Below are 56476 nucleotides of genomic sequence, written 5' to 3'. Positions count from 1 at the left end.
CGGTCTGACCCGTCAGCCGGTGCAGTTCGCGCATTGGCATCAGCGCGGCGTCGCGCACCGACAGGCGCGCCTTGACGAGATTGCCCAGTTCCAGCAGCCGCATGCCGAGACGATAGGTGCCCGGGTCCGAGCGATCCACCAGCCGGCAGGTCACCATGTCGTTCAGGATGCGGTGGGCGGTGGACGGGTGAAGTTCGGTGCGTTGCGCGAGTTCCTTCAGGCTGACCGGGTCGCTATGCGCGGCGAGGGCATCCAGCAGGCGCATCATGCGCTCGATTACCTGAATCGACGTCTTGGGGTCCGGGTTCGTATCGCTCATAAGGCTAAACGGTTGACGCGTCAAACAGCGGAAACTGATTGTATCTCGTATTGTGAAAAAAGCGAACGCCATTGGAAATGATCCTCCAATCTCACTATTTGGCGGTTCATTGCGCATTGGGGCGGTTACGCGTTGGTATTACGCGTCAAACAGCGGATAATCGGGGACGTTTCCCCGGAGGAGCACTCATGCGAGTCGGTTTTTTCGTCACCTGCCTGATCGATCTGATGCGCCCCGAAATCGGCTTCTCCGCGATCAAGCTGATCGAGCGGGCGGGCTATGAAGTGTTCGTGCCACCGGCGCAAACGTGCTGCGGACAGCCGGCCTACAACTCCGGCGACAGGCGCATCGCGCGCGATCTCGCGGAAAAGACGCTGCGTGAGTTCGAGCAATACGACTACGTGGTCGTGCCGTCCGGCTCATGCGGCGGGATGATCCGCGCGCATTACGGCGATCTTTTCGCCGACGATCCCGAACTGATGGGACGCTTCGCGCGGCTCCGCCCCAAGGTCTACGAACTGACGGATTTTCTTGCCACCGTCGCCAAAGTCGAACTGACGCCGGGCAATTTCCAGGGACCGGTGACGTATCACGACTCCTGTTCCGGGCTGCGCGAACTGGGCGTCAAGCAGCAGCCGCGCGCGTTGCTCGCGCAGGCTGGCGTGGCCGTGACCGAGATGAAGGACTGCGAGCATTGCTGCGGCTTCGGCGGTACGTTTGCGGTGAAGTTCGGCGATATCTCGACGGCGATCGTCGACGAGAAGTGCGCCAATATCCAGGCGAGCGGCACGCAAGCCGTCGTGCTGGGCGATCTCGGCTGCATGCTGAATATCGAAGGGCGCCTGCGGCGCACGGGCGATACGACGACGCGCGTGCTGCACATCGCGCAGGTTCTGGCGGGCGACGCCTGAGCGCGGTTGAGCGTTGTTCTTCGCCTGACAAGTGATAGCAAGCGGTAGCGCAAACCTATAACCGATCCCCAAGGCCGTCATGCAAGTCCAAACGATGCAGTTCAAGGCGCGCGCGGGCCAGAAGCTCGCCGACCAGCGCCTTCAGCAAAACCTGACCAAGCTGTCGACGAAGTTTGTGTCGGCGCGCGCGTCGGCGATGCTGGCGATCGATTTCCCCGCCACCCGCGCCGCGCTCAAGGAGCGCCGCAACCGCGCGCTGGAGAACCTCGACGTCTGGCTCGAGACCTTCGAGCGCGAGGCGACGCGGCGCGGCGTCACCGTGCTGTTCGCCGAGACGACGCAAGACGCAGCGAAGCTCGTTGCCGATATCGCGCGCAAGCACGACGTGAAGAAGGTGATCAAGACAAAGTCGATGGTGTCCGAGGAAATGCGCCTGAACGAGGTGCTTGGACAGATGGGCGTGCAGTCGATCGAAACCGATCTCGGCGAATACATCCTGCAGATCAACGACAACGAGCCTCCGAGCCACATCATCGCGCCCGTCGTCCACAAGGACAAGGAAGAGATCGCTGACCTGTTCGCGAAGACGCACCAGAAGCCGCGTCTGACCGAAATCCCCGAGATGACACGTGAGGCGCGCGAGGTGCTGCGCCCGCACTTCATGACGGCCGACATGGGCGTGACGGGCGGCAACTTCGTGATCGCGGAGACAGGCTCGGTCGCGCTCGTGACCAACGAGGGCAACGAAGGCATGTGTACCGTGATGCCACGCGTGCATGTCGCGGTGACGGGCATCGAAAAGGTACTGCCGACGCTCGAGGATCTCGCGACGGCCATGCGTCTGTTGCCGCGCTCGGCGACGGGGCAGGACGTTTCAAACTATTTCTCCGTGCTGACGGGGCCGCGCCGCGCAGGGGACCAGGATGGGCCGGAGCATATGTACGTGGTGCTTGTCGATGGCGGGCGCACGGGGCTGATCGGCGGCGACTTTCAGGAGATGCTGCGCTGTATCCGCTGCGGCGCGTGCATGAACCATTGCCCCGTGTATCAGAAGGTCGGCGGGCACACGTACGGCTGGGTCTATCCGGGGCCGATGGGCTCGGTGCTGACGCCAAGCTATGTCGGCATCGAAAAGGCGCTCGATCTGCCGCAGGCCGCGACGCTATGCGGTGAATGCAATAGCGTGTGCCCGGTCGGCATTCCGCTGTCGGATTTGCTGCGCAAGCTGCGCGAGCGCCAGGTGGAGCGGCATCTGCGGCCGTGGCAGGAGCGCTACGGGCTCGCCGTCTGGGGCTATCTGGCGATGCATCCGACGGCGTACAGGCTCTTCACGAAGGTCGCGGTGCGGATTCTCGAGAAAATGGGCGGCAACCGGAAGTCGATCGCGAAGCTGCCGCTTGGCGGGGGCTGGACCGACACGCGCGAAATGCCGGCGCCTGTCGGGCGAACCTTCCGCGAGCTATACGCCGCGAGCAAGACCCATATCGGGTAGCGCTCCTCCCTCGCGCCTGGAAACTGAAAGAGGCTGCATCGCATGTGCGATGCAGCCTCTTCTTCATTGCGCGTCAGTACTGAAGGCCTTTGTTTTCGTCCCGGCGATCAGTGGGGTCTGCCGCCCTCGTTATTCCACGCCTGTCCGCCGCGATTGCCCCCGCCTTGCTGCTGCCCCGAACCCGCTTGCACGGGCTGACGGTTGCCATGGTAACCGCCGCCCGAGTTGCCGCCGGGATTCGGTGGCGGCGGATTGCCTGCCTGCGGTGGCTGACCGCGCGGCGGGCCGCCATTGTTGCCGTTGCCGCCCCGGCCGTTCCCGTTCCCGTTCCAGTTGCCGCGGTCGCCGCGATTGTAGTTTCCGTGGTCGTAACCGCGTCCTCCCCAATAGCGGCGGTCGTAGTTAGAGCCCGAGTACCCGCCCCCGCCGAAGCCAAGGAACAGGCTCGATTGCACGGGCGGTTCGGCGTAGCCGTAGGCGGGGACGGGTGCGCCGTAGCCGTCGTAATAACCGTCGTTGTAGCCATAGCCCGCCGGCTGGCCGCCGTACGGATAAGCGACGCAACCACTGAGAGCGGCGACTGCGCAGAGTGCAACGGCAGCAGGAGCGAAAGAAGGAATAAGACGTTTCATTTGAGTGTTAAGACAAGCGAGAGGTGCGTGTCTATCCATGTAGCTAGTTGTACCGCCTGCTGACTATTACCTGTGTGTGCTTTTGTAAGGATATCTTTCGGCGGTCGAAAGACTGTCGTCGGCACTTTGCAAATCCGCTTCACGATCCTGACTGTTCATCGGAGCGCAACGCAGTGTTCCGTTGGGGCGGGTTTTTCCGGATTGCGTCCTCGGCTACCATTTCGACTGGGCAAAGTGCGTCTGTGCATTGCGGCCCGCTTATAGAGAACGACATCATGAAAAAGAAAATATCGGTGTATTGGCCATTAGCCATCGTTGTGCCGCTTGCGGCCATTGCTTACCTGCATCTGTATAACGGCGCGGCTACGCAGTCGCCGCTTGCTGCCGAGCGCGTGTCGGCCGAACTGGCTCGTACGGTTTCCTATGGATACGTCGGCGGCGAGGCTGCGATGCCCGCTGACGTGCTGCCCGCAACGGCGCGCATGTCCGCACAGCCGATGTAATCGGCATGGCCGCTGGCGCGCCGCCGGCGTGATTTTGCATGGCTTTGTATAATCGCGGCACCGTTTCACCACATATGACACTTGCGGCTGAGCCGCTCAGCCATTGATGAAAACCGTCGCCATCTGCTTCGTGTGCCTTGGGAACATTTGCCGTTCCCCGACTGCGGAAGGCGTCATGCGGCACCTGCTGGCCGACGCGAAGCTTGCGGATCGCGTGATCGTGGACTCCGCGGGCACGGGCGACTGGCACATTGGCGAAGCGCCGGACGACCGCGCGCAGCGAGCCGCAAAAAATCGCGGTTACGATTTGTCGATATTTCGCGGCCGTCAGATCACCGCAGTCGATTTCGAGCGCTTCGATCTGATCATTGCGATGGACGACAAAAACGTCTCCGCGCTCAGACAAATCTGTCCGGCGGCACAGCGCGACAAGATTCGTCTGCTGATGGAATTTGCGACTGACGCGGACGCGCCGGACGCAAGCGGCGCGGAAAAACGCGCGCCAGGTTTTGATGCACGTGAAGTCGTCGATCCGTACTTCGGCGGCGGCGAGGGCTTCGAAATCGTGCTGGACCAGTGCGAAGCCGCCTGTCGTGGACTGATCGCGGCGCTGCGGCCCCAATTGACCCCGTAGACAAGTTTTTCGTTAAGTAAATGACCCAAATCGAGATAGGGATACTTGACTAAATCCGTCATGTATTTATACTTGACCAAACTTGTCGAGAATTGCGGTTCCCACCACATATGAGACTCACCACGAAAGGCCGTTTCGCCGTCACGGCGATGATCGACCTGGCATTGCGCCAGGAGCAGGGCCCGGTGACGCTTGCGGGTATCAGCCAGCGCCAACACATCTCCCTGTCCTACCTCGAGCAGCTGTTTGGCAAGCTGCGCCGTCACGAGATCGTCGAATCCGTGCGCGGGCCGGGCGGCGGCTACAACCTGGCGCGCCGCCCGGAGGATGTGACGGTCGCGGACATCATCATCGCCGTCGACGAACCGCTCGATGCCACCCAATGCGGCGGCAAGGGTTCGTGCGAGGGCACGAAGCATCACGACGGCCATTGCATGACGCATGAGCTGTGGTCGACGCTGAACCAGAAGATGGTCGAGTATCTCGACTCCGTTTCCCTGAAAGACCTGGTCGACCAACAGCGCTCGCGCGAAGGTTCGACGGCGGTGCTGCGCGACCGGCGTACCGAAGCGCCCGCCGTTGAGCCGCGCGCGGTGCCGAAAGGGCCGAATTCCGTTTTCAACATGGCCGGCTGACAGAGCGCGCAAAGACGCGAACGCCAGAACCATGAAGCCATAAGCACTGATGTCCCCGGAGCGATTGATGAACAACGACATTCCCCACCTGCCCATTTACATGGACTACAGCGCGACGACACCCGTCGATCCGCGCGTGGTGGACAAGATGATTCCGTACCTGCGCGAGCAGTTCGGCAACCCGGCATCGCGCAGCCACGCATATGGCTGGGACGCGGAACGTGCCGTCGAGGAAGCGCGCGAGAACGTCGCGGCGCTCGTCAACGCCGACCCGCGCGAAATCATCTGGACGTCGGGCGCGACGGAATCGGACAACCTCGCGATCAAGGGCGCCGCGCACTTCTACAAGGGCAAGGGCAAGCACATCATCACCGTGAAGACCGAGCACAAGGCTGTGCTCGACACCACGCGTGAGCTGGAGCGCGAAGGCTACGAGGTCACGTATCTGGATGTGAAGGACGACGGTCTCATCGACCTCGACGTGTTCAAGGCTGCGCTGCGCCCGGACACGATCCTCGTTTCCGTGATGCACGTGAACAACGAGATCGGTGTCGTCCAGGACATCGAGACGATCGGCGAGATTTGCCGTGAGAAGGGCATCATTTTCCACGTCGACGCGGCGCAGGCTACCGGCAAGGTCGAAATCGACCTGCAGAAGCTGAAGGTGGACCTGATGTCGTTCTCGGCGCACAAGACATATGGGCCGAAGGGCATCGGCGCGCTGTACGTGCGCCGTAAGCCGCGCGTGCGCATCGAAGCGCAGATGCACGGTGGCGGTCACGAGCGCGGCATGCGTTCGGGCACGCTGGCGACGCACCAGATCGTCGGCATGGGTGAAGCGTTCCGTATCGCGCGTGAAGAAATGGCGACCGAAAACGAACGCGTCCGCGCGCTGCGCGACAAGCTGCTGCGCGGCCTGAAAGAGATCGAAGAAACGTATGTGAATGGCGACATGGAAAAGCGTGTCCCGCACAACCTGAACATCAGCTTCAACTTCGTCGAAGGCGAGTCGCTGATCATGGCGGTGAAGGACGTGGCCGTGTCGTCGGGCTCGGCTTGTACGTCGGCATCGCTTGAACCGTCGTACGTGCTGCGCGCGCTCGGCCGCAACGACGAACTGGCACACAGCTCGATCCGCTTCACGGTCGGCCGCTTCACGACGGAGCAGGACGTCGATTACGTCATCAACCTGCTGAAGAGCAAGATTGCGAAGCTGCGCGATCTGTCGCCGCTGTGGGAAATGCACAAGGACGGCATCGATATTTCGACGATTCAATGGGCCGCGCACTAAGCGCGCATTGAATCACTCGATAAACGTACGCAGCAGGTTGAATCGAATCAAGGAGTCACAAAATGGCATATAGCGAAAAGGTTCTGGATCACTACGAAAACCCGCGCAACGTCGGTTCGTTCTCGAAGGACGACGACGCGGTTGGCACCGGCATGGTCGGCGCGCCCGCTTGCGGCGACGTGATGAAGCTGCAGATTCGCGTGGGCGCGGACGGTGTGATCGAAGACGCAAAGTTCAAGACGTACGGCTGCGGTTCGGCCATCGCGTCGAGCTCGCTCGTTACGGAATGGGTGAAGGGCAAGACGCTGGATCAGGCGCTCACGATCAAGAACACGCAGATCGCCGAGGAACTGGCGCTGCCGCCCGTGAAGATCCACTGTTCGATCCTCGCGGAAGACGCGATCAAGGCAGCGGTCGCCGACTACAAGCATCGTCACGGCGAAACGGCTGACGCAGCGAAGGCTGAGCAATCGGCTTAAGACTCAGTCGAGCGCGTCAGGAGTGCATGGCGACGCGTCGATACTCGCTATCGGCGCCCGCCGGAACGATTTGGGAAGCAGGCAGGGTCGCGACACGGGTCGTGAGGAGCGACGGTGTGCCGCACAATGAGAAACGCTATGGCAATTACGTTGACCGAAAAGGCAGCACAACACGTGCAGAAGTATCTGATCCGGCGCGGCAAAGGTGTCGGGCTGCGGCTCGGTGTGCGCACGACGGGTTGCTCGGGCCTCGCGTATAAGCTCGAGTATGTCGATGAACTCGCGCCCGAGGACGAAGTGTTCGAATGCAAGGGCGTGAAGATCGTGGTGGACCCGAAGAGCCTCGCTTATATCGACGGCACGGAACTCGACTTCGCACGCGAAGGGTTGAACGAAGGCTTCAGGTTCAACAACCCGAATGTGAAGGACGAGTGCGGCTGCGGCGAATCGTTCCGCGTGTAAGCGCGCGAGTCATGCTGAAAAGGCGGCCTGTGCCGCCTTTTTTCAATTTCGCCGCGCACCTGGCGCGCGCTTCGGCGCTGCCCTGCGCGCATCGCATGGACAAAGTAACCTGATGGCCTCGCTGAACGACAGTCACTTCGAACTCTTCAATCTGCCCGAGCAATTCGCGCTCGACGCATCCGCATTGGATCACGCGTATCGCACGGTGCAGGCGCAGGTGCATCCGGACCGTTTCGCCGCTGCAGGCGACGCGCAAAAGCGCATCGCGATGCAGTGGGCGACGCGCACGAACGAGGCGTACCAGACGCTGCGCGATCCGTTGAAACGCGCGCGCTATCTGCTGACGTTGCGCGGCATCGATGTCGGTGCGGAGAACAACACGGCGATGGAGCCCGCGTTCCTGATGCAGCAGATGGAATGGCGGGAGAACATCGAGGATGCGTCGGCGGCAAAGAACGTCGATGCGCTCGATTCCCTGCTCGCCGAGTTGCGCGACGAAGAAAAGGTGCGCTTCACGAAGCTGGCTGCGTTGCTCGACAGCGGCTCGAATCAGGCAGCGGGCGAGGCGGTGCGACAACTGATGTTCATCGAGCGCGTGGCCGCGGAGATCGGCACGCAGATAGAGCGGCTCGACGTCTGAGGTTGCCTTGCGCGGCCCGACGAACTAGCCCGATCACCACGCGAACCAACACGATCAGGACCGGGGCGAAGCAAGCCCCGAAGAAGATTCCAGATGGCTTTACTGCAAATTTCTGAACCCGGCATGGCGCCCGCGCCGCATCAACGGCGTCTCGCGGTCGGCATCGACCTGGGTACGACCAACTCTCTCGTCGCGGCAGTGCGCAGCGGCGTGCCCGACGTATTGCCCGACGACGAAGGCCACTATCTGCTGCCGTCCGTCGTGCGGTATCTGGAGAAGGGCGGCCGGCGCATCGGCCGCACGGCGAAAGCGGAAGCCGCCACCGATCCTCGCAACACGATCGTCTCGGTCAAGCGCTTCATGGGGCGTGGCAAGAGCGAAGTCGAGCACGCGGAAAACGCGCCTTACGATTTCGTCGACGCGCCGGGCATGGTGCAGATCCGTACTATCGACGGCGTGAAAAGTCCCGTCGAGGTGTCTGCGGAAATTCTCGCGACGCTGCGCTATCGCGCGGAAGACACGCTCGGCGACGAGCTGGTCGGCGCGGTGATTACGGTGCCCGCCTATTTCGACGAAGCGCAGCGCCAGGCGACCAAGGACGCCGCGCGTCTCGCCGGCCTGAACGTGCTGCGCTTGCTGAACGAGCCGACGGCGGCCGCGATTGCGTACGGTCTCGATAACGGCTCGGAAGGTTTGTACGCGGTGTACGACCTTGGCGGCGGCACGTTCGATCTGTCCGTGTTGAAGCTCACGAAGGGCGTCTTCGAAGTGCTCGCGGCGGGCGGTGATTCGGCGCTCGGCGGCGATGACTTCGATCACGCGCTGTATCGTCATGTGCTGGAGAAGGCTAACGTTCCCGCCCAGTCGCTGACGCCGGAAGACGTGCGCCTGTTGCTCGACGCCGTGCGCGTCACGAAAGAAACGCTGTCGTCGGCGCCGAGCGCTTCGGTCCAGGTAACGCTCGCAAGCGGCGCAAAGATCGACGTCACCGTCGACGAAGCGTCGTTCGAAACGATCACACAGGCGCTCGTGCAGCGCACGCTCGGCCCGACGAAAAAGGCGCTGCGCGACGCAAAGCTGACGGCCGCCGATATCAACGGTGTCGTGCTCGTCGGCGGCGCGACGCGCATGCCGGTGATCCGCCGCGCGGTCGAAAACTTCTTCGGCCAGCCGCCGCTGACCAATCTCGACCCGGATCAGGTCGTCGCGCTCGGCGCGGCGATCCAGGCGGACCTGCTCGCGGGCAACCGCGGCGCCGACGGCGACGACTGGCTGCTGCTGGACGTGATTCCGCTGTCGCTCGGCGTCGAAACGATGGGCGGTCTCGCCGAGAAGATCATCCCGCGCAACTCGACCATCCCGGTCGCGCGCGCGCAGGAATTCACGACCTTCAAGGACGGCCAGACGGCAATGGCGATTCACGTCGTCCAGGGCGAGCGCGAACTCGTGTCCGATTGCCGTTCGCTCGCGCGTTTCGAACTGCGCGGTATTCCGCCGATGGCGGCGGGCGCGGCGCGTATCCGCGTCACCTATCAGGTCGACGCGGACGGACTGCTGTCCGTGTTTGCGCGCGAGCAGCATTCGGGCGTTGAGGCTTCGGTGGTCGTGAAGCCGTCGTACGGTCTTGCCGACGACGACGTCGCGCGCATGCTCGAAGACAGCTTCAAGACGGCGGAAGTCGACATGCGCGCGCGGGCGTTGCGCGAGGCGCAGGTCGAAGGCCAGCGGCTGGTCGAAGCGACAGAAGCGGCGCTTGCGGCCGACGGCGAACTGCTCGACGCCGACGAGCGCACTGTGCTCGAAGATCTCGTCGCCGCGCTGCGTGCGATCGTGCCGGGCGACGACGTCGACGCGATCGAAACGGCGACGAAGACGCTCGCCGAAGGCACCGACGAATTCGCCGCGCGCCGGATGAACAAGAGCATTCGCCGCGCGCTCGCGGGCCGCAAGCTCGACGAGATCTGACGCCGCGCAAGTCTTCAATCAGCGCAGTCGACGCAACCAGGGCGATGCCGTGAATCGATGATTCGCGCGTCGCCGATGAATCACGCGGCGCGTGCCAAAAACGGCCGCGCCACCAGTAAAATGGTACGGTGCCTGAAGGGCGGCGTCCGTGCCTCACAGACCAGAACGGAATTTGTATGCCTCAAATCGTTGTGCTGCCTCACGTCGAACTGTGTCCGGACGGCGCGGTCATCGACGCCGTGCCGGGCAAGAGCATCTGCGACAATCTGCTCGAACACGGCATCGAAATCGAGCACGCATGCGAGAAGTCTTGCGCATGCACGACCTGTCACGTGATCGTGCGTGAGGGTTTCAACGCGTTGACGCCGTCGGAAGAAGACGAGGACGATCTGCTCGACAAGGCATGGGGTCTCGAACGCGAATCGCGGTTGTCGTGCCAGGCGCTCATGCCTGAAGGCGATGATCTCGTGGTCGAGATTCCGCGTTATTCGATCAACCACGCGAAGGAAAATCACTAACAGGAGCGAGCAGCCATGAAGTGGACCGACACGCAAGATATCGCGATGGCCTTGACCGACAAGCACCCCGAGATCGATCCGCAACAGGTGCGGTTCACCGATCTTCACCGCTGGGTGATGGAACTGGACGGTTTCGACGACGATCCGAACCGCTCGAACGAAAAGATCCTCGAAGCGATTCAGGCGGCATGGATCGAAGACGCGGATTACTGAGCGCGGCGCGTATAGCGGCGCTTCAGACGCAACACATGCAAAAGGCGACTTCCGTGGAAGTCGCCTTTTTTATTGCCTGGAGCTTGGCGGGCGCGGGTGTCCGTTAACGATCAGCCTGCGACGAGCGTTCCGTTCTCCACTCGCACGCGCTGGCCTTGCTGGAACGGCGGCGCTTCGTGATACGTGAAGTAGCGCGTCTTGCCGTTTTCCATATGCACGCGCACCGAGTAGCTGGTCGAGCTGCGCAGATGCTTTTCGACCGAGTTACCCGCGAGGCCGCCGCCGAGCGCGCCGAGCAGCGTCATCGCCGTGCGGCCGTTGCCGCTGCCGAACTGATTGCCGACGACACCACCCGCCACCGCGCCGCCCACGGCGCCAATCCCCGTGCCGTGGCCTTCCTGGCGTACGGCTGAGATTGCTTCGACCGTGCCGCAAGTCGAACAGTAGGCGGGTCGCGCGGGTTGTTGCTGCGCGTATTGCGGCTGTTGCGCATATTGCGGGGCCGGCGCGGGCGCTTGGGGCGCCTGCTGCGCAGCCTGCTGCTGTGCTTGCTGAGCCCGCGCCTGTTGTTGCTGGGCCTGTTGTTGCTGGGCCTGTTGTGCCTGAGCCTGCTGCTGAGCCGCTTGCTGTTCGGCCTGCTGTTGTTGCGCTGCGGCTTGCTGCTGCGCGCTCAGGTTAGCCGGTTGCGCGGTATCGACGACGGGCTGCTGTTGCTGCGCGACGGCCGCCGATTGCACCTGGTCGCTTTGCTCGCCGTTGCTCGAAGCCTTCGGGAACAGTCCCGTCACGGCCGCCGTCGCCACCAGACTGGCGACGATGACGGCGCCTGCCGCCACGGCAATGAGGGGATGAAGGCGGCGCGGTGAATTGTTCGGATTATCCATGGTGGTAGGCCTCCAGCTTTGCAGAGTTTGACCTGTAAAAGTAGCGGTATAAGTGTCGGACATGCCGATCCGTGCGGGGTTTCAATTTGTAACCGGGAGCGGGCCGGGATTTGCCCACGAGGGACGCAAGAACCGCACCAAAAGCCAAAAACCGCGCCGAAGCAGGATTTCGGCGGATTGGCGACAAAAGCGGACCAGATCGAGTTATGCAGCTTTTACCGATAGTTACAAACGGTACGTGCGCTTCGGAAAGAAGGGAGGGCGGCGAGGGGAGTGGAAGCCGCGCACGGCGCGAAAGCGGCCGTGCGCGGAGACAACAATATCAGCGTGACGCTCAGTCTTCGCGGCGCAGATGCGGGAACAGGATGACGTCACGGATGCTCGGGCTGTCGGTGAGCAGCATCACCAGACGGTCGATGCCGATCCCGCAGCCGCCCGCCGGCGGCATGCCGTATTCGAGCGCGCGGATGTAGTCCGCGTCGTAGTACATCGCTTCTTCGTCGCCGGCGTCCTTCTGGTCGACCTGCTTCTTGAAGCGCGCGGCCTGGTCTTCGGGATCGTTCAGCTCCGAGAAGCCGTTGGCGATCTCACGGCCCGTGATGAACAGCTCGAAACGCTCGGTGATGCCGTCCACGCTATCCGATGCGCGCGCGAGCGGCGACACTTCGATGGGGTAATCGATGATGAACGTCGGCTCCCACAGCTGCGATTCCGCCGTTTCCTCGAAGAGCGCCAGTTGCAGCGCGCCGATGCCCGCGTTCAGGAACTGCGGCTGCGTCGCGTCGACGCCGAACTTCTTCAGTTCCGTGCGCAGGAACGCGCCGTCCGCCAGCTGCGCGTCCGTGTATTGCGGCGCGAATTTCTGGATCGCCTGCGTGATCGTCAGGCGATGGAACGGCTTGGACAGATCCAGTTCGCGGCCCTGATACGTAATCGTCGCGTTGCCCAGCGCATCGACGGCGGCCTGACGGATCAGTTGCTCGGTGAAGTCCATCAGCCACTTGTAGTCTGTGTACGCGGCGTAGAACTCCATCATCGTGAATTCCGGATTGTGACGCGGCGACACGCCCTCGTTACGGAAATTCCGGTTGATCTCGAACACGCGCTCGAAGCCGCCGACCACCAGCCGCTTCAGATACAGCTCAGGCGCGATGCGCAGGAACATCTGCATGTCGAGCGCGTTGTGATGCGTGACGAACGGCTTGGCCGCCGCGCCGCCCGGAATCGGGTGCAGCATCGGCGTTTCGACTTCCATGAAGTCGGCATCGGCCATGAACTTGCGGATCGACGACACAGCCTTGGTGCGTGCGACGAATGTCTTGCGCGCTTCATCCGTGACGATCAGATCGACATAGCGCTGGCGATAGCGCATTTCCTGGTCGGCGAGACCGTGGAACTTGTCCGGCAGCGGACGCAGCGCCTTCGACAGCAGGCGCAGTTCCGTACAGCGGACGGAGAGTTCACCCTTGTTCGTGCGGAACAGCACGCCCTTGGCCGCGACGATGTCGCCCAGGTCCCACTTCTTGAAGGCTTCGTACGTTGCTTCGCCGACGTCGGCGGGCGTGATGAAGAACTGGATCTGACCCGAGCCGTCGCGCACCGTCGCGAAACTTGCCTTGCCCATCACGCGCTTGAGCATCATGCGGCCGGCCAGCGCGACTTGCAGCGCCTTCGATTCGAGCGCGTCCTTATCGGCGTCCGCGTATTCGGTTTGCAGGTCGGCGGCGTGGTGGGTCGGGCGGAAGTCGTTCGGGTAGGCGACGCCTTGCTCGCGCAGCGCGCGCAGCTTTTCGCGGCGCTCGGCGATGATCTGGTTGTCGTCCACCTCGGCGGCGGCGTTCTGCTGGGCCGCATTCTGCTGGGTCGGTTCGGTCATGGTGATGATGTTCGGTATCCGATGCCTCATGCGCGCTTTCGACTGTGGCGCACAGGCGGTGAAAAAAATGCGGCGCGGCGAAGCGTGCCGCGCCGGATGCGCTTAGATGCCCTGTTTCAGGCTCGCGCTGATGAACGGATCGAGGTCGCCGTCGAGCACGCTCTTCGTGTTGCTGATTTCGACGTTGGTACGCAGATCCTTGATACGGCTGTTGTCGAGCACGTACGAACGGATCTGGTGGCCCCAGCCCACGTCCGATTTGCCCGCTTCGAGCTTGTCCTGTTCCGACTGGCGCTTGCGCATTTCGGCTTCGTACAGACGCGATTTCAGCATCGCCATGGCTTCGGCGCGGTTACGGTGCTGCGAGCGGTCGTTCTGGCACTGCACGACGATACCTGACGGGACGTGCGTGATACGCACGGCGGAGTCGGTCTTGTTGATGTGCTGACCGCCCGCGCCCGAAGCACGGTAGGTGTCGATGCGCAGATCGGCCGGATTGACTTCGATCTCGAACGACTCATCGATTTCCGGATAGACGAACACCGACGAGAATGAAGTATGGCGGCCGCCTGACGAGTCGAACGGCGACTTGCGCACGAGGCGGTGAATGCCTGTTTCGGTACGCAGGAAGCCGTACGCGTATTCGCCTTCGACCTTGATGGTCGCACTCTTGATGCCGGCGACATCGCCTTCGGATTCTTCGAGCACTTCCGTCTTGAAGCCCTTGCGTTCGCAGTAGCGCAGGTACTGGCGCAAAAGCATCGATGCCCAGTCGCACGCTTCCGTGCCGCCCGCGCCTGCCTGGATGTCGATGAACGCGTTGTTCGGGTCGGCCGGGTTCGAGAACATCCGGCGGAATTCCATGTCGGCGACGCGCGCTTCGAGTTTCGCGGCATCGTCTTCGACCGCGGCGAGCGTGTCTTCGTCGTTTTCTTCGCGCGCCATGTCGAACAGGTCTTGCGTGTCGCGCAAGTCGTTATCGAGCGCGCTCAGCACGTCGACGACGCCTTCGAGCAGCTTCTTTTCCTTGCCGAGTGCCTGGGCGTGCTTCGAGTCGTTCCAGACGTTCGGGTCTTCGAGTTCCTTGTTGATTTCGATCAGTCGTACCGACTTTGCATCGTAGTCAAAGATACCCCCGGAGCTCGCCTGCGCGTGTGCGCAGGTCCGCCAGGGAGGATTCGATTGAGTTGAGGCGTTCCGCTTCCATGTCGATCCAGTTTCAAATAAATGGGGTTTCTTTTGTCTGCGACGCTGTTGGGGTTTGGTTCGTGTTGCGGTGGTTTGCTTCGCGTTTTCGCTGGCATCCGCGATGCGGAATCTAGCTTCAGGCGTCGCCCCTGTGCGGGGCGGCACCTACTTTTCTTTGCCGCCGCAAAGAAAAGTAGGCAAAAGAAAGCGGCTAACACCGCTAATCCTAGTTCTTGCCTGAGGGCCCTCACAGGGCCTTACGCTTCACACGGCAACCACGTCATTCGTGCTCGTTGCCAACACTCTTGCGTTACGCCTCAGCCGCTTCATGCACCCACATTCCAGCACGTCGTGCCCGATAGTCCGCCGCCGCCCAGGTGGCAAACTGTGTGTAGGTTGTCGCACCACACAGGTTGGCGCTCTTACCAGAAACACCAGCCTTGCTATTCAGTCCGGAGTGATGCGCCTGTGGCGCGAAAGCCTACACACAGTTTGCCACCTGGGCGGCGCCAACCGTTCGCTGCCGCTAGCCCGTGTACGGGAGTGCGAAGCGGGTGAGGCGCATATTCAGGGCGTTGGCAACGCGCGCCAACAGGAACGATGCCGTGTGAAGCATAAGACCGGTTGGGGTCCCTCAGGCAAACACAAGAGCTGGCGGTGTTAGCCGCTTTCTTTTGCCTACTTTTCTTTGCGGCGGCAAAGAAAAGTAGGTGCCGCCCCGCACAGGGGCGACGCTTGAAGCGCGAAGGCCGTGTGGGGGTTGCCGGGGAATCGGCAAAACCCCGAACGGCGCCGCGCGGATGCGGGCGCCCACGGCCCTTCCTGGCACGGCGCAGCGTTGTTGCGGGTGCCAGGGCCAGGGCTGGGGGGCCCCAGCTTACGCCCGGGGGTGCTCAACGCTCAGTTGTCGGGGTGCGACTCCATTCCGCGTCTCGGGAGCAAGCCGGTAGGCACCATTGGTGTTTGCCGTTCTTGGCGTCGTGTTCTTGCACCAGCTCGGTTTGGATCGCTGGCGCCGGCGCGTCCGCTGCCGCTTTATATGCTTATGCTTTGCTAGTGGCTTCGGCCTGTTGTCGAAGTCGGGCGGGGCCGCTGGCGCCGGGCCCCCCTGTCCCCCGACAGCCGCATCCGTCATCTCTCCGGATTTTGGCGTGAATTAGGTCTTTTGGATATCGGCGTCTGTCTGGACCGTGCGCGGCCGTCCGTCTTGCGTTAGTGACTGTCGGCCCCCCCGTTCGGACGCGGTTGTCATGCGGGGGCTATCGTGTGTGTGGCTCGTCGCCCCGGCTGGCCTCGCGTGTCCGCTACTTTTGGCGATTCGGGTCGGCTCGCGGTTCGCCACTCGCTGTAGCGGCTGGCGCAGCTGGAAGGCCGGCGTCGAGCTGCCCGTGCGCTTGCTGGTGGGGCCGCTGTCATTTGTCGGTGCGATCGTGCGTGACGTCGGTTTTGATTTTTGTTTGATTGGGGTAGTTCGGGTACCGCTGCCGGCCTGGTGTGCTCTTGGCTTGCGCGGCGTTGTCGTGGTGGAGTGGGGGGTGTGGACCGTGGCCGGGTCGTGGTTTGTTTGTTGCTGGATGCTGGTTTTGCTTTCGGGTGGTTTGCGTTTGCTCGTGTCTCGTTGCTGGGGGCGTTGCCGCGCGCGTCGGACTTCTTCGGTGGTCATGCGGTCTCTGGCTCGGGGCCTGTCGGAGCGGCGTGCGGGCGGATTCAGGGTTGGCGCCCGCGTGAAGCCGCGATTGCGCCCGGCCGTGCTTCGCGCCTGGCGGCCTGCTGGGCGCGCGTGGGGGTTGCTGGTGGGCTGCATGCGGCCGTTGGGGATGCGGTGCCGGCGCTGTGCGCCGCGCGCCGGGTTTTTGCGGTCCCGCTTTCCGCCGTCGGCTCGCGTGCGTAGCGCGCCTGGCTCGGGGCGGCGATTCCGGCTTGGGTTGGTTGTCGTTTTGCCTGCTGCGCCGCGGCTGCGGCGTTGGGGCCGTGGTGTGATCCGTCCGTGTGATCTGGCGGCTCTGCCCGCGCTGCAGTTGGTCGTTCGCGTTCAGCCTGGGTTGTTTGGCTTGGCTCTCGGGCTGGCTGCTGTCGTTTCTTCGCTGGGCGAGTGTTGTTGGGTGACGGGTCGGTTGGTGGGTCTTGGCTTGGGGGCGTGGGGGGGCTGGAGGTTGGGCTTGCGGTTCTGGGCGGTCCTGGGCGCCTTTGTCTTGGCTGGTTTCCGTTGGGTGGGTCGGGCGAGGGTTTCTGGGGTGCGGCCGTCGGCGTTTTCGGCGCGGTTGTGGGCGAGGTCGTCTGTTTTTGGGGTTTGCTTCCGTGTAGTGTGTCTGGCTTCAGTTGTCGGGGTCGGTTTTTTGGTGTTTTGGTCCTCTGTTGGCGGGTTGCGTGGGCGGTCTTGGCTGTTTTTTGTGCGGCGGGTGGCGTCGGCGTCGCCGGGTTTTCGCGTCGCGTGTGGCGTTAGGGGGGCGGGCCTGGTTTCGAGTTTGTGGGGCCGGGCGCCGCGGCTTTTTGCCTATGTGTGCGTGCGCCGGGGCTGGCTGCCGTGGCGGCTGCGCGCTTCGGCGTGGGCGGGTTGGCGGGGGGGCGTCCTGATTCGCGTCGTGGGGGATGCCGTGGAGCCGGAGAGCAGTTCATTCGTTCCGGAGCTGCGCTTTCCGGCGGCGTGGCCAGCGTTTGCGCGGATTGTGGCGGGTGTTTTTGTGTGTGGCCGGGCGGGTGTGGGTTTCGTGCGTGATGGTGAGGGTGTGGGGTTCGGGCGGGTTTCGGGCGGCCGGCGGGGGGGCGGGCGGGTGGGGGTCTGGTGGGTGGAGCGGGGCTTTCGGTTGGCCTTTGTGGTGCTGGTTGTGGGGTGGCTGGCGCTGGTCGTGTTTTCTCTGGGTGGTGTCGGCCGTGTGGTTGGGGCTGTTCGCTCGCTTTGCGTGGTGGGTCATATGGGGCGCCGGGGTTGGGGGGTGGGGGGTGGGTGCGTGTTGGGTTGTCGCTGCGGCGTGCGGCTGCTGGTGCGGGCGCTGGCTTTTGACGGGCTGGGCGGGGTCTTTGGCGTTGTCGCCGATGGGCTTGCGGGTGTGTCGGCCGCGCTCCTTGCGCTCCTGGTTTACGGGGTTTTCGCCGCCGGCCCTGTGCAGTTGGTTCTGTTGGTTGCTGCGCTCGGGGTGTGGCTCGGGCGTGTGCGCTTTTTGGTGCCGCTCGTTTTGGCTGTTGCGCTCGCTCTGTCGCAGCTGCGCTGGGCGGTCGGGCGTGCGGACGTGTTGGTTCTCGTGGTGCCGGGGCGGCTGGTGCGGCTCGTCGATGCGCTGGTCGCGTTGTTCGGTCCGGGGGCGCGGGCGGTGGTCGAGTGGTCGTGGTTCGTCTTTCGCTCGTTGTTGGTGCTGGTGGTCGTTCTGCCGCTGGTGGTGGTGGTGGTTGCGTTCGTGCTCCGGGTGTGGGTCTTGCGGTGTCTCGTGGGCCGGGTTGGCGGCGTGGGGGTGTAGGCTGTGGGGCTCGCGGGGCGTCTCGTCGGGGGCGGTCTTTCGGGCTGGCTCGGGGTCGGCACTGGGGGCCACGGCGGGCTGGTGTGGGCGCTTGGGGTGGTGGTGTTCGGCGTTTCGTCGTTGGTCTCGCGTCTCGCGGGGGGTGCGTTTGTGGTGGGCGGGGCTTTGGGGGGGATCTCGCTGGGTGGTCTCGTCGTGTGGGGGGGGCCGGGGGAGCGGTCGATGGCGCTGGAGTGGGTTGGGATTCGTGTTGCTGCGTTTTGTTTGGCGGTGTTTGCGCCGTTGGTCCGCGCTGGGGGGGGGTGCGCGTTTGCCGGCATTGGTTCGTTGTTTGCGGGTGCGTGCGGTTCCGTGGTTGGTTGCGTGTTGGCGGGTGTGGTGTTGCTCGCGGCGTTGGCGGGGGTGATCGGCGACGTGCTGTGTGTGGTCGGCGGGTTCGCGTTTGCGTTGTGGATTCTTGGGTTGAATTTCGCGGTCGATGGGGCGGGTTCTGGCGCGGCTGGCGGTGTTTTTTGGGTGGTGGGGGGTGAGGTGGGGCACCTGGCGCAGCGCGGGGCCTCGGGCTGCAAGGGGATTCGGTTGCTGCTTCGCTCGTCCTTGGAGCTGGGGTGGCGCTGGTCTCGTGTCGGGCAGGGCGCCGGGGGTACGGTGTTCGTCTTGTTCATGGCGGTGGTGTGTGTGTCGGGTATCGTGGTGGGGGTTTCGGCGGTTTTCGTCGTGCTGTGTTTGGTGATCGGGTTGCTGAACGTGGTGGTGTCGCGGATGGTTTCTGTGCTTGCGCAGGTTGCTGTTTTTTTTGCGCCGGGTTCTGTGGCTGCGTGGGCGTTGGCTGCTCAGGCGGCGGCGCTGAAGGTGGCGGTGGTGGGGTTTTCGCTGTGTTTCGGGGTGTTTTGTCTGCTCCGGTTTGGTTTGGTTGTGTTTGGGGTGGCGTTGGGGTTCGTGTGTTTTTTGTTGGAGCGTGGCGTTTTGGTGATTTGGCCTTTGCTGTGGGCTGGGCGCTTGGTTGGGGTGCTTCCGGGGTCGTTCGTGTTCGTGGTGGGCGGTGCTTTTGTTTGGCGTCTCGGCGTGACGTCGGGCGACGAGATCGGGTTGGTCGGCCCCGATTTCTTTTTGCCTGCGGGGGGCCTGCTGTTGTTTTTGTTGCCGTTGCCCTTGGTTGGCGTGTTCTCGTTGGGCGCTTTCGTGTGTGCTCGTCCGCTGGTTCTGTTCTCTGTGTTGGAGGCTGCGGTGCTGTTTCTTCTGCCGGCGCCGAGGTGGGTGCGTGTGTGTCTGCGTTCGCTGCATCGGGGGCCGGCTGTGGCGCGTTAGCTGGCGCGTACGCTGTTGTGCGATCTGTATGTTCTCGGCTGGGCGCAGCTGCACACGGTTTGGTTCTTGGGCGTGGCGATCGATTCGCTGCTGCTGTTCTTCGTTCTGGTGTTTGTTGTGGGTGTGGCGGTGTTTCATCTTGTTTGGTCGGTGGTGGTGCCGGTCTGCTGCCGTGTGGCGGGTATGGCGCTTTTGGGGCCCTTCGGCGCGCAGCCCGGTTGGCTGTTTTAGCTGTTTTTTTTTGCGTGCTTTTCTTTGGGGTTGGTCGGCACGGTCGTTGGCGTTGCGCTCGGGTGCGTGGTTTGGTGGAGGATTCCGTGGCTCGTGCCGATGATCGAGCATCTGCTGCATGTGCAGTTCCTGCCGCCGTCGGTGTACTTCATCAGCGAGTTGCCGTCCGAACTCGTGCCCGGCGATGTGGTCAAGATCGGCGTGATCGCGTTCGTGCTGTCGTGCCTCGCGACGCTGTATCCGAGCTGGCGCGGCGCGAAGGTGCGTCCGGCGGAGGCGCTGCGTTATGAATGATCGTCCGAACAAGAACCTCATGGCCGCCGACGAAACTGGTTTGCATCCGTACGTGCTCGAAGCGACGGGCATTTCGAAGGCGTTCGTTCAGGGCGGCCTGAACGTGCAGGTGCTGAACAACACGCAGCTTTCCGTGCGGCGTGGCGAAAAGCTCGCGATCGTCGGCGCGTCCGGCTCCGGCAAGAGCACGCTGCTGCACGTGCTGGGCGGCCTCGATGATCCGAGCACCGGGCATGTCGAAGTGATGGGCAAGCCGTTCACGAAGCTCTCCGAGCGCGAGCGCAACGATCTGCGTAACCGCGCGCTCGGCTTCGTCTATCAGTTCCACCATCTGCTGCCGGAATTCACCGCGCTCGATAACGTCGCGATGCCGCTGCGCATCCGCCGCATGACGACGGAGGACTCGCGCAAACAGGCCCATGACATGCTGGAACGCGTGGGGCTCGCGCATCGCGCGAAGCATCGGCCGGGCGAACTGTCGGGCGGCGAGCGCCAGCGTGTGGCGATCGCGCGCGCGCTGGTCACGAAGCCCGCCTGCGTGCTCGCCGACGAGCCGACGGGCAATCTCGACGGCGGCACGGCTGATACGGTGTTCAACCTGATGCTGGAGTTGTCGAACACGCTGTCGACGAGTTTCGTGATCGTCACGCATGATCCCGATCTGGCCGCGCGATGCGACCGTATCATGCGTCTGCGCGACGGCGTGCTGTACGAGGAGCCGACCGTGCCCGTCTGAGGCCGGGCGCTTTCCATTCGACACGAGGCTGCGCGCATGTGGATCGATACGCACTGTCATCTCGACGCTTCTGAATTCGACGCGGATCGCGACGCTGTGGCGAGCGCCGCGCTCGAAGCGGGCGTGAGCCGGATCGTGATTCCGGGCATCGCGCGCAGCAACTTTTCGACCGTGCGCGAACTGGCGCATCGCGTGCAAGGCGGCGCGTATGCGCTTGGCATTCATCCGCTTTTCACGCCGCAGGCGCAGCCGTCCGATCTCGATGTGCTGCGCATGGAAATCGAGGCGAGTCTCGACGATCCGCTGTTCGTCGGTCTGGGTGAAATCGGGCTCGACTACTTCGTGCCGGGCCTCGACGACGAAACGCAGCAGTTCTACTACAACGAGCAACTCAAACTCGCGCGCGAATTCGATCTGCCTGTGATCTGCCATGTGCGCAAGTCGCAGGATCAGGTGCTGAAGGGCTTGCGGCGCGCTCACGTCAATCGCGGCATCGCGCACGCGTTCAACGGCAGTTTCCAGCAGGCGCAGGCGTTCATCGATCACGGCATGCACCTCGGTTTCGGCGGCAACGTGACGTTCGAGCGCGCGCTGCAGATCCGGCGGCTCGCGGCGCAGTTGCCGCTCGACGCGCTGGTCGTCGAAACCGATGCGCCCGACATCGCCCCTTCGTGGCTCTACAGGCAGCGCAACACGCCGGACCAGGTTCCCGCGATTGGCGCGATTCTCGCTGAGCAGCGTGGCATCGACAAAAATGCGCTGGCGATAGGCACAACGGCTAATGCGCACGCTGCATTGCCGCGACTCGCGCTTTACTCTTCATAATCACTGTTCGGCTCGCATGGCGCATTTGCGCTGACATTATTTCGGGTTCCTGATGAATGTAGGCGCTGATGCTGCGCGAGCGTCGGTTGTGGAGGCGGCATGCGGGCAATGTGGTGCGGTTTTGCGTTGGGCGTCGTGTGGTTGCAGCAGCAGGCTTCGTTGCCTGGAGGGGCGGGTTGGCTCGTGTTGATCGCAAGCGCCTGCGCGCTGAGCCTCGTTTCGTGGACGTGCTTCCGACGCGGCGGCGCGTGGTCCGCGCGCGCGGGCTGGTTCGCCGTGCTGTGTGCGGCGGCGTGCTGTGGCTTTGGATATACCGCGTGGCGCGCGCAGGCGCGGCTCGCCTTCGAGTTGCCGCATGCGTGGGAAGGGCGCGATATCGCCGTCAGTGGCTGGGTCAAAGGTCTGCCGACGCGCAGCGCGGACGGCACGCGTTTCCTGTTCGTCGTCGAATCGGCCGATGCGCCCGTCGAACGTTTTCCCCGCACGCTGCAGCTATCGTGGATCGCGGATGATGCGCCGCCGCCCGTGCTCGAACCCGGTTCGCGCTGGCGTCTGAACGTGCGGCTCAAACGTCCGCATGGAAACGCGAACTGGGGCGTGCGCGACGCGGAAGCCGTGTTGCTCGCGCGCGACGTTCGGGCGACGGGTTATGTAAGCACGCCTTCGCGTGCCATGCGGCTTCCCGGAAGGGCAAACGGAGTTGGCGTGCTGATCGACGGCTGGCGATCGACCATCCGCGCTCGCATTGCCGCCGTGCTTGGCGACGCGCCGCACATGGGCATCGTCGTCGCGCTCGCGATCGGCGCGCAGGACGTCGTGAGTGCCGCCGACTGGCTGCTGATGCGGCGCACGGGCACGAGCCATCTCGTTGCGATTTCCGGTTTGCATATCGGTTTCGTCGCGGGGCTTGCTGGATGGCTGATCGGGACGTTGTGGCGGCACTCGTTCTTCATCGGACGCGGCTTGCCGTTGCTCGTGCCCGCGCAGAAAGTGGCGATTGGCGGCGGCGCGCTGTTTGCCGCGTTTCATGCGGCGCTCGCGGGCTTCAACGTGCCCGCGCAACGGGCGTTGTGGATGGCGGGTGTCGTTGCGCTCGCTTATGTCGGCGGACGGCGCGTCGCGCCTTCCGTCGTGATCGCCTGGGCGCTCGGGCTCGTGCTGCTGGTCGATCCGTGGGCGGTGGTGTCAGCGGGATTCTGGCTGTCGTTTTGTGCGGTCGGCGCGATCCTGTTCGCGATGTCGGGAGTGGCGCGTATCGCGCGAAGCGGGGCGTTCGGCTCACTGGGTGACGAGCAAGGTGAACGCTCTTTAATGAGGCGCTGCGCCGACGTATTGCGCTCGCGGATCGAAGCGTTGATAGGGCGCATGCGCGGCGGCGCTCGCGTCCAGTTCGCGGTGACGATCGCGCTCGCGCCGCTGACGGTGTGCTTCTTCTCGCAAATACCGCTGATCGGCCCCGTGGCGAATGCGTTCGCGATTCCGTGGGTCAGCGTCTTCGTGACGCCAGCCGTGATTGCCGGCATCGCGTTGCCCGCGCCGCTCGATGCCTTCGCTTTTCGCTTCGCGCATCATCTGCTGGATCTGCTCGCAGCGGGTCTGCGACTGCTGTCGGGTCCCGCGTGGACGGTCTGGCAGTTGCCGCAGCCCGATGCATGGGCGATGGCGTTCGCGGCCGTCGGCGTCGCGTGGTGTCTTGCGCCTGCCGGCTGGCCGTTGCGCTGGGCTGCGCCGCTGACGTGGCTGCCGCTACTCGCGCCAGCATCGGCTGCGCCCGCCGAGGGCGCCTTCCGCCTCACGGCACTCGACATCGGGCAAGGCTCGTCGATCGTCGTCGAAACCGCGCATCACACGCTGCTGTTCGATGCCGGTCCAGGTCCCGAATCGACGCACGCAGGCGAGCGGATCGTCGTGCCTTATCTGCAGGCGGCGGGCATCGCGACGCTCGATACGCTGATCGTCAGCCACGCCGACTCCGACCATTCGGGCGGCGCGCCCGCCGTGCTCGAAGGGATCGAAGTGAGGCAACTACTGGCGGGACTTCCGCCAGGCCACGCGCTGTGGCGCGAGGCGGCCGGGAAGGGCGCGCAAACCGTGCGCTGCGCGGCGGGCCAGCGCTGGCATTGGGACGGTGTCGACTTCGCGATACTCTGGCCCGACGCTGGTCCACTGCAAGGCAAGCCGAACGCGCATTGCTGCGTGCTGCGCGTGAGCACGGCGGGCGTTTCCGCGAGTGGTTCTCGGATTCAAACGCAGGAAAGCAAGGCAACGCCCGTCGTCGCCTTGCTGGCCGCGGACATCGAAGCGCCCGTCGAACGCACGCTGCTCGCGCGCGAGCCGGCCGCATTGCGCGCGCAGATTCTGCTCGTGCCGCATCACGGCAGCAAGACCTCGTCGACCGAGCCGTTCCTCGACTCTATCGAGCCGTCCATCGCGGTATTTCAGGTAGGCTATCGCAACCGGTTTCATCATCCCTACGGGGGCGTCTACGAACGGTATCGGGCGCGCGGCATCGAGCTTTCGCGCAGCGACGAAGACGGGGCCGCGCGCATCGAGGCAGGCGGATCGAGCTTGTCGCTGGAGCGCTTCCGGCAGACGCATCGCCGGTACTGGATGGACCCGTAACAAAAGACCGGCAGCGCAAGTAAGAACAAGTCAGAACGGAGACCAGAGCGCTTGAAGAACATCATCCATTTCTCGCATGCAAACGGATTTCCGGCGTCCACCTATCGGACGTTCTTCGCCGAACTCTCGGACGACTACGACATGCGTTTCATCGAGCGGATCGGCCATGACGCGCGCTACCCCGTGACGCGCGACTGGCCGCATCTGGTCGACGAGTTGCTGGATGACATCGGTCGTGCTTACGAGAACCCGGTATGGCTCGTCGGACATTCGCTCGGCGGCTATCTTTCGTTGATGGCGGCGCTGAGAAAGCCGCAATGGGTGCGCGGCGTGGTGATGCTCGATTCGCCCGTTATCGCGGGCTGGCGCAGCAATATGCTGCGCGTGTCGCAGTGGACGGGGCTCGACGAGCGGCTGTCGCCCGCCGCGGCGACGCGCACGCGGCGCACGCGCTGGGGCAGCCGTGACGAGGCATGGCGGCACTTCCATTCGAAGCCCGCGTTTGCGCGCTGGGACGAGCGGGTCCTGTCCGACTACATCGACTTCGGCATTCCACAGGCGGGCGCCGACGGCACGCGGGAACTCGCTTTCGACCGGCAGACCGAGTACCGGATCTACAAGACCTTGCCGCATACGTTCGGCAGCCGGCTCGCGCGCGGTGCGCCCGTGCCCATCGGCTTCGTCGCCGGGACGCGGTCGCGGGAAGTGCGGCAGGCGGGACTGCACGCCACCCGGCGCATCGCGGGCGAGCATTTCGAGTGGATGGAAGGAAGCCACCTGTATCCAATGGAGCGGCCCATCGAAACGGCACGCGCCGTGCAGAGAATACTGCGCTGGCTCGAATGATTTTCGCCTGCGACGCCATTGGCGTTCGCGGATAAATGAAACGCCGGGCCGCGCTGCGACATAAACCCGCAACAAACCCACGGCGCATTCAACGCACTAAACCACGCGGACCTGAATCCATCCTGCATCCGTGCGAAAAGCGACCCCGTGGATGCTCAAAAAGAACGCTCGATCGTCGCGAACGAGCCGCCCCAGGTATGGGCTGGATGCACACGTTCGGGTATAATCCGTTTTTCCCGCGAGCATCCAGCGATGACCAAATATGTTTTCGTCACCGGCGGCGTAGTTTCTTCCCTCGGCAAGGGTATTGCCGCCGCTTCCCTCGCCGCGATCCTCGAATCGCGCGGTCTGAAAGTCACCCTCCTCAAGCTAGACCCCTACATCAACGTCGACCCCGGCACGATGAGCCCGTTTCAACACGGCGAAGTGTTCGTGACGGAAGACGGGGCGGAGACCGACCTCGACCTTGGCCACTATGAGCGCTTCATCAGCACGAAGATGCGCAAGGCCAACAACTTCACCACGGGCCAGATTTACGAATCGGTGATCCGCAAGGAACGCCGCGGCGATTATCTCGGCAAGACGGTGCAGGTCATTCCGCACATCACGAACGAAATCCAGGCATTCGTCGAACGCGGCGCGGCATCCGCGACGTGCGGCGAGCCGGACGTCGCCATCGTCGAAGTGGGCGGCACGGTAGGTGACATCGAATCGCTGCCGTTCCTCGAAGCCGCGCGTCAGATGAGCCTGCGCATGGGCCGTAACAGCGCGTGCTTCGTGCATCTGACGCTGGTGCCGTTCATCGCCACCGCGGGCGAACTGAAGACCAAGCCGACGCAGCACAGCGTGCAGAAGCTGCGCGAAATCGGTATTTATCCGAACGTGCTGCTGTGCCGCGCCGACCGCCGTATTCCCGACGACGAGCGCGCGAAGATCTCGATGTTCTCGAACGTGCCGGAAGACGCCGTTATCTCGGTGTGGGACGTCGACAGCATCTACAAGATTCCGCAGATGCTGCACGACCAGGGCCTCGACGAACTGATCTGCGAAGAGCTGAAGCTGACGGCCAAGCCGGCGGATCTGTCGATGTGGTCGGGCCTCGTCGAGAAGCTCGAACACCCGAAGAGCGAAGTGACGATCGGCATGGTCGGCAAGTACGTCGAGCTGACGGAGTCGTACAAGTCGCTGATCGAAGCGCTGCGCCATGCGTCGATCCACACGTCGACCAAGGTCAACATCGAATACATCGACTCCGAGGAAGTGGAAGAACACGGCGTCGACAGCCTCAAGCATTTGGATGCCGTGCTGGTGCCGGGCGGTTTCGGCCGTCGCGGTACGGAAGGCAAGATCAAGGCGATCCGCTACGCACGCGAAGCGAAGGTGCCGTATCTCGGCATCTGCCTCGGCATGCAGCTGGCCGTGATCGAATTCGCGCGCGACGTAGTCGGCCTCAAGGATGCGAACAGCACGGAATTCGACCCGGAAACGCCGAATCGCGTGGTCGCGCTGATTACCGAGTGGTACGACCGCGACGGTAAGGTCGAGAAGCGTACGGAAGAATCCGATCTGGGCGGCACGATGCGCCTTGGTTCGCAGCGCTGCCCGATCAAGCCGGGCACGATGGCCGAAGAGATTTACGGCAAAGATGTGAACGAGCGTCACCGTCACCGTTATGAAGTCAATAACCGCCTCGTGCCCCAGCTCGAAGCGGGCGGCCTTATCATCAGCGCCCGTACTCCGAGCGAAGATCTGCCGGAAATGATGGAACTGCCGCGCTCGATGCACCCGTGGTTCGTCGGCGTTCAGTTCCACCCCGAATTCACGTCGACGCCGCGCGACGGACACCCGCTCTTCAAGGCCTTCGTCGAAGCGGCGCGCGCCCATCGCGAAGCGAGCGTCGAGGAGAAAGTATGAAACTGGGCGATTTCGAAATCGGCCTCGACAAGCCGTTTTTCCTGATCGCTGGCACCTGCGTCGTCGAATCTGAACAGATGACGATCGACACGGCCGGCAAGCTGAAGGAAATCTGCGCGAAGCTGAAGATTCCGTTCATCTACAAGTCTTCGTACGACAAGGCCAATCGCAGCAGCGGCAAGTCGTTTCGTGGGCTGGGAATGGATGAGGGGTTGCGCATCCTGTCCGAAGTGAAGCGTCAGCTTGGCTTGCCCGTTCTGACGGACGTCCACAGCGAACACGAGATCGAGCAGGTGGCATCCGTGGTCGACGTGTTGCAGACGCCGGCGTTCCTGTGCCGCCAGACGGACTTCATCCACGCGTGCGCGCGCTCGGGCAAGCCCGTCAACATCAAGAAAGGCCAGTTCCTCGCGCCGCACGACATGAAGAACGTGATCGACAAGGCGCGTGATGCCGCGCGTGAAGCGGGTCTGTCGGAAGACCGCTTCATGGCGTGCGAGCGCGGCGTGTCGTTCGGCTATAACAACCTCGTGTCCGACATGCGCTCGCTCGCGATCATGCGTGAGACGGGCGCCCCCGTCGTGTTCGACGCGACTCACTCGGTGCAGTTGCCGGGCGGGCAGGGCACGAGTTCGGGCGGCCAGCGCGAGTTCGTGCCGGTGCTGGCGCGTGCCGCCGTCGCCACGGGCATCGCGGGTCTGTTCATGGAAACCCATCCGAATCCGGCCGAAGCGAAGTCGGACGGTCCCAATGCCGTGCCATTGCATCGCATGGCCGATCTGCTCGAAACGCTGTTGACCCTCGATCAGGCCGTGAAGCGCACGCCGTTCCTCGAGAACGATTTCAACTGATGCAGTCACGCGCGCTTCGCTGCGGTCCGGCGACGCGTGCGTGCTCCAACCCGATGGTCGTCGAACGCGTCCGGACGCGTGCTGTCGAAGTGAACCGGACGTCTCACCTTAAGAATTCATCGTCATTTCAGAGGAAACCATGAGTGCTATCGTAGATATCATCGGTCGCGAGATTCTCGATTCGCGAGGCAACCCCACCGTCGAATGCGACGTGCTGCTCGAATCGGGCACGATGGGCCGCGCGGCTGTGCCGTCGGGCGCATCGACGGGTTCGCGCGAAGCGATCGAACTGCGCGACGGCGAAACCGGCCGTTACAGCGGCAAGGGTGTGCTGAAGGCTGTCGAGCACATCAACACCGAAATCTCCGAAGCGATCATGGGCCTCGACGCTTCCGAGCAGGCCTTCCTCGACAAGACGCTGCTGGAACTGGACGGCACCGACAACAAGTCGCGTCTCGGCGCGAACGCGATGCTGGCTGTCTCGATGGCCGTCGCGAAGGCTGCTGCTGAAGAAGCCGGCCTGCCGCTGTACCGCTACTTCGGCGGCTCGGGCGCGATGCAACTGCCCGTGCCGATGATGAACATCGTCAACGGCGGCGCGCACGCGAACAACAGCCTGGACATCCAGGAATTCATGATCGTCCCCGTCAGCCAGCCGACCTTCCGCGAAGCGCTGCGCTGCGGCGCCGAAGTGTTCCACGCGCTGAAGAAGATCCTGTCGGACCGCGGCATGAGCACGGCCGTGGGCGACGAAGGCGGCTTTGCGCCGAACTTCGGCAGCAACGACGAATGCCTGTCGACCATCCTGCAAGCCATCGAAAAGGCTGGCTACCGCGCCGGTGAAGACGTGCTGCTCGCGCTCGACTGCGCAGCCAGCGAGTTCTACCACGACGGCAAGTACCAGCTGGCGGGCGAAGGCCTGCAACTGTCGTCGTCGGAATTCGCCGATTACCTCGGCGCGCTCGCGGACAAGTTCCCGATCGTGTCGATCGAAGACGGCATGCACGAAAGCGACTGGGAAGGCTGGAAGATCCTCACCGACAAGCTCGGCAAGAAGATCCAGCTGGTCGGCGACGACCTGTTCGTGACGAACACGCGCATCCTGAAGGAAGGCATCGAGAAGGGCATCGCGAATTCGATCCTGATCAAGATCAACCAGATCGGCACGCTGACGGAAACCTTCGCAGCGATCGAAATGGCCAAGCGCGCGGGCTACACGGCTGTGATCTCGCACCGCTCGGGCGAAACGGAAGACTCGACGATCGCCGACATCGCCGTCGGTCTCAACGCGGGTCAGATCAAGACGGGCTCGCTGTCGCGCTCGGACCGTATCTCGAAGTACAACCAACTGCTGCGTATCGAGGAAGATCTCGGCGATATCGCCAGCTACCCGGGCAAGTCGGCGTTCTACAACCTGCGTTGAACGCCGTCGAATGAGCCGGATTGACGCGAGTAAGTGACGCTTGATGTCAACAAACCCGTCTCAATAACCGTTAAACCGGTTATGCTTCGCTACTGATTCACCCTACCGCCCTGCGTAAAGCGCAGGGCGGCGCACATTCAACCCTGCAATTCACTTCATGCGGCTCGTCACCGTCGTTCTGCTCGTCCTGCTGGTGCTGATCCAATACCCTCTGTGGTGGGGCCATGGCGGCTGGCTGCGCGTTCACGAACTGCAGCAGGAACTGGCACAGCAGCTGAAAAAGAACGCGGACGCGAAGGAGCGCAACGAGCGCATCCAGGGGGAAGTGCAGGATCTGCAGAACGGCACGGCCGCTGTCGAAGAACGCGCCCGCTACGAAATGGGCATGGTCAAGGACAGCGAAGTGTTCGTCCAGTTCGTGTCACCGAATGCGCCGTCACCGGCGGCGAACGCGCCGCAGTCGAATACGTCGACGCGCGGGCAGATCACGGGCGCGCCGCTGCGCGTGGTGCCGAATCCGGAATCGCGCGCGAAGCCGGATCGTAAGCACGCGAAAAAGGATCCGAAGGAGAAGAAGCCGGGTTGATGCTGGTGCGGTGTGAAGCCGGTGCAGCAGGCTCATGAAAAAAGGCGCGGTTCGCAATGAACCGCGCCTTTTTGTTTGGCGGGACGAAACGCGGGCGGCCGTTCCGAAAGTCAGACCGACGCGCCGCTCACCAGCCCCAACCCGGCGCATAGCCGTAGCCGATGCCCGTGCCCCAGCCGTGTCCCCATCCGCCGCTGTAGTAGCTGCCGTACACGGAGACGGGCGGCGCGGCATAGCGTGAATATGCCTGCGCGGCGGCGTCGGCGGCCATGGCCTGGTTCTGCTCGGCCATCACCTGCTTGTCGATTGCGTCGTAGCGGGCGCGTTCTTCCGGTGTGAGCGGTTGCGCCGTCGCGGCGATGCCCGACTGGTCCGCAGGCAGGCGGCTATAGATCGGCGACGGGCCGGGCGGGTCGAGCATGCAGCCCGACAGCGCAATCGCGCCCGCAACGAGCGCAAGCGCCGTTATCCGATGTACGGGTTGGAACAGCGAAGGGGCATTCATGTCGACCTCCATCGGTCGGATACCTAAGCAAATCGATGGCCGGAAATCAAGCGGCCGCCAGTATCCGATGATACCGCGCCGTCGCCCGCCCGCAGCGGGGGCGAAGCGACGCGGACGTTCTAGCTTTAGTGCCGCTGCTCGGCAGCGGGCGCCACTCCCTGTGAGAGCCCGCTCGCGACAAAAAGTTGCGCCACGTCGACAGGGTCGAATTCATAGCGCTGGTTGCAATATTCGCAGTGAATCTCGACGTGGCCGCGCTCTTCGATCACGCTGTCCACTTCCTCGCGGCCCAGCATTTTCAGCATGTTGCCCACGCGCGCGCGCGAGCACGTGCATTCGAAACGGGTTCGCGTCGGCTCGAAATGCTGGACGTTCTCCTGCCAGAACAGACGCCGGAACAGCGTGTTCGGGTCTTCCGCCAGCATTTCGTCCTGCGACAGCGTGCTGCCGAGCGTACACAGCCGATCCCACGTGTCGGCGTCGATTTCGCCCGGATGCGGGACGATGCCGCCGTCGCCGGGCAGCTTCTGCAGCAGCATGCCAACGGCGCGCTCGTTGTTTGCGGCAAGCCACATGCGCGTGTCGAGCTGCTCCGAATGATGCATGTAGTGCTCGAGCACTTGCGCCATCGACGTGAGCGGTCCGTTTTCGTCCGACAGCGGCACGATGCCCTGATAGGGCTGCTGGCCGGGAACCTTGTTCTTCGGATCGAGCGTGATCACGCAACGGCCATGGCCGCCCGGATTGACGAGATCGACGAGCGTCAGGTCTTCGGCGATCGTGTGCGCGGCATCGCCGGAGAACTTGGCCGTCGCGCGCATCGACAGGTCGGAATTGCACTGCACGACGAGCATCTTCACGGGGCCGTCGCCGAAGATCTGCATGATCAGCGTGCCATCGAACTTCAGATTCGCCGACAGCAGCGCGCACGCGGCCATCATCTCGCCGAGCACATTCCGCACGGGCGCCGGATAGCTTCTGCGCGTCAGGACTTCCTGCCACGTGTTGCTCAGCGAAACGATCTCGCCGCGAACGGGCGCCGCGCTGAACATGAATTTCTGCAACTGGTCACTCACAACTTTTCCTCGGTCGAACCGCGCGGTGGGAAGGCCGCGCGTGGCGCGTCGTGCGGTCGGCCCTAGCCGATGCGCACGAGTTGCGCCTTGAAATAATCCCTGCGCTCTACGTAGATGTCCGCAGCGCGCTTCAGGCCTTTGATATCTGCTTCAGTCAGTTCCCGGACAACCTTTGCGGGTGATCCGAGAATCAGGGAATTGTCAGGAAAAACCTTGCCCTCGGTTACGACGGCGCCTGCGCCAACCAGACAATTGCGGCCGATTACCGCTCCATTCAAGACCACGGCCTGAATGCCGATCAGCGCGCCTTCCTTGACCGTGCAGCCGTGCAGCATCGCCTGATGGCCGACCGTCACGCCCGCTTCGAGCGTCAGCGGGAAGCCCGGATCGGCGTGCAGGACGGCGCCTTCCTGTATGTTAGTGCCCTTGCCGACGGTGATTGGCTCGTTGTCGCCGCGAATCGACGCGCCGAACCAGATGCTCGCGTTTTCTTCGACGGTCACCTTGCCGATGATGGTCGCCGTGTCCGCGACGAACACGCTTTCGTGGATGGTCGGGGCGGCGTCGCCAAGCTTGTAGATTGCCACAGTGTCTCCTCTGGTCTCATGCAAGACGGTTGCTGTCGTCGGGATGGCAGCCGTGCCGCCGCCGGGCTGGCGACGAGGCGCTTTTCGCGAAATGGCGGCATCCCGCGCGGCATGGTCGAATCGCGTATTGTAAACGGTTGTGCCATTGGCCCGTGCGAAGCATGCGCGCGGGCAACGCCGTGTCAGAATCGCTCGTTTTTGTCCTTTTTTTGCTGGTTCCCGTTTCGCGATGCATGCTCCCGAGTCGATCCGTCCCCATCCGATGATTTGCGCCCGTTCCGAAGCGCTCGCCGTGCTGGCAGAGCGTGTTCCCGCTTCCAAAGCCGCCGCGGCGCAGGCGCTTTACGCGCGCGTGCAGGCAGGGGAGGCGTTCATATCGCCGGAACGCGCGCTGGACGAGTCGACGGATCTGCCGGGTCGCCCAGCGCAGCCCGAACTGGTCGAGCCGCGCAAACTCGGGCGACGCAGCATGCAGTCGCCAGAAGGGCGCGCGGTATTGCTGCACGCGCTCGCCCACATCGAGTTCAACGCAATCAACCTCGCGCTCGACGCCGTATGGCGTTTCGGCGGCATGCCCGAAGGGTTTTACGTCGACTGGCTGAAGGTGGCGTCGGAAGAGGCGCATCACTTTTCGCTGCTGTCGGCGCGTTTGGCCGAATTCGGCCATGCGTACGGCGACTTTCCGGCGCACGACGGTTTGTGGGACATGTGCGAGCGCACGCGCGGCGACGTGCTCGCGCGCATGGCGCTGGTGCCGCGCACGCTGGAGGCGCGCGGGCTCGACGCCTCGCCGCCGATCCGCGCGCGCCTGCAGCAGGCGGGCGATTACGCGTCGGCGGCGATTCTGGACGTGATCCTGCGCGACGAAATCGGACATGTGCTGATCGGCAACCGCTGGTTCCGGCATCTGTGCGACGAGGCGGGCATCGACGCGCATCAAACCTACTTGCGTCTTTCTGACGAGTATCACGCGCCGAAACTGCGCGGTCCGTTCAATTTCGAAGCCCGCCGCGACGCCGGTTTCGAGGAAGAGGAACTCGCCGCGCTGGCGGGTCTCGACGCCCAGCAGTGCCCGGCCGACTGAGCCCGTTTCAGGCTCGGACCAAGCGGCGGCGCTGCGATCTCGATATAATCGAACGATCATTCGTTTTCTGCGACCGCGCCATGAACCGTCCGCTCAAACCTTCCGTATCCGAATTCGTGGCCGTACGCGGCGTGCGCCTGCATGTGCGTCGCTGGGGCAATCCTGATGCACCGATGCTCTTCATGCTGCACGGCTGGATGGACGTCGCCGCGTCGTTCCAGTTCGTCGTCGACGCGCTCGCGGGCGACTGGCAGGTGATCGCGCCCGATGCGCGCGGCTTCGGTCTGTCCGACTGGCCCGTTGCGCATCAGAATGGCGGTCATTACTGGTTCCACGAATATCTGGCCGACCTCGACGCGCTGCTGGACCACTACGCGCCAACGGGCGAAGTGAACCTCGTCGGGCACAGCATGGGCGCGAACGTCGTGTGCCTGTATGCCGGCGCAAGGCCCGAGCGCGTGCGCCGCGTGGTCGATCTGGAGGGATTCGGGCTCCCGCCGTCGAAGCCCGCGCAACTGCCGCGCCGGATCGCGTCGTGGCTCGACGAACTGCGCGAGCCGCCCACCCTGCGCCGCTACGCAACGCTCGACGACGTCGCCGCGCGTCTCATCAAGACCAACGCACGCCTGGACCCGCAGCGCGCGCGCTTTCTCGCGCAGCACTGGTCGAAGCCGGACGGCGAGGGCGGCTACATGCTGCTCGCCGATCCCGCGCACAAGATTCGCGGGCCGCTGCTGTACCGTCTCGATGAAGTAATGGCCGTCTGGGCGAACGTGCGCGCCCCGGTGCTTCACGTGGAAGCCGCTGCATCGCCGACCCTTGCGATGCTGGCGGGCAACATTCCGCTCGACGAATTCAAGGCGCGTTTCCAGGCGTTTCCCGACTGGCGCGAAGCCATCATCGACGACGCGGGCCACATGGTTCACCACGATCAGCCGGAGCAGATCGCGGCGCTGATCGAAGCGTTTTGCGCGTAGTGCGCGTTCTACATTTGTCTCGACGAATCCTCTGCGTGTGCTTACTGCGTTGCAGTAAAATGGTCGGATCACGCTATCCATAAAACGATGAACGCCGATCTGCATTGCCATTCCACCGTTTCCGACGGCGCTTTCGCGCCCGCCGATGTCGCGCGCCGCGCGCATGCCGGCGGCGTGACGCTGTGGGCGCTCACCGATCACGACGAAATCAGCGGTCAGGTCGAAGCGCGCGAAGCGGCCGAAGCACTCGGCATGCAGTATTTGAGCGGCGTCGAAATTTCGGTGACATGGGCGTCGCGCACCATTCACGTGGTCGGCCTGCATGTCGATCCTGCCTGCAAGGATCTTGTCGAAGGGCTCGAGCGCACGCGCAATGGCCGCGCCGCGCGGGCGGAAGCGATCGGCGAGCAGTTGGCCACGCTCGGCATTCCCGACGCGTACGCAGGCGCACTGAAGTTCGTGTCGAATCCCGACATGATTTCGCGCACGCACTTCGCGCGCTTCATGGTCGAGAGCGGCTACGCGGAAAACACGCAGGACGTGTTCAACCGCTTTCTCGGCGATGGCAAGCCGGGCTACGTGGCGCATCGCTGGTCGAAGCTCGCCGACGCCGTCAAATGGATTCGGGTGTCGGGCGGCGAAGCGGTGATCGCGCATCCGGGCCGCTATGCGTACACGCAGACCGAGTTCGACGCGCTGTTCGCGGAATTCATCGATCTCGGCGGCAAGGCAATCGAAGTCGTGACGGGCAGCCACACGCCCGATCAGTATCGCGAGTATGCGGACGTCGCGCGCCGCTTCGGCTTTGAAGCATCGCGCGGTTCCGACTTTCATGCGGCGGGCGAAGGCCGCGTCGATCTCGGTAGTTTGCCGCCGCTGCCGTCCGATCTGAAGCCAGTCTGGGAACGTTGGCTGTAAGCTCTGGTTTCGCGCGTTGCGCGGGCATGCCCGCTGCATGAGCCCTTGCTTGCTGTCTGCCGATTCCCGACCTTCTGACCGACATCATGTCCCAATATTTTCGGCTTCACCCGGACAATCCGCAGCCGCGGCTGATCAAGCAGGCGGCGCAGATTATCGAAGGCGGCGGCGTAGTCGCGCTGCCGACGGATTCCAGCTACGCGCTCGCGTGCCAGCTCGACAACAAGGATGCTGTCGACCGCGTGCGGCGCATTCGCGGGCTGGACGACCGGCAATTGCTGTCGCTGCTCGTGCGCGATCTGTCCGAGCTGGCCAACTTCGCGCTCGTCGACAACCGCCAATACCGTCTGATCAAATCAGTGACGCCGGGTCCCTATGTGTTCGTGCTGCAGGCGACCAAGGAAGTGCCGCGGCGCCTGTCGCATCCATCGCGCAAGACGATCGGCCTGCGGGTGCCCGACCACGCGATCACGCTCGCCATCCTCGAAGAGCTCGGTGAGCCGCTGCTCGGCTCGACGCTGATCTTACCGGGCGAGACGCAGCCGCTGAACGATCCGGAAGAAATCCGCGAGAAATTGGAAAAGCAACTGGATCTGGTGATCGATGGTGGTGCGTGTCCGTGCGAGCCGTCGACGGTGATCGACCTGACGGGCGAAGAGCCCGTGCTGGTGCGGCCAGGGCGCGGCTCGCTCGCGCCGTTCGGTCTTGAAGAGACGGCATAAAAGTCACATGACCGAAAGCCGACAGAGCCGCAAGGCGCCGTTGTTACAATAGAGCGATATGGATTCCTCCCTGATACAGACCATCGTCGTCTACGCATTGCCCGTGATCTTCGCGATCACGCTGCACGAGGCGGCGCACGGCTACGTCGCGCGCATGCTCGGCGACAACACTGCGTACGTGCTCGGCCGCGTGTCGTTCAATCCGATGCGGCACATCGACCCGATCGGCACGATCGTGATCCCGCTCGTGCTGTACTTCGCCACGAGCGGCGCATTCATGTTCGGCTACGCCAAACCCGTGCCCGTCGCGTTCGGCAACCTGCGCAATCCGCGCTGGGGCTCGATGTGGGTCGCGCTCGCCGGGCCGCTGTGCAATTTCGCGCAGGCGCTCGTCTGGGGCATATTTGGTGTCGCGCTCGCAGCAATGAATGTCGACGAGCCGTTCTTTACGCGCATGGCGGGTGCCGGCGTCGGCGTGAACCTGGTGCTCGGCGTGCTGAACCTCTTTCCATTGCCGCCGCTCGACGGTGGCCGCGTGCTGACGGCGCTGTTGCCCGTGCGCCCGGCGATGGCGCTCGCGCGGATTGAGCCGTACGGTTTCTTCATCGTGATGGCGCTCGTCATGACGGGCACGTTGACGCGTTTCTGGCTGCGTCCGCTCGTGAATATCGGCTATGAGGCCGTGACGGTTATCCTGACACCTCTCGTTTCGCTTCTATAAATCAAAACCATGTACCCCGACCGTATCTTCTCCGGCATGCGGCCTACCGGCTCGCTGCACCTCGGCCACTATCACGGCGTGCTGAAAAACTGGGTGCGTCTGCAATCCGAGTACCCGTGTTTCTTCTGCGTGGTCGACTGGCATGCGCTGACGACGCACTATGAAACGCCGGAAGTCATCGAGAAGAACGTCTGGGATGTGCTGATCGACTGGCTCGCTTCGGGCATCGATCCGGCGCAGGCGACGCTGTTCATCCAGAGCCGCGTGCCCGAGCACGCCGAACTCGCGCTGCTGCTCGGCATGAGCACGCCGCTGAGCTGGCTCGAACGCGTGCCGACCTACAAGGAACAGATCGAGAAGCTGCGCGACAAGGATCTCGGCACGTACGGCTTCCTCGGCTATCCCGTGCTGATGGCCGCTGACATCCTGCTGTACCGGGCGTCGCTCGTGCCCGTCGGCGAGGACCAGGTGCCGCACGTCGAAATGGCGCGCGAAATGGCGCGGCGCTTCAACCACATGTACGGGCGCGAACCCGGCTTCGAAGAAAAGGCGAACGAAGCCGCGAAGAAGCTCGGCGGCAAGCGCTCGAAGCTTTATCACGAACTGCGCGTCGCGTATCAGCAGGAAGGCCACGAAGAAGCGCTCGAAAAGGCGCGCGCGATGCTGTCGGAGTCGCAAAGCCTGTCGATGAGCGATCGCGAGCGCCTGTTCGGCTACCTCGAAGGCTCGCGCAAGATCATCCTGCCGGAGCCGCAGGTGCTGCTGACGGAAGCGTCGCGGATGCCCGGTCTCGACGGCCAGAAGATGTCGAAGTCGTACGGCAACACGATCGGCCTGCGCGAAGACGCCGAGACGATCACCAAGAAAGTCCGCACCATGCCGACCGACCCGGCGCGCGTGCGCCGCACCGATCCGGGCGATCCGGACAAGTGCCCGGTGTGGCAGTTGCATCAGGTCTACACCGACAGCGATACGCACGAGTGGGTGCAGAAGGGCTGCCGCACGGCGGGCATCGGGTGCCTGGAATGCAAGCAGCCGGTGATCGAAGGCATTCTGCGCGAGCAGCAGCCGATGCTCGAGCGCGCGCAGAAGTACATGGACGATCCGTCGCTGCTGCGCGCGATCGTCGCCGACGGCTGCGACAAGGCGCGCCGTTTTGCGTCGGAGACGATGCGCGACGTGCGCGAAGCGATGGGCCTGTCGTACACCTGATGACGGACGGCCAGAACCCGGGCGCGTCGGGCGCAAGCCATGCGGCGATCGGCGATCCGTCGCGCTGGGTGAAGCGCTGGGTACACCTGGTCGAAGCGGGCGGCGCGGTGCTCGACGTGGCATCGGGAGCGGGGCGGCACGCGCGGTTTTTCGCGTCGCGCGGCCATCCCGTTACGGCAATCGACCGCGATGCCGCCGCTCTGGAGTCGATGAGCGACATGGACGGCATCACGACCCTCGCCGCCGATATCGAAAACGGTCCGTGGCCGCTGCCGGCGGATGCGCAATTCGCAGCCGTCGTCGTCACGAACTATCTGCACCGTCCGCTCTTTCCCCAATTGCTGGGCGCGCTGGCGCCTGGCGGCGTGCTGATCTACGAAACCTTCGCGCAAGGCAACGAAACGGTCGGCAAGCCGTCGAACCCCGCTTTTCTGCTCGCGCCCGGCGAGCTGCTCGACACGGTGCGTGGACTGTTACGTGTCGTTGCATTTCAAGATGGATTCCTCGCGGAGCCGCGTCCCGCCTACGTGCAGCGCATTTGCGCGGTGCGCGAGCCGGATGGGTCGGTCGAAACGAAAGATACGGGTGTTCCCCCGCGTTACGATCTGACCGGTTAATCCGCTACAATCGCAGTTTATTGAACAAATTCATGGCGTTTCATGGCTAACGGCACTCAGCAAGACGGCGTCGCGATTCGCGGCAGCATTCCCGCCATCATCACTCCGATGCTCGAAGACGGCAGTCTCGATCTCCCCGCCTTCCGCAAACTGGTCGACTGGCACATCGAAGAGGGCACGAACGGTCTGGTCGTGGTCGGCACGAGCGGCGAGTCGGCGACGCTGTCGGTCGAGGAGCACGTGCTGATGGTCCGGACAGCCGTCGAGCAGGCAGCCGGCCGCATCCCCGTGATCGCAGGCGCGGGCGCCAATTCGACGACGGAAGCCATCGAGCTGACCGAGCAGGCGAAGAAAGTGGGTGCCGATGCCACGCTTCAGGTCGTGCCGTACTACAACAAGCCGACGCAGGAAGGCATCTACCGCCACTTCTCGAAAATCGCCGAAACGGTCGATCTTCCCGTGATCCTGTACAACGTGCCGGGCCGCACGGTCGCGGATATGTCGAACGAGACCATTCTGCGTCTCGCGAACGTGCCGGGGATCATCGGCGTGAAGGAAGCGACGGGCAACATCGACCGCGCTGCGCATCTGATCAAGTCGGCGCCGGCGCACTTCGGCATCTACAGCGGCGACGATCCGACTGCGATTGCACTCATGCTGCTGGGCGGCCATGGCAATATCTCGGTGACGGCGAACATCGCGCCGCGCCTGATGAGCGACCTGTGCAAGGCCGCGCTCGCAGCCGACGCGAAGACGGCGCGTGAAATCCATCTGAAACTTCTCTCGCTGCACAAGAACCTCTTCATCGAATCGAATCCGATTCCCGCCAAGTGGGCGTTGCAGCAACTGGGCCGCGTCAAGGGCGGCATCCGTCTGCCTCTTACGCCGCTCGACGCGCGTTACCACGACGTGGTTCGCGCCGCGCTGCGCGAGGCTGGGCTGCTCGGCTGAGCGTCTGACATTTCAGGCGCCTCCCGGCATTTTTTCAACTGACGTCGATATCGCCCACGGTCCGCACCGATCCAGGCAGCGCGTTTAGCTTCACGAAGGACCCCATGAAACGTTCCGCACTTTCCCTCCACGCAACGCGCCTGGCGGCGCTTACGCTTGCGGCTGGCTCGATCGCGTCGCTTTCTGGCTGCGAGTCGCTGAACGACATGCTCGCGTCGGACCGAGTGAACTACAAGGCAACCGCAAGTGCGCCGCCGCTCGCCGTGCCGAGCGATTTGTCGGCTGCACAGATCGACCAGCGCTACGTGGCGCCTCCTGCAGGCGCGGCGCTTGGCGGTGCAACGGAGCGCGCCAAGACAGCAGCGGGCAACCTGACGGAAGGGGTGCCGACCGCGCAAGACCCGCTGGGCATGCATATCGAGCGTGACGGCGACCGCCGCTGGCTGGTCGTGGACGGCCGTTCGCCGGACCAGCTGTGGCCCCAGTTGCAGGAGTTCTGGACTGAGAACGGTTTCTCGCTGAAGACGGATGCACCGACCACGGGCATCATGTCGACCGACTGGGCGGAAAACCGCGCCAACATTCCGGACGACTGGTTCCGTCGCACGATCGGCAAGGTGGTCGATTTCGCTTACTCGTCGGGCACGCGCGACAGCTTCCGCACACTGGTTTCGCGCGATTCGAGCGGCACAGGCGCAACCGATATCTCGATCACGCACTCGGCGATGGAAGAAGTGCTGACGGGGCAGGACAAGACGTCGTCGCGCTGGGTCGAACGTCCGCGCGATCCCGCGCTGGAAGCTGAGTTCCTCGCCAAGCTGATGCAGAAGTTCGGCCTCACCGACGCGCAATCGAAGCAACTGCTGACGGACGCGCGTCCGGCGACGGCGCAGGCGCAACTCGACAAGAGCGCGGGCGGCGCGACGCTCGACCTGCCTGAGTCGTTCGATCGCGCGTGGCTGCGCGTCGGCCTTGCGCTCGACCGCACGAACTTCACCGTCGACAACCGCGATCGCGAAAAGGGCATCTACTACGTGCGCTACGCGGATTCGATGCAGGAACTCAAGCGCGACGGCCTGTTCGGCAAGCTGTTCTACAGCGACAAGAGCGCGAAAAAAGACAGCCACGAATTCCTCGTCAACGTGCGCTCGAAGGGCGACGCGATGACGCAGGTTGCCGTCGTCGACTCGAATGGCCAGGTGGATACGTCGTCGGACGCGCAGCGCATCGTGTCGCTGCTGCATGCGCAACTGAACTAAGGCGGGTCGTGCGATTCGCCAGTCTGGGAAGCGGCAGTGAAGGCAATGCGTTGCTGGTCGAAGCCCAAAGCGGTGTCACGACTACGCGCATCCTGCTGGACTGCGGCTTCTCGGGCAAAGAAGTCGCCCGGCGGCTGGAACGGCTGGGCGCGGGGGTCGACGAGCTCGACGCCATTCTCATCACACACGAACACAGCGATCACATCGGCAGCGCGCTGACACTGGCACGCAAGCTGTCCATTCCGTTGTACATGAGCTGGGGCACGGCCCGCGCCGTGGGCGCCGACGAAGCCGATGTCGATCTGCATGTGCTGTGGGGCGACGAAGCCGTCGCGATCGGCGATCTGAGCGTGCTGCCGTACACCGTGCCGCACGACGCGCGCGAGCCGCTGCAATACATATTCTCCGATGGCGCATCGCGCTTGGGCGTGCTGACCGACGTCGGCACGTCGACGCCGCATATCAGTGCGGTGCTGAGCGGTTGCGACGCGCTCGTGCTGGAGTGCAATCACGATGTGCAGATGCTGGCGGGGTCGCGCTATCCGCCGTCGCTGAAGGCACGGATCGGCGGCAATCATGGGCATCTGAACAACGACGCGGCGGCGGATATTCTTGCGTCGCTCGATCGCTCGAAGCTGCGGCATCTGGTGGCGGCGCATCTGAGTCAGCAGAACAATCTGCCTGAGCTGGCCCAGGCGGCTATGGCTGGCGTGCTAGGCGCGGCGGCAACAGAAGTGGTGGTGGCGACGCAAAGCGACGGGTTCGGCTGGTTGAGCCTTTGAGCGTCGCCGCGCGCATGGCGCCTTGAAATGAAAAACGCCCGTGACGATTGCTCGTCACGGGCGTTTCTTTTTAGCTAACGATCAGCGTGGATCAGTTACGGTTGCCGCCGAAGATGCCGAGGAGCGCCAGCAGGTTCACGAACACGTTGTACAGGTCGAGATAGATCGCAAGCGTCGCCGTGATGTAGTTCGTCTCGCCGCCGTTCACGACGCGCTGCACGTCGAACAGCATGTAGGCCGAGAAGATCACGATTGCGAGCACCGACACTGTCAGCATCAGCGCAGGCAGTTGCAGAAACACATTCGCAACCATCGCCAGCAGCAGCACGATCACGCCGACGAACAGCCATTTGCCGAGGCCCGAGAAGTCACGCTTGCTGACTGTGGCGATCGTCGCCATCGCGGCGAAGATCACACCAGTGCCACCGAAGGCGAGCATGATCAGCTGCGGCCCGTTCGAAAAGCCCAGGATGAAGCTCAACAGGCGCGACAGCATCAGGCCCATGAAGAACGTGAAGCCGAGCAGCACGAACACACCGACGGAGCTGTCCTTCGTCTTCTGAATCGCGAACATGAAACCGAACGCGATGGCGAAGAACGCGAGCATGCTCATCGCCGGGCTGGTGGCGGCGAACAGCGAGAAGCCGGTGGCGACGCCCACCCACGCGCCGAGGACGGTCGGCACCATCGACAGCGCGAGCAGCCAGTAGGTGTTGCGCAGTACCCGGTTGCGGGTCTCGGCCGTGGTGACGCTGCCGCCCCGGCCAAAGGTATTGGGATAATCGTTCATGGTTTCTCCTTGCGTCAGACGCAGTGTTGCGACGTGGCTTGCAACGGTTTTTGTACGGCGCCGGCTGGCGGTTGCCACCTGGCACTCGAACCCACAACCCTAAGATTAGCGGCGTAGCGGGGAGTTTCAATGCGGCGCACGACACCGTGCGATTACATTGTGTTACCCGATTCTTAGCGCTGACTTAAACGGTTTGGGCAGCTTCAATTTCGACCTTACAGTATCGTAAGGGTTCAATCGCAATCATACACTGGAACATGCTACAATAGCGGATTCATTTAAATCTGTAACCTCTTAATTTTCTGGAGTTTTTATGGCGATCGAACGCACCCTGTCGATTATCAAGCCGGACGCAGTGGCCAAGAACGTGATCGGCCAGATCTACAGCCGCTTCGAAAACGCTGGCCTGAAGATCGTGGCATCGCGCATGGTTCATCTGTCGCGCGCTGACGCGGAGAAGTTCTACGCTGTGCATGCAGAGCGTCCGTTCTTCAAGGATCTGGTTGAATTCATGATCTCCGGCCCGGTGCAGGTTCAAGTTCTGGAAGGCGAAGGCGCCATCCTGAAGAATCGCGACCTGATGGGTGCAACGGATCCGAAGAAGGCCGACAAGGGCACGATCCGTGCTGACTTCGCCGATAGCATCGACGCAAACGCAGTCCATGGCTCGGACGCAGTGGAAACGGCACGCGGCGAAATCGCGTTCTTCTTCCCGGAAGTCAACGTCTACTCGCGCTAAGCGCTTCGTAAGACAGCAGTAATAGCAGCAGGAGCGGGCGCGAGCGGCATACGCGTTCATGCAGCTTGTTGCATGAACGCAGTCTCGCACTGAATGGCAGGATTCGATATGACGAGCAGTCCCACCGTCAACCTTCTCGATCTCGACGCCGCTGGCCTCGTCGCGTATTGCGACAGCCTCGGCGAGAAGCCGTTTCGCGCCAAGCAATTGCAGCGCTGGCTACACCAGTACAACGCTGCCGACTTCGACGGGATGACCGATCTCGCGAAGTCCTTGCGCGAAAAGCTGAAAGGGCGTGCGTCCATCACGATGCCGCCCATCGTCAGCGACCATATTTCCACCGACGGCACACGCAAGTGGCTCGTCGACGTCGGCAACGGCAACGCCGTTGAAACCGTCTTCATCCCTGAAGAAACACGTGGCACGCTGTGCGTGTCGTCGCAGGCGGGGTGCGCCGTCAACTGTCGTTTCTGTTCGACGGGCAAGCAAGGTTTCTCACGCAATCTCAGCACGGGCGAAATCATCGGCCAGCTTCGCATGGCCGAATTTGCGCTGCGTGCATCGCTCGGCGCGGCCGGTGGGCGCGCGACGGGCGGTGAGGGTAAGGGCGAGCGCGTCGTCACGAACGTCGTGATGATGGGCATGGGCGAGCCGCTGCTCAATTACGACGCCGTTGTGCCCGCCATGCGCCTGATGCTCGACGACAACGCCTACGGCCTGTCGCGCCGGCGCGTCACGCTGTCCACTTCGGGCGTCGTGCCGATGATGGACCGGCTCGGCGCCGATCTACCCGTGGCGCTCGCCGTTTCGCTGCACGCGCCGAACGACGCGCTGCGCGACGTGCTGGTGCCGCTCAACAAGAAGTATCCGCTGCGCGAGCTGATGGCCGCATGCCAGCGGTATCTGAAAGTCGCGCCGCGTGACTTCATCACATTCGAATACTGCATGCTCGACGGCGTGAACGACAGCGAGGCGCACGCACGCGAGTTGCTGGCCGTCACGCGCGACGTGCCGTGCAAATTCAACCTGATTCCGTTCAATCCGTTCCCGGAATCGGGGCTGTTTCGCTCGAAAAACGAGCAGATCAAGCGTTTCGCGCAAGTGTTGATCGACGCAGGGGTCGTCACGACAGTTCGCAAGACGCGCGGCGACGATATCGACGCTGCCTGCGGTCAGCTGGCGGGCGCGGTCAAGGACCGCACGCGCCTGGCCGAGCGCACCGGCAAGTCGAAGGTCATCGAAGTCCGCGCCGTGTAAGGTCCGCGACAGGCGAAAAGGGGCGGCATGCCCGCAAGCTGCCTCTTCGGGTGCGCCGTGTCGGGTGAAGTGAAAAGAAAGTTTGCAAAAGCGATCGGAAGCGGCACGCACAGCCGCACATTTTGTTATAAACGGTCTGCGAAACCGGGCAAGGCGAAATGCCGCCCCTTCGCATGAGTGATAAAAGAATCGACGCGAAAGGATTTGGGATGAGTGAGCCGCAGCACCCGCAACCGCACGACATGGATACGCATTCGGATCGACCGCTGCCGGCGGCCGTGCCGGCAGCCGTGCCGACCGGGTTCGACTCGCTGGGCGCCGTCGGCGCGCGGCTCGCGCAGTTGCGCGAGTCAAAAGGCTGGTCGGTCGAGGACGTGTCCGCGCGCCTGAAGGTTTCGCCGGGCAAGCTGCGCGGGCTCGAAGCAGGCGATCTCACCCAGTTGCCGGACACCACGTTCGCGCTGGGCGTCTTGCGCAGCTACGCGAAAATGGTGGGTGCCGATCCCGCCCCGATGACGCAGGCGCTGCGCCGCGAAAAGGGCGTGCCGGAACCTGCGCTGACCATGCCGGCGTCGGCGGGCACCGATCTGCCGCGCGGGAAAGTATCGCTGTCGCTTGGCGGCGGTGCGCCGCGCCGCCGTTCGTGGATGTGGGGCGTCGCGCTCGCGGTGGTGGTGCTGATCGCGCTCGCCATGTGGCATACCAACAATGGTGACTCGACTGCGTGGCTTGCGCGTCTGAAGGGTATCGCCGGCAGTGCGACGTCGACGGAAACGGCGTCGTCGAGTGCAGCGCAGGCTGCAAGCGGTTCGGCCGTGACGGGCGAAATCAGCGCGTCGGATTCGGCGGCGCAAACGGATACGCAAGCGGCTGCTGAAGGCGCGTCGGCGACGCCGATGCCCACGCCGCTTCCGATGGCAGGCGTGGCGCCGGCATCGACGGTCGCATCGGCATCGACGCCGGCTGCTCCGGCGCCGAAGGCCGCGAGCGCGGCGCCGGCCGTCGCGGCGGCTGCGTCGGCGAGCGAGTCGCCGGTCGCGCCGGAAGGTTCGTCGACGGTCGCGCTGTCGGTCAAGCAGGACAGCTGGTTCAGCGTGCGCCAGAAGGACGGCAAGGAAGTATTCTCCGGACTCGTGCATGCGGGTGAAAACAAGGAAGTCAGCGGGATGCCGCCGCTCAAGGTGACGGTCGGCAACAAGGCGGGTCTGGACTCGATCACGCTGGACGGCCAGCCGGTCGACCCGGCCAAATATGCGTCGGCGAAGGGCAATGTGGCACGCTTCGCGCTGCCCTGACACCAGTTCAATCGTGTGCGTCGCGGCTTCGAGGCCGCGGCGCTTTTTCAATTCACGCGCCGTATTTCTCAACGGGGCCGGACACATTCCGGGCCGTGGGCAGGCGGCGTAAGCGGGTTTATCGATGCACTCCGATCAAGTGAAATCCAGCAGTCAGATTGTTTCGACCGTGCCGGTGTTCGGCGGTCATGCGCCGCGTCGCCGCTCACATGCGGTCGACGTCCGTTGGGGCGGCCAGCTCGTGACGATCGGCGGCGACGCGCCCGTGCGCGTGCAGTCGATGACGAACACCGATACGGCAGACGCGATCGGCACGGCAATCCAGATCAAGGAACTCGCGCAGGCTGGCTCGGAACTCGTCCGTATCACGGTCAACACGCCGGAAGCAGCGGCCGCCGTGCCTGCGGTTCGCGAGCAACTCGACCGCATGGGCGTCACAGTGCCGCTGGTCGGCGATTTCCACTACAACGGCCATCTGCTGCTGCGCGACTATCCGGGCTGCGCGGAGTCGCTGTCGAAGTACCGGATCAATCCCGGCAACGTCGGCCAGGGTGCGAAGCGCGACACGCAGTTCGCGCAGATGATCGAAGCGGCTGCGAAGTACGACAAGCCGGTGCGCATCGGCGTGAATTGGGGCAGCCTCGATCAGGACCTGCTCGCACGGATGATGGACGAAAACGCCACGCGCGCCGAACCGTGGGAAGCGCAAAGCGTGATGTACGAAGCGCTGATCCAGTCGGCGATCGGCTCGGCGGAACGTGCTGTCGAACTCGGCCTTGGGCGCGACAAGATCATCCTGTCGTGCAAGGTAAGCGGCGTGCAGGATCTGATCGCTGTCTACCAGGAACTCGCGCGCCGTTGCGACTTCGCGCTGCACCTCGGCCTGACGGAAGCGGGCATGGGATCGAAGGGCATCGTCGCTTCGACGGCTGCGCTCTCCGTGCTGCTGCAGCAGGGTATCGGCGACACGATCCGTATCTCGCTGACGCCGGAACCGGGCGCATCGCGCACGGGCGAAGTGATCGTCGGCCAGGAAATCCTGCAGACGATGGGCCTGCGCTCGTTCACGCCGATGGTCATCGCATGTCCCGGCTGTGGCCGCACGACGAGCACGCTGTTCCAGGAACTCGCATCGCAAATTCAGACGTATCTGCGCACGCAAATGCCGATGTGGCGCGACACGTACCCCGGCGTCGAGAAGATGCACGTCGCCGTGATGGGTTGCATCGTCAATGGTCCGGGCGAGTCCAAGCACGCGAACATCGGTATCAGCCTGCCTGGCTCGGGAGAAAATCCGGCCGCGCCCGTGTTTATCGACGGCGTGAAGGTCAAGACGCTGCGCGGCGAACACATCGCGCAGGAATTCCAGCAGATCGTGAGCGATTACGTCGAGCGCACCTATGGTCGCGCCGAAGCGACGAACTGATTCGCTCCACATCCAATCGTCAAGTAGACAGATGACTGAACAGAAGAAGCAGAAGCTCGAAAAGCTGTCCGGCGTGAAGGGCATGAACGACATCCTTCCGCAGGACGCCGGCTTGTGGGAGTTTTTCGAATCGACGGTCAAGTCGATGCTGCGTTCGTACGGATACCAGAATATCCGCACGCCGATCGTCGAGCACACGCAGCTCTTCACGCGCGGTATCGGCGAAGTGACCGACATCGTCGAGAAAGAGATGTACAGCTTCACCGACGCGCTGAACGGCGAAAACCTGACGATGCGTCCGGAGAACACGGCTGCCGTGGTGCGCGCATCGATCGAACACAACATGCTGTACGACGGCCCGAAGCGCCTGTGGTACATCGGCCCGATGTTCCGTCACGAGCGTCCGCAGCGTGGCCGTTACCGCCAGTTCCATCAGGTGGGTGTCGAGGCGCTCGGCTTCGCCGGCCCTGACACGGACGCCGAAATCATCCTGATGTGCCAGCGTCTGTGGGACGACCTCGGGCTGACGGGCATCAAGCTCGAAATCAACTCGCTGGGTCTCGCGGAAGAGCGTGCAAAGCACCGCGTCGAACTGATCGCGTATCTCGAGAAACACCTCGACGTGCTCGACGAAGACGCGAAGCGCCGTCTGCACACGAATCCGCTGCGCGTGCTGGATACGAAGAACCCGGCCATGCAGGAAGTCGCGCAGAACGCGCCGAAGCTGATCGATTTCCTCGGCGAGGAATCGCGCGCGCACTTCGAAGGGCTGCAGCGCATCCTGAAGGCGAACAACATTCCGTTCACGATCAATCCGCGTCTCGTCCGCGGTCTGGATTATTACAATCTGACCGTGTTCGAATGGGTTACCGACAAGCTCGGCGCGCAAGGTACGGTCGCGGCAGGCGGCCGCTACGATCCGCTGATCGAGCAGCTCGGCGGCAAGCCGACGGCGGCATGCGGCTGGGCGATGGGTATCGAACGCATTCTCGAGCTGCTGAAGGAAGAGAAGCTCGTGCCCGAAGCAGAAGGCTGCGATGTGTACGTCGCGCACCAGGGCGATGCGGCACGCGAGCAAGCGTTCATTGTTGCCGAGCGTCTGCGTGACACGGGCCTCGACGTGATTCTGCATTGCAGTCCTGACGGTCAGGCATCGAGCTTCAAGTCGCAGATGAAGCGCGCGGACGCAAGCGGCGCGGCATTCGCCGTGATCCTCGGCGAAGACGAGATCGCGAACGGCACGGCTGGCGTGAAGGCACTGCGCGACACCTCGCAAAGCGATGGAAAGAGCGAGCAACAAACGGTGCCGCTCGAAGACTTGACCGAATATCTAATCAATGCGATGGTTGCGTCCACCGAAGACAGCGACGACTGATCGCGGCGTCATTCGACGGGCCGCACCGGTTGCGGCCCCATTCATATAAAGCACCAGGAAAGGAAAACGCGTCGCGATGAGTTACCACGACGAACAAGAGTCGCTTGAAAGCCTGAAGGCATGGTGGGCGCAGTGGGGGAATGGCGTCACGTGGATCGTGCTGGTCGCGCTCGTTGCGGCCGCTGGCTGGAACGGCTGGAACTACTGGCAGCGTCATCAGGCAGCGGAAGCTGCCGTGCTGTACGACCAGGTTCAGCAAGCCACGGCGGGCACGGACAAGGCGGCCATCACGCGCGTCGCGACCGACATGGAAGACAAGTTCAGCGGCACGGCTTACGCGCAGATGACGGCGCTCGCAGCCGCGAAGGCGCTGTATGCGGCAGGCGACGAACCGGGCGCGAAAGCGCAGCTCCAATGGGCCGTCGACCACGCGAAGGACGACGAATTCAAGCAGATTGCGAAGCTGCGTCTCGCGTCGCTGCTGCTCGATGAAAAAGCCTATGACGCCGGTCTCGCGTTGCTGAACGATCCTTCGGACGCGTTCAAGGGCGTCGTCGCGGATCGCCGCGGCGACCTGCTCGCCGCGCAAGGCAAGCGCGACGATGCACGCGCCGCCTACAAGCTCGCGCTCGACTCGCTGCCGAAGAACGATGCCTCGGCCCGTCAACTGATCCAGTTCAAGCTCGACGCGCTGGGCGGCTGAACGTTGCACGCCGCTGCAACGTCCGCCGACAATTTTTGATCAATACAACATACATGCTTCGTTCACCGATGAATCTGCTGAAACGTTACGCTGTGCCCGTTGCCTGTGCGATGACCGTGCTTGCTCTGACGGCCTGCTCATCGTCGAAAGACGAGCGCCGCGTGCCTACGCCGCTCACCGAGTTCAAACCCGTGCTCGACGTGCAGCAGGTGTGGACGTCCAGCGTCGGCAAGGCCGGACGCTATATGTTCTCGCCCGTGACGGTCGGCGACGCCGTGTATGCGGCGGGCGCGAACGGCTCGGTCGCGAAGATCGATGCCAAGACGGGGAAGGATCTGTGGCGCACGAAGGTCGACGGCGACCTGTCGGCCGGCGTCGGCACGGACGGCACGCTGACGGCAGTTGGTGGCCTGAAGGGTGAAGTGTTTGTGCTTGACCAGAGCGGCAAGCTGTCGTGGAAGGGCCTTGCGCCGGGCGAAATCCTGTCGCCGCCGCTGGTCGGCAACGGCCTCGTCGTCGTACGTACGGTGGACGGTCAGATCACCGCGTTCAACGCGCAAACGGGCGAACAGAAGTGGAACTATCGCAACCGCGCGGTGCCGCTGAATCTGCGCGTATCGTCGGGCATGACGTTCGCGGGCGACCAGGCCGTGCTCGCCGGTTTCCCCGGCGGCCAGTTTGCGGCGATCAACCTGCAGACGGGTGACGCATACTGGACGACGCCTGTGTCGTATCCGAAGGGCGTGACGGAAGTCGAGCGTATCAACGACGTGACGGGCCCGCCCACGCTGATCGGCGCCGAAACCTGCGCGGTCACGTTCCAGGGTCAGCTTGGCTGCTTCGACGCCAACTCGGGCCGTGCGCTGTGGGAAAAGGCATTCTCGAGCACGAGCGGTCTCGCTCAGGACGACCGTGTCGTGGTTGCGGGCGACGACTGGGCAATCGTGTCGGCGTTCGACGCCAACACGGGCAAGCAACTGTGGCGCAACGACCAGCTGAAGAGCCGTGACGTCAGCGTGCCGATGCTGCTTGGTCACGCCGCCGTGGTCGGCGACTATCAGGGCTACGTGCATTTCCTGTCGCGCGACGACGGCACGTTTGTCGCCCGCGCGAAGACGGACGGCAGCGCGATCACGGCTGCGCCCGTGCTGGCGGGCGACACGCTGATCGTGCAGACGCACGACGGCGATCTGTACGGTTTCCGTCCGCGTTAAAACGTAGTTGGGCTGCGCGGCGCGTCGTGGACGGCGCGTCGTGCGGTGAATCCAGGCCGGCTTTGCCGGCCGCACTTTTTTTGATGGCGTCCCGATTCTGATCGAGACGAGCGCGGAAGTAGCATGCCGCCCCACATCATCGGGACCGCCAGTCGGGCTGCACGGGCGGTCATCCGGCACGCGTCGCGTCATCACGCGCGATCCAGGTGGCGCCGATCGGGTCGCACGCGCCACTGGGCGGACCCACGCAGGCAGCCAACCTGAAATCCGTTCGCATGCGCAAGCTCCGCGCGTTCGAATTGGGTCAAATTCGTGATAATTTTCGTCAAACGCAGCCGTGCAACGGCCGCATGGCGTTGCCAGCGCGGCAAGTCGACCGTTCGATGCCGCGCCTCACTGTGAACAAGATCTGATGAAACCCGTTATTGCCCTCGTCGGGCGCCCCAATGTGGGGAAATCCACGCTGTTCAACCGGCTCACGCGTTCGCGCGATGCGCTCGTTGCCGATTTGCCCGGTCTTACACGCGACCGTCACTACGGTGAAGGCCGCGTCGGCGGTGAGCGCCCGTATCTCGTCGTCGACACGGGCGGCTTCGAACCCGTCGCAAAGGACGGCATTCTGCATGAGATGGCGCGCCAGACGCGCCAGGCCGTCGAGGAATCCGACATCGTCGTGTTCATCGTCGACGGCCGCAACGGCCTTGCGCCACAAGACAAGTCGATCGCCGACTATCTGCGCAAGACGGGTCGGCCAATTTTCCTCGTCGTCAACAAGGCCGAGGGGATGAAATACTCGTCGGTGGCCGCTGACTTCTACGAGCTGGGCCTCGGCGACCCGCGTGCGATTTCCGCTGCGCACGGCGACGGCGTGACGGAAATGATCAACGAGGCGCTCGACGCCGCGTACGCCGGCCAGCCGGAAGAGAGCGACGAGGAGAAGGCGCAGCATGGTGTGAAGATCGCGATCGTCGGGCGGCCGAACGTCGGCAAGTCGACGCTCGTCAACACGCTGATCGGCGAAGACCGCGTGATCGCGTTCGACATGCCGGGCACGACGCGCGACTCGATTTACGTCGACTTCGAACGGCAAGGCAAGAAATACACGCTGATCGATACGGCTGGCCTGCGCAAACGCGGTAAGGTGTTCGAGGCGATCGAAAAATTCTCGGTCGTGAAGACGCTGCAGTCGATTTCCGACGCCAACGTCGTGATCCTGCTGCTCGACGCACGCCAGGACATCTCGGAGCAGGACGCGCATATCGCGGGCTTCGTCGTCGAGCAGGGCCGGGCGCTCGTGGTCGGCGTGAACAAGTGGGATGGGCTCGACCCGCATGTGCGTGAGCGCACCAAGGCGGATCTTCAGCGCAAGCTAAAATTCCTCGAGTTCGCGAAGTTCCACTTCATTTCTGCAGCGGAAAAGACGGGCATCGGCCCGCTGATGCGCTCTGTCGACGACGCCTACAAGGCTGCGATGACGAAGCTGCCGACGCCGAAGCTCACGCGCGCGCTGATCGAAGCCGTCGAGTTCCAGCAGCCGCGCCGCCGCGGTCCTGTGCGTCCAAAACTGCGCTACGCGCACCAAGGGGGACAAAATCCGCCGATCATCGTCATTCACGGCAACGCGCTCGACGCCGTGACCGATACGTACAAGCGCTACCTTGAAAACCGCTTCCGGGAAACTTTCGGGCTGACGGGCACTCCATTGCGAATAGAGTTTCGTTCGACGACGAATCCGTACGCGGACAAGGGCTGATACAGGCGTTCGACGCAGGCCGGTTGATGGCTTGAAATCCGGCCTGAAACCCGCATGTACATTGGGTCCTGGCCGAACGGCCAGGCAAAGCGCTGGTCAATAAAAATCGGCTATAGTGTAGCGATTGACGGCGGATTTCTTTTTCTTCGCCGGCAATAAAGTCAACCTGCAAAAAAACACGGAGTTTGCTATGAGCAACAAAGGGCAATTGTTACAAGACCCGTTTTTGAACGCACTGCGTAAAGAGCACGTGCCGGTCTCGATCTATCTGGTCAACGGCATCAAGCTTCAAGGGAACATTGAATCGTTCGACCAGTACGTCGTGTTGCTCCGGAATACGGTGACCCAGATGGTCTACAAGCACGCTATCTCGACTGTCGTGCCTGCCCGTCCGGTGAATTTCCACCCGGATTCCGAATCGTCCTAACCTCTCGTCGCGGCCGGTCGAGCGTCGTCCGCAGGCGACACAGCCCGGCCGCTTCATTTTGACATCGACCAATTTGATCAACGCAGCGCTTGTCGGCATCGACTTCGGTAAGATCGATTTCGAAGCCAGTCTCGAAGAACTCAGCCTGCTCGCGCAAAGCGCGGGTGCCCATCCAGCCGTCACCCTCACCGGTCGCCGTTCCAGTCCCGATGCCGCGATGTTCGTCGGCAGCGGCAAGGCCGAAGAGTTGCGCCTCGCGTGCGAGGCGAACGACATCGACATCGTCATCTTCAACCACGCACTTGCGCCGGCACAGCAGCGCAATCTGGAGCGTACGCTTAACAGACGTGTGGTCGATCGCACCAGCCTGATCCTCGATATCTTCGCGCAACGCGCGCGCAGTCACGAAGGCAAGCTGCAAGTCGAACTCGCGCAATTGCAATACCTCGCCACGCGGCTGATTCGCGCGTGGACCCACCTTGAGCGGCAAAAGGGCGGTATCGGCCTGCGCGGCCCCGGTGAAACGCAGCTCGAAACCGACCGCCGGCTGATCGGCGAGCGCATCAAGATGCTCAAGGTGCGGCTCGAAAAGCTGCGCCGCCAGCACGGCACGCAGCGGCGCGCGCGGGCGCGCAATCGCACGATGTCGGTGTCGCTGGTCGGCTATACGAACGCGGGCAAGTCGACGCTGTTCAACGCGCTGACCAAGGCCCAGGCCTACGCCGCGGACCAATTGTTCGCCACGCTCGACACCACTTCCCGCCGCGTGTATCTCGGCGAAGAGGTCGGGCAGATCGTCGTCTCGGACACCGTAGGATTCATCCGCGAATTGCCTCACCAACTGGTGGCCGCTTTCCGCGCCACGCTCGAGGAAACCATTCACGCTGATCTGCTGTTGCATGTGGTCGATGCGTCGAGCGCGGTGCGGCTCGATCAGATCGATCAGGTCAACGACGTGCTGCGCGAGATCGGCGCCGATACGATCCGGCAGGTGCTCGTGTTCAACAAGATCGACGCCGTGCCTGAACTGGCGGCCCGGGGCGACGCGGTCGAGCGGGACGAGTATGGTAATATTTCGCGCGTCTTTTTGAGCGCGCGCACGGGGCAAGGGCTGGACACACTGCGCGCTGCCATCGCCGAAATCGCAACTGCCGAACATCTGCCGGAGTCTGACGGTCTACTGTCGGAGGGAGGCCCGGAAGCGGCGGCATTTCATCAAGAGCAACGCGATGATGAAGGCGAAGACCACCGCGAAGACCGCAAGATCCCAGACACGGGCGCTGACCCGTTCCAATTGCATTGACCCGCTGTCTACTCTGGTGAACGAACACAGGTGAACGATTACAACGAGCGGAGTATCTGGCTGCGTCTGCGCGGCATGTTGTCGCTGAACGACCCGCGCTGGGGCCGGGGCGAAGGCAATGGCGATCGCCAGCGTCTGAACGATTCCAAGCGTCCGCCCAACGGCAAGGACAGCGAAGGTCCGCCCGATCTCGACGAAATGTGGCGCGACTTCAACCGGCGTCTGTCGCGTATGTTCGGCCGCAAGGGCGGCAGCGGCGGCGGTCCGCGTCCGGACAACGGGCGCGGCGCGCGCATCGGTGTCGGCATCATCATCGGCGTGCTGATTGCGATCTATCTCGGCAGCGGAGTGTTCGTCGTGCAGGACAACCAGGCGGCCGTGGTACTGCGCCTGGGGCAGTTGCGCGGAACGGTCGGGCAGGGCGTGCATTGGCGTCTGCCGTATCCGTTCGAATCCCATGAAACCGTCAACGTCGGCCAGGTGCGCTCGGTCGAGGTCGGCCGCAACAACGTGGTGCGTCTCGCGAACGTGAAGGACGCGTCGATGCTCACGCACGACGCCGATATCGTCGACGTGCGCTTTGCCGTCCAGTACCAGATCCGCAAGCCGACCGACTATCTGTTCCGCAGCGCAGATCCTGATCAAAGCGTCACGCAGGCCGCGCAGGCGGCCGTGCGGGAGATCGTCGGCTCGCGCAGCACGAACGACATCCTCTATCAAGATCGCGAGGCCATCCGCGCGCAACTGACGGAAGCCATCCAGCATTCCCTGGACGAATATCACACGGGGCTCGCCGTCACGGGCGTGACGATCCAGAGCGTGCAGCCGCCCGATCAGGTGCAGTCCGCGTTCGACGACGCCGCAAAGGCGCGTCAGGACCGTGAGCGCGCAAAGCGCGACGCGCAAGCCTACGCGAACGAATTGCTGCCGCGCACGAAGGCGGAAGCCGAGCGCATGATCGATGATGCGAAGACCTATAGCGACCGCGTCGTCGCGCAGGCGCAAGGCGATGCCGAGCGCTTCAAGGAAGTCTATGCGCAGTATTCGAAGGCGCCTGCCGTGATTCGCGAACGCATGTACCTGGAAACGATGCAGCAAATCTACTCGAACACGACGAAGGTGTTCGTCGACAGCAAGTCGGGCAGCAATGTGCTGTACCTGCCGCTCGACAAGCTCGTCGAGCAGACGCGTCAGCGCGTGGCCGAATCGGCTGCGGCCAGTGCCGCATCTGCGGCGCAGCCCGCACAAAATGCACAGAGTGCTCAGGGTACACAAGCGGCGGCGCAGGGCGGCAACACGCCCACGATCATCACGCCGCCCGCCGCGCCCGTCAGCAGCGCCAGCCAGGCGGCCGCCGCAAGCGACGCCTTCCGTTCGCGTGATTCGTTCCGCAGCCGCGGCCGCGAAGACGATCTGCAATAAGGAGCGCGAACATGAACAAAATCGTTGCGCTCGTCGTGGCCGTCGTGATCGTGCTGTTCGCAGCGTCGTCGATGGTATTCGTCGTTGATCCGCGGCATATGGCTGTCGTCTCCGCGCGCGGCGACGCCGCGCCCACGCTCGCGGGCCCCGGCCTGCACGTGAAGCTGCCGCCGCCGCTGCAGACGGTGACATCGGTGGACACGCGCATCCAGTCGATGGATGCACCCGACGAAGACCGTTACGCCACGTCCGATAAAACGGATCTGCTGGTGAATCCCGTCGTCAAATTCCGCGTGTCCGATCCCGTGAAGCTCGTCACGGAAACCAAGGGCGACGTGCAGAGCCTGCCTGACCGGCTCGCGCTGCTCACGCGCGGCGCGCTCGGCGACGCGTTCTCGAAATACACGCTGACCGACGCGCTCGCGAAGCAGGACGCGATCGCGACTCAGGCGCGCGATGGCATGCAGAAGGGCGCGGCGTCGCTGGGGGTCGACGTCGTCGACGTGCAGTTCACGCGGCTCGATTTCCCGGCTGCAATGGCCGATTCCGTCTACAAGCGGATGATTGCCGCGCGCCAGCAGGTGGCCAATCAGGAGCGCGCGGACGGCGCAGCCGAAGCGGACCGGATCAAGGCGGATGCCGCGCAACAGCAGCAGGCCGTCCTCGCCGACGCCTACAAGCAGGCGCAGGCGACCAAGGGCGAGGGCGACGGCAAGGCTGCGTCGATTGCCGCCGAGGCGTATGGCAGCGACCCGCAGTTCTATCAGTTCTACCAAAGCATGCAGGCGTACAAGAACAGCTTCAAACCCGGCGACGTGATGGTCGTCGACTCGAGCAACGATTTCTTCCGCTTCATGCGCGGGCCGGACGGCGGAGCCGCCGCCGTTCAATCGTCTTCCGGCGCGTCGACGGGCGCGCGCAAACACTGATAACTGGAACGCCGCGGCATACGGATCGCGGCGGCCTCATCGCATGGACATAGCCGGCTCGTTATTGCTCGCGATCGCACTGATGCTGATCATCGAGGGGATGTTCCCGTTCGTGTTTCCGAGCGCCTGGCGCGACACGTTTCGTAGAATAGCGGAGCGCCCGCCGCACCACATCCGGATCGGCGGGCTGATCGTCATGGTGCTCGGGCTGCTATTGCTGCTGATCGCGACCTGAGCGGGCGCCATGCGACGCCGGGCGGCACTCACGAGGTGGCGTCCGTTTCCGGACACTGTGCGCAGCACGCTACATGCGTCGTCATGCGCGAAACGCCGTTCGCTTTGCCGGCCATCACGGCGGGCCGGGATGTCGCCGGCTCCCCGGAACGAAGCCCGACGCGGGCACCAAGGTTCCGCGCGCCGCGCATCACCCCAATTTCCGACGGCGTTTGCCATGACGCCGGATTCACCGTCGTAGGACTGTATCGATGTCGACCTGGTTACTTCCCGAGAATATTGCCGACGTGCTGCCGTCCGAGGCACGCAAGATCGAAGAACTGCGCCGCCGGCTGCTCGACCGTTTTCGCGCATACGGTTACGAGATGGTCATGCCGCCGCTGCTCGAATACCTGGAGTCGCTGCTGACAGGCGGCGGCAGCGACCTGAACCTGCGTACCTTCAAGCTCGTCGATCAGCTGTCGGGAC

Annotated in this window: 57 protein-coding genes (2 of these 57 only partly in view); 48 read left to right on the top strand and 9 right to left on the bottom strand. The window is 63.5% G+C overall.

What is annotated here, in order from left to right:
• Window positions 1–319, bottom strand: partial view of an IclR family transcriptional regulator gene (locus BLT65_RS01485; protein WP_007586824.1) — the beginning only. Its footprint begins 488 nt before the window's first position; 319 of the gene's 807 nt are visible here — the first part of the coding sequence; its start codon is at window positions 317–319; the stop codon falls past the left edge of the window.
• A 188-nt stretch (window positions 320–507) separates the two neighbouring features.
• Here BLT65_RS01485 and BLT65_RS01480 point away from each other — a divergent pair, with 188 nt between their 5' ends.
• Complete coding sequence (locus BLT65_RS01480) at window positions 508–1230, top strand: (Fe-S)-binding protein (RefSeq protein WP_042307063.1); 723 nt, start codon at window positions 508–510, stop codon at window positions 1228–1230.
• Between the two features lie 79 nt (window positions 1231–1309).
• Window positions 1310–2722 (top strand): LutB/LldF family L-lactate oxidation iron-sulfur protein, encoded by a 1413-nt coding sequence (locus BLT65_RS01475; RefSeq protein ID WP_042307065.1) that lies wholly within the window; start codon window positions 1310–1312, stop codon window positions 2720–2722.
• 107 nt (window positions 2723–2829) lie between these two features.
• Here BLT65_RS01475 and BLT65_RS01470 read toward each other — a convergent pair whose 3' ends face one another.
• Complete coding sequence (locus BLT65_RS01470; RefSeq protein WP_042307067.1) at window positions 2830–3354, bottom strand: hypothetical protein; 525 nt, start codon at window positions 3352–3354, stop codon at window positions 2830–2832.
• A gap of 275 nt (window positions 3355–3629) precedes the next feature.
• On the opposite strand from BLT65_RS01470, the gene BLT65_RS01465 reads away from it, so the two are divergent.
• From BLT65_RS01465 to iscX, 10 genes are all read left to right on the top strand, one after another.
• Complete coding sequence (locus BLT65_RS01465) at window positions 3630–3857, top strand: hypothetical protein (protein ID WP_091774223.1); 228 nt, start codon at window positions 3630–3632, stop codon at window positions 3855–3857.
• A 106-nt stretch (window positions 3858–3963) separates the two neighbouring features.
• The gene (locus BLT65_RS01460; RefSeq protein WP_042307142.1) at window positions 3964–4491 is read left to right on the top strand and encodes a low molecular weight protein-tyrosine-phosphatase; all 528 of its coding nucleotides are present in this window, start codon (window positions 3964–3966) and stop codon (window positions 4489–4491) included.
• A gap of 110 nt (window positions 4492–4601) precedes the next feature.
• On the top strand, window positions 4602–5126 hold the full coding sequence (iscR, locus tag BLT65_RS01455) for a Fe-S cluster assembly transcriptional regulator IscR (RefSeq protein WP_091774221.1): 525 nt from the start codon (window positions 4602–4604) through the stop codon (window positions 5124–5126).
• A gap of 67 nt (window positions 5127–5193) precedes the next feature.
• Window positions 5194–6417 carry an IscS subfamily cysteine desulfurase gene (locus BLT65_RS01450; protein WP_042307069.1) on the top strand — a complete coding sequence of 408 codons (1224 nt, stop codon included), beginning with the start codon at window positions 5194–5196 and terminating at the stop codon, window positions 6415–6417.
• A 62-nt stretch (window positions 6418–6479) separates the two neighbouring features.
• Window positions 6480–6896, top strand: a complete 417-nt coding sequence (gene iscU, locus BLT65_RS01445; protein WP_042307070.1) for a Fe-S cluster assembly scaffold IscU — start codon at window positions 6480–6482, stop codon at window positions 6894–6896.
• A gap of 138 nt (window positions 6897–7034) precedes the next feature.
• Window positions 7035–7358 carry an iron-sulfur cluster assembly protein IscA gene (gene iscA / locus BLT65_RS01440; RefSeq protein ID WP_007586809.1) on the top strand — a complete coding sequence of 108 codons (324 nt, stop codon included), beginning with the start codon at window positions 7035–7037 and terminating at the stop codon, window positions 7356–7358.
• 112 nt (window positions 7359–7470) lie between these two features.
• Window positions 7471–7998: a Fe-S protein assembly co-chaperone HscB gene (hscB, locus tag BLT65_RS01435; protein WP_091774219.1), complete on the top strand. Its 528-nt coding sequence runs from the start codon at window positions 7471–7473 to the stop codon at window positions 7996–7998.
• A gap of 93 nt (window positions 7999–8091) precedes the next feature.
• Window positions 8092–9963 carry a Fe-S protein assembly chaperone HscA gene (gene hscA, locus BLT65_RS01430; protein ID WP_091774216.1) on the top strand — a complete coding sequence of 624 codons (1872 nt, stop codon included), beginning with the start codon at window positions 8092–8094 and terminating at the stop codon, window positions 9961–9963.
• A 176-nt stretch (window positions 9964–10139) separates the two neighbouring features.
• Complete coding sequence (fdx, locus tag BLT65_RS01425; RefSeq protein WP_042307073.1) at window positions 10140–10481, top strand: ISC system 2Fe-2S type ferredoxin; 342 nt, start codon at window positions 10140–10142, stop codon at window positions 10479–10481.
• Window positions 10482–10496: 15 nt separating this feature from the next.
• Entirely contained in the window at window positions 10497–10694 is a 198-nt protein-coding gene (iscX, locus tag BLT65_RS01420; RefSeq protein WP_007586799.1) for a Fe-S cluster assembly protein IscX, read from the top strand.
• A 110-nt stretch (window positions 10695–10804) separates the two neighbouring features.
• On the opposite strand, the gene BLT65_RS01415 is transcribed toward iscX, so the two are convergent.
• The 3 genes from BLT65_RS01415 to prfB all read right to left on the bottom strand — a co-directional run bounded on the left by BLT65_RS01415 (window position 10805) and on the right by prfB (window position 14661).
• On the bottom strand, window positions 10805–11578 hold the full coding sequence (locus BLT65_RS01415; protein WP_091774213.1) for a glycine zipper 2TM domain-containing protein: 774 nt from the start codon (window positions 11576–11578) through the stop codon (window positions 10805–10807).
• A 334-nt stretch (window positions 11579–11912) separates the two neighbouring features.
• Window positions 11913–13454 (bottom strand): lysine--tRNA ligase, encoded by a 1542-nt coding sequence (lysS, locus tag BLT65_RS01410; protein ID WP_091774875.1) that lies wholly within the window; start codon window positions 13452–13454, stop codon window positions 11913–11915.
• Between the two features lie 102 nt (window positions 13455–13556).
• A protein-coding gene (prfB, locus tag BLT65_RS01405; RefSeq protein ID WP_143036464.1) for a peptide chain release factor 2 occupies window positions 13557–14661 on the bottom strand; the annotation gives its coding sequence in 2 pieces (ribosomal slippage) (window positions 13557–14579 and window positions 14581–14661; 1104 coding nt in all).
• 2950 nt (window positions 14662–17611) lie between these two features.
• Here prfB and BLT65_RS47080 point away from each other — a divergent pair.
• The 12 genes from BLT65_RS47080 (at window position 17612) to ftsB (ending at window position 29730) form a co-directional block, all read left to right on the top strand.
• Complete coding sequence (locus tag BLT65_RS47080) at window positions 17612–18094, top strand: hypothetical protein (protein ID WP_167306435.1); 483 nt, start codon at window positions 17612–17614, stop codon at window positions 18092–18094.
• Between the two features lie 222 nt (window positions 18095–18316).
• Window positions 18317–19402: a hypothetical protein gene (locus BLT65_RS01390; protein WP_143036462.1), complete on the top strand. Its 1086-nt coding sequence runs from the start codon at window positions 18317–18319 to the stop codon at window positions 19400–19402.
• A 15-nt stretch (window positions 19403–19417) separates the two neighbouring features.
• The gene (locus BLT65_RS01385) at window positions 19418–19633 is read left to right on the top strand and encodes a hypothetical protein (protein WP_091774206.1); all 216 of its coding nucleotides are present in this window, start codon (window positions 19418–19420) and stop codon (window positions 19631–19633) included.
• A gap of 93 nt (window positions 19634–19726) precedes the next feature.
• Window positions 19727–19927, top strand: coding sequence for a hypothetical protein (locus BLT65_RS01380; RefSeq protein WP_341865819.1), 201 nt, complete (start codon window positions 19727–19729; stop codon window positions 19925–19927).
• Entirely contained in the window at window positions 19920–20663 is a 744-nt protein-coding gene (lolD, locus tag BLT65_RS01375; RefSeq protein WP_091774203.1) for a lipoprotein-releasing ABC transporter ATP-binding protein LolD, read from the top strand. The genes BLT65_RS01380 and lolD overlap by 8 nt, the downstream gene beginning before the upstream one ends.
• Before the next feature lie 36 nt (window positions 20664–20699).
• Window positions 20700–21488 (top strand): TatD family hydrolase, encoded by a 789-nt coding sequence (locus tag BLT65_RS01370; RefSeq protein WP_091774200.1) that lies wholly within the window; start codon window positions 20700–20702, stop codon window positions 21486–21488.
• Between the two features lie 99 nt (window positions 21489–21587).
• Window positions 21588–24110: a DNA internalization-related competence protein ComEC/Rec2 gene (locus BLT65_RS01365; RefSeq protein WP_091774198.1), complete on the top strand. Its 2523-nt coding sequence runs from the start codon at window positions 21588–21590 to the stop codon at window positions 24108–24110.
• 51 nt (window positions 24111–24161) lie between these two features.
• Complete coding sequence (locus tag BLT65_RS01360; protein WP_091774196.1) at window positions 24162–24956, top strand: alpha/beta fold hydrolase; 795 nt, start codon at window positions 24162–24164, stop codon at window positions 24954–24956.
• Between the two features lie 252 nt (window positions 24957–25208).
• A complete protein-coding gene (locus BLT65_RS01355) occupies window positions 25209–26870 on the top strand; it encodes a CTP synthase (RefSeq protein WP_035990645.1) in 1662 nt (553 codons plus the stop codon).
• Window positions 26867–27721 (top strand): 3-deoxy-8-phosphooctulonate synthase, encoded by an 855-nt coding sequence (kdsA, locus tag BLT65_RS01350; protein WP_035990648.1) that lies wholly within the window; start codon window positions 26867–26869, stop codon window positions 27719–27721. Before BLT65_RS01355 ends, kdsA begins: the two co-directional genes overlap by 4 nt.
• Window positions 27722–27860: 139 nt before the next feature.
• Window positions 27861–29144 (top strand): phosphopyruvate hydratase, encoded by a 1284-nt coding sequence (eno, locus tag BLT65_RS01345; RefSeq protein WP_042307094.1) that lies wholly within the window; start codon window positions 27861–27863, stop codon window positions 29142–29144.
• Between the two features lie 157 nt (window positions 29145–29301).
• Window positions 29302–29730 (top strand): cell division protein FtsB, encoded by a 429-nt coding sequence (ftsB, locus tag BLT65_RS01340; protein ID WP_042307096.1) that lies wholly within the window; start codon window positions 29302–29304, stop codon window positions 29728–29730.
• 127 nt (window positions 29731–29857) lie between these two features.
• Here the strand turns inward: ftsB and BLT65_RS01335 are convergent, their stop codons facing one another.
• The 3 genes from BLT65_RS01335 to BLT65_RS01325 form a co-directional block, all read right to left on the bottom strand.
• Window positions 29858–30235 carry a hypothetical protein gene (locus BLT65_RS01335; protein ID WP_091774872.1) on the bottom strand — a complete coding sequence of 126 codons (378 nt, stop codon included), beginning with the start codon at window positions 30233–30235 and terminating at the stop codon, window positions 29858–29860.
• Window positions 30236–30360: 125 nt separating this feature from the next.
• Window positions 30361–31311, bottom strand: coding sequence for an Hsp33 family molecular chaperone HslO (hslO, locus tag BLT65_RS01330; RefSeq protein ID WP_091774193.1), 951 nt, complete (start codon window positions 31309–31311; stop codon window positions 30361–30363).
• A 62-nt stretch (window positions 31312–31373) separates the two neighbouring features.
• Window positions 31374–31898 (bottom strand): gamma carbonic anhydrase family protein, encoded by a 525-nt coding sequence (locus BLT65_RS01325; RefSeq protein WP_007580393.1) that lies wholly within the window; start codon window positions 31896–31898, stop codon window positions 31374–31376.
• A 229-nt stretch (window positions 31899–32127) separates the two neighbouring features.
• On the opposite strand from BLT65_RS01325, the gene BLT65_RS01320 reads away from it, so the two are divergent.
• The 10 genes from BLT65_RS01320 to BLT65_RS01275 all read left to right on the top strand — a co-directional run bounded on the left by BLT65_RS01320 (window position 32128) and on the right by BLT65_RS01275 (window position 41141).
• On the top strand, window positions 32128–32982 hold the full coding sequence (locus BLT65_RS01320) for a ferritin-like domain-containing protein (RefSeq protein WP_091774190.1): 855 nt from the start codon (window positions 32128–32130) through the stop codon (window positions 32980–32982).
• An 80-nt stretch (window positions 32983–33062) separates the two neighbouring features.
• Window positions 33063–33959, top strand: coding sequence for an alpha/beta fold hydrolase (locus tag BLT65_RS01315; protein WP_091774869.1), 897 nt, complete (start codon window positions 33063–33065; stop codon window positions 33957–33959).
• An 87-nt stretch (window positions 33960–34046) separates the two neighbouring features.
• On the top strand, window positions 34047–34877 hold the full coding sequence (locus tag BLT65_RS01310) for a 3',5'-nucleoside bisphosphate phosphatase (RefSeq protein ID WP_042307105.1): 831 nt from the start codon (window positions 34047–34049) through the stop codon (window positions 34875–34877).
• A gap of 86 nt (window positions 34878–34963) precedes the next feature.
• On the top strand, window positions 34964–35599 hold the full coding sequence (locus tag BLT65_RS01305) for an L-threonylcarbamoyladenylate synthase (RefSeq protein WP_007580400.1): 636 nt from the start codon (window positions 34964–34966) through the stop codon (window positions 35597–35599).
• 58 nt (window positions 35600–35657) lie between these two features.
• The gene (locus BLT65_RS01300; protein WP_042307108.1) at window positions 35658–36320 is read left to right on the top strand and encodes a site-2 protease family protein; all 663 of its coding nucleotides are present in this window, start codon (window positions 35658–35660) and stop codon (window positions 36318–36320) included.
• A 9-nt stretch (window positions 36321–36329) separates the two neighbouring features.
• On the top strand, window positions 36330–37532 hold the full coding sequence (locus tag BLT65_RS01295; RefSeq protein WP_091774188.1) for a tryptophan--tRNA ligase: 1203 nt from the start codon (window positions 36330–36332) through the stop codon (window positions 37530–37532).
• The gene (locus BLT65_RS01290; RefSeq protein WP_091774186.1) at window positions 37532–38149 is read left to right on the top strand and encodes a class I SAM-dependent methyltransferase; all 618 of its coding nucleotides are present in this window, start codon (window positions 37532–37534) and stop codon (window positions 38147–38149) included. The genes BLT65_RS01295 and BLT65_RS01290 overlap by 1 nt, the downstream gene beginning before the upstream one ends.
• A 42-nt stretch (window positions 38150–38191) precedes the next feature.
• Complete coding sequence (dapA, locus tag BLT65_RS01285) at window positions 38192–39100, top strand: 4-hydroxy-tetrahydrodipicolinate synthase (RefSeq protein WP_007580404.1); 909 nt, start codon at window positions 38192–38194, stop codon at window positions 39098–39100.
• 104 nt (window positions 39101–39204) lie between these two features.
• Window positions 39205–40359 carry an outer membrane protein assembly factor BamC gene (bamC, locus tag BLT65_RS01280; protein WP_091774184.1) on the top strand — a complete coding sequence of 385 codons (1155 nt, stop codon included), beginning with the start codon at window positions 39205–39207 and terminating at the stop codon, window positions 40357–40359.
• An 8-nt stretch (window positions 40360–40367) separates the two neighbouring features.
• On the top strand, window positions 40368–41141 hold the full coding sequence (locus BLT65_RS01275; protein WP_007580406.1) for an MBL fold metallo-hydrolase: 774 nt from the start codon (window positions 40368–40370) through the stop codon (window positions 41139–41141).
• Window positions 41142–41232: 91 nt separating this feature from the next.
• Here the strand turns inward: BLT65_RS01275 and BLT65_RS01270 are convergent, their stop codons facing one another.
• The gene (locus tag BLT65_RS01270; protein WP_007580408.1) at window positions 41233–41931 is read right to left on the bottom strand and encodes a Bax inhibitor-1/YccA family protein; all 699 of its coding nucleotides are present in this window, start codon (window positions 41929–41931) and stop codon (window positions 41233–41235) included.
• A 313-nt stretch (window positions 41932–42244) separates the two neighbouring features.
• On the opposite strand from BLT65_RS01270, the gene ndk reads away from it, so the two are divergent.
• From ndk to BLT65_RS01195, 14 genes are all read left to right on the top strand, one after another.
• Complete coding sequence (gene ndk, locus BLT65_RS01265; RefSeq protein ID WP_007580409.1) at window positions 42245–42670, top strand: nucleoside-diphosphate kinase; 426 nt, start codon at window positions 42245–42247, stop codon at window positions 42668–42670.
• A gap of 108 nt (window positions 42671–42778) precedes the next feature.
• Entirely contained in the window at window positions 42779–43927 is a 1149-nt protein-coding gene (rlmN, locus tag BLT65_RS01260) for a dual-specificity RNA methyltransferase RlmN (RefSeq protein WP_042307117.1), read from the top strand.
• A gap of 209 nt (window positions 43928–44136) precedes the next feature.
• A complete protein-coding gene (locus BLT65_RS01255) occupies window positions 44137–45222 on the top strand; it encodes a helix-turn-helix domain-containing protein (RefSeq protein WP_091774182.1) in 1086 nt (361 codons plus the stop codon).
• Window positions 45223–45346: 124 nt separating this feature from the next.
• On the top strand, window positions 45347–46648 hold the full coding sequence (gene ispG / locus BLT65_RS01250; protein WP_091774180.1) for a flavodoxin-dependent (E)-4-hydroxy-3-methylbut-2-enyl-diphosphate synthase: 1302 nt from the start codon (window positions 45347–45349) through the stop codon (window positions 46646–46648).
• Between the two features lie 31 nt (window positions 46649–46679).
• Complete coding sequence (hisS, locus tag BLT65_RS01245) at window positions 46680–48023, top strand: histidine--tRNA ligase (protein ID WP_091774178.1); 1344 nt, start codon at window positions 46680–46682, stop codon at window positions 48021–48023.
• Window positions 48024–48099: 76 nt separating this feature from the next.
• Window positions 48100–48726 carry a YfgM family protein gene (locus BLT65_RS01240; protein ID WP_042307123.1) on the top strand — a complete coding sequence of 209 codons (627 nt, stop codon included), beginning with the start codon at window positions 48100–48102 and terminating at the stop codon, window positions 48724–48726.
• A gap of 68 nt (window positions 48727–48794) precedes the next feature.
• Window positions 48795–49940, top strand: a complete 1146-nt coding sequence (gene bamB / locus BLT65_RS01235; protein ID WP_042307125.1) for an outer membrane protein assembly factor BamB — start codon at window positions 48795–48797, stop codon at window positions 49938–49940.
• Window positions 49941–50352: 412 nt separating this feature from the next.
• Window positions 50353–51693, top strand: a complete 1341-nt coding sequence (gene der, locus BLT65_RS01225) for a ribosome biogenesis GTPase Der (RefSeq protein WP_042307129.1) — start codon at window positions 50353–50355, stop codon at window positions 51691–51693.
• 190 nt (window positions 51694–51883) lie between these two features.
• Window positions 51884–52120 carry an RNA chaperone Hfq gene (hfq, locus tag BLT65_RS01220; protein WP_007580427.1) on the top strand — a complete coding sequence of 79 codons (237 nt, stop codon included), beginning with the start codon at window positions 51884–51886 and terminating at the stop codon, window positions 52118–52120.
• Between the two features lie 58 nt (window positions 52121–52178).
• A complete protein-coding gene (gene hflX / locus BLT65_RS01215; RefSeq protein ID WP_081920877.1) occupies window positions 52179–53423 on the top strand; it encodes a GTPase HflX in 1245 nt (414 codons plus the stop codon).
• Window positions 53424–53453: 30 nt separating this feature from the next.
• Window positions 53454–54845, top strand: a complete 1392-nt coding sequence (gene hflK / locus BLT65_RS01210; RefSeq protein WP_091774176.1) for an FtsH protease activity modulator HflK — start codon at window positions 53454–53456, stop codon at window positions 54843–54845.
• A gap of 11 nt (window positions 54846–54856) precedes the next feature.
• Complete coding sequence (gene hflC / locus BLT65_RS01205) at window positions 54857–55774, top strand: protease modulator HflC (protein ID WP_091774174.1); 918 nt, start codon at window positions 54857–54859, stop codon at window positions 55772–55774.
• A 43-nt stretch (window positions 55775–55817) separates the two neighbouring features.
• A complete protein-coding gene (locus BLT65_RS01200) occupies window positions 55818–56009 on the top strand; it encodes a DUF2065 domain-containing protein (RefSeq protein WP_007580434.1) in 192 nt (63 codons plus the stop codon).
• Window positions 56010–56259: 250 nt separating this feature from the next.
• Window positions 56260–56476, top strand: partial view of an ATP phosphoribosyltransferase regulatory subunit gene (locus tag BLT65_RS01195; protein WP_091774172.1) — the 5' portion only. Its footprint extends 935 nt past the window's final position; only the first 217 of its 1152 coding nucleotides appear in the window; it begins with the start codon at window positions 56260–56262; its stop codon lies beyond the right edge, outside the window.

Source organism: Paraburkholderia steynii (assembly GCF_900100565.1).
GTDB classification, from domain to species: domain Bacteria; phylum Pseudomonadota; class Gammaproteobacteria; order Burkholderiales; family Burkholderiaceae; genus Paraburkholderia; species Paraburkholderia terrae.
This window is presented reverse-complemented; position numbering and strand designations above follow the sequence as displayed.

Coding starts and splice junctions, on each gene's coding strand:
- iscX (WP_007586799.1), top strand. CDS start 10,497: ATGAAGTGGACCGACACGCAAGATATCGCGATGGCCTTGACCGACAAG.
- BLT65_RS01200 (WP_007580434.1), top strand. CDS start 55,818: ATGGACATAGCCGGCTCGTTATTGCTCGCGATCGCACTGATGCTGATC.
- BLT65_RS01470 (WP_042307067.1), bottom strand. CDS start 3,354: ATGAAACGTCTTATTCCTTCTTTCGCTCCTGCTGCCGTTGCACTCTGC.
- BLT65_RS01460 (WP_042307142.1), top strand. CDS start 3,964: ATGAAAACCGTCGCCATCTGCTTCGTGTGCCTTGGGAACATTTGCCGT.
- kdsA (WP_035990648.1), top strand. CDS start 26,867: ATGAAACTGGGCGATTTCGAAATCGGCCTCGACAAGCCGTTTTTCCTG.
- BLT65_RS01300 (WP_042307108.1), top strand. CDS start 35,658: ATGGATTCCTCCCTGATACAGACCATCGTCGTCTACGCATTGCCCGTG.
- lysS (WP_091774875.1), bottom strand. CDS start 13,454: ATGACCGAACCGACCCAGCAGAATGCGGCCCAGCAGAACGCCGCCGCC.
- BLT65_RS01310 (WP_042307105.1), top strand. CDS start 34,047: ATGAACGCCGATCTGCATTGCCATTCCACCGTTTCCGACGGCGCTTTC.
- bamB (WP_042307125.1), top strand. CDS start 48,795: ATGAATCTGCTGAAACGTTACGCTGTGCCCGTTGCCTGTGCGATGACC.
- BLT65_RS01465 (WP_091774223.1), top strand. CDS start 3,630: ATGAAAAAGAAAATATCGGTGTATTGGCCATTAGCCATCGTTGTGCCG.
- bamC (WP_091774184.1), top strand. CDS start 39,205: ATGAAACGTTCCGCACTTTCCCTCCACGCAACGCGCCTGGCGGCGCTT.
- hfq (WP_007580427.1), top strand. CDS start 51,884: ATGAGCAACAAAGGGCAATTGTTACAAGACCCGTTTTTGAACGCACTG.
- BLT65_RS01320 (WP_091774190.1), top strand. CDS start 32,128: ATGCATGCTCCCGAGTCGATCCGTCCCCATCCGATGATTTGCGCCCGT.
- BLT65_RS01355 (WP_035990645.1), top strand. CDS start 25,209: ATGACCAAATATGTTTTCGTCACCGGCGGCGTAGTTTCTTCCCTCGGC.
- BLT65_RS01475 (WP_042307065.1), top strand. CDS start 1,310: ATGCAAGTCCAAACGATGCAGTTCAAGGCGCGCGCGGGCCAGAAGCTC.
- BLT65_RS01390 (WP_143036462.1), top strand. CDS start 18,317: ATGGCGCTGGAGTGGGTTGGGATTCGTGTTGCTGCGTTTTGTTTGGCG.
- iscU (WP_042307070.1), top strand. CDS start 6,480: ATGGCATATAGCGAAAAGGTTCTGGATCACTACGAAAACCCGCGCAAC.
- eno (WP_042307094.1), top strand. CDS start 27,861: ATGAGTGCTATCGTAGATATCATCGGTCGCGAGATTCTCGATTCGCGA.
- lolD (WP_091774203.1), top strand. CDS start 19,920: ATGAATGATCGTCCGAACAAGAACCTCATGGCCGCCGACGAAACTGGT.
- rlmN (WP_042307117.1), top strand. CDS start 42,779: ATGACGAGCAGTCCCACCGTCAACCTTCTCGATCTCGACGCCGCTGGC.
- BLT65_RS01290 (WP_091774186.1), top strand. CDS start 37,532: ATGACGGACGGCCAGAACCCGGGCGCGTCGGGCGCAAGCCATGCGGCG.
- BLT65_RS01365 (WP_091774198.1), top strand. CDS start 21,588: ATGCGGGCAATGTGGTGCGGTTTTGCGTTGGGCGTCGTGTGGTTGCAG.
- BLT65_RS01305 (WP_007580400.1), top strand. CDS start 34,964: ATGTCCCAATATTTTCGGCTTCACCCGGACAATCCGCAGCCGCGGCTG.
- iscR (WP_091774221.1), top strand. CDS start 4,602: ATGAGACTCACCACGAAAGGCCGTTTCGCCGTCACGGCGATGATCGAC.
- hisS (WP_091774178.1), top strand. CDS start 46,680: ATGACTGAACAGAAGAAGCAGAAGCTCGAAAAGCTGTCCGGCGTGAAG.
- iscA (WP_007586809.1), top strand. CDS start 7,035: ATGGCAATTACGTTGACCGAAAAGGCAGCACAACACGTGCAGAAGTAT.
- ispG (WP_091774180.1), top strand. CDS start 45,347: ATGCACTCCGATCAAGTGAAATCCAGCAGTCAGATTGTTTCGACCGTG.
- BLT65_RS01315 (WP_091774869.1), top strand. CDS start 33,063: ATGAACCGTCCGCTCAAACCTTCCGTATCCGAATTCGTGGCCGTACGC.
- BLT65_RS01370 (WP_091774200.1), top strand. CDS start 20,700: ATGTGGATCGATACGCACTGTCATCTCGACGCTTCTGAATTCGACGCG.
- fdx (WP_042307073.1), top strand. CDS start 10,140: ATGCCTCAAATCGTTGTGCTGCCTCACGTCGAACTGTGTCCGGACGGC.
- BLT65_RS01270 (WP_007580408.1), bottom strand. CDS start 41,931: ATGAACGATTATCCCAATACCTTTGGCCGGGGCGGCAGCGTCACCACG.
- BLT65_RS01450 (WP_042307069.1), top strand. CDS start 5,194: ATGAACAACGACATTCCCCACCTGCCCATTTACATGGACTACAGCGCG.
- BLT65_RS01255 (WP_091774182.1), top strand. CDS start 44,137: ATGAGTGAGCCGCAGCACCCGCAACCGCACGACATGGATACGCATTCG.
- hscB (WP_091774219.1), top strand. CDS start 7,471: ATGGCCTCGCTGAACGACAGTCACTTCGAACTCTTCAATCTGCCCGAG.
- BLT65_RS01295 (WP_091774188.1), top strand. CDS start 36,330: ATGTACCCCGACCGTATCTTCTCCGGCATGCGGCCTACCGGCTCGCTG.
- hscA (WP_091774216.1), top strand. CDS start 8,092: ATGGCTTTACTGCAAATTTCTGAACCCGGCATGGCGCCCGCGCCGCAT.
- BLT65_RS01240 (WP_042307123.1), top strand. CDS start 48,100: ATGAGTTACCACGACGAACAAGAGTCGCTTGAAAGCCTGAAGGCATGG.
- BLT65_RS01480 (WP_042307063.1), top strand. CDS start 508: ATGCGAGTCGGTTTTTTCGTCACCTGCCTGATCGATCTGATGCGCCCC.
- BLT65_RS01335 (WP_091774872.1), bottom strand. CDS start 30,235: ATGAATGCCCCTTCGCTGTTCCAACCCGTACATCGGATAACGGCGCTT.
- BLT65_RS01415 (WP_091774213.1), bottom strand. CDS start 11,578: ATGGATAATCCGAACAATTCACCGCGCCGCCTTCATCCCCTCATTGCC.
- der (WP_042307129.1), top strand. CDS start 50,353: ATGAAACCCGTTATTGCCCTCGTCGGGCGCCCCAATGTGGGGAAATCC.
- hflC (WP_091774174.1), top strand. CDS start 54,857: ATGAACAAAATCGTTGCGCTCGTCGTGGCCGTCGTGATCGTGCTGTTC.
- dapA (WP_007580404.1), top strand. CDS start 38,192: ATGGCTAACGGCACTCAGCAAGACGGCGTCGCGATTCGCGGCAGCATT.
- ndk (WP_007580409.1), top strand. CDS start 42,245: ATGGCGATCGAACGCACCCTGTCGATTATCAAGCCGGACGCAGTGGCC.
- ftsB (WP_042307096.1), top strand. CDS start 29,302: ATGCGGCTCGTCACCGTCGTTCTGCTCGTCCTGCTGGTGCTGATCCAA.